The 57671-nt window shown below is 64.5% G+C and carries 50 protein-coding genes and 1 pseudogene (2 of these 51 only partly in view); 20 read left to right on the forward strand and 31 right to left on the reverse strand.

Translation table 11 applies throughout. The features are described 5' to 3' along the window. The 5 genes from N436_RS25775 to glcD form a co-directional block, all read right to left on the reverse strand. Positions 1–933 carry the beginning of a malate synthase G gene (locus N436_RS25775; RefSeq protein WP_110742275.1) on the reverse strand. The gene continues 1236 nt to the left of window position 1, outside the view, so 933 of the gene's 2169 nt are visible here — the first part of the coding sequence; its start codon is at positions 931–933; its stop codon lies beyond the left edge, outside the window. A 152-nt stretch (positions 934–1085) separates the two neighbouring features. Next, positions 1086–1484, reverse strand: a complete 399-nt coding sequence (locus tag N436_RS25780; protein ID WP_110742276.1) for a heme-binding protein — start codon at positions 1482–1484, stop codon at positions 1086–1088. After that, entirely contained in the window at positions 1477–2712 is a 1236-nt protein-coding gene (glcF, locus tag N436_RS25785) for a glycolate oxidase subunit GlcF (RefSeq protein ID WP_110742277.1), read from the reverse strand. The genes N436_RS25780 and glcF overlap by 8 nt, the downstream gene beginning before the upstream one ends. A 9-nt stretch (positions 2713–2721) precedes the next feature. Beyond that, positions 2722–3774, reverse strand: a complete 1053-nt coding sequence (glcE, locus tag N436_RS25790; protein ID WP_110742278.1) for a glycolate oxidase subunit GlcE — start codon at positions 3772–3774, stop codon at positions 2722–2724. Next, positions 3774–5273, reverse strand: coding sequence for a glycolate oxidase subunit GlcD (glcD, locus tag N436_RS25795; RefSeq protein WP_110742279.1), 1500 nt, complete (start codon positions 5271–5273; stop codon positions 3774–3776). The genes glcE and glcD overlap by 1 nt, the downstream gene beginning before the upstream one ends. 194 nt (positions 5274–5467) lie before the next feature. On the opposite strand from glcD, the gene glcC reads away from it, so the two are divergent. After that, entirely contained in the window at positions 5468–6232 is a 765-nt protein-coding gene (gene glcC / locus N436_RS25800) for a transcriptional regulator GlcC (RefSeq protein WP_028699838.1), read from the forward strand. A gap of 122 nt (positions 6233–6354) precedes the next feature. On the opposite strand, the gene N436_RS25810 is transcribed toward glcC, so the two are convergent. The 4 genes from N436_RS25810 to N436_RS25825 all read right to left on the reverse strand — a co-directional run bounded on the left by N436_RS25810 (position 6355) and on the right by N436_RS25825 (position 10596). Continuing rightward, complete coding sequence (locus tag N436_RS25810) at positions 6355–6672, reverse strand: DUF2388 domain-containing protein (RefSeq protein ID WP_110742280.1); 318 nt, start codon at positions 6670–6672, stop codon at positions 6355–6357. Between the two features lie 105 nt (positions 6673–6777). Then, positions 6778–8229 (reverse strand): aldehyde dehydrogenase family protein, encoded by a 1452-nt coding sequence (locus N436_RS25815; protein ID WP_110742281.1) that lies wholly within the window; start codon positions 8227–8229, stop codon positions 6778–6780. Further along, positions 8226–9194, reverse strand: coding sequence for an NAD(P)-dependent oxidoreductase (locus N436_RS25820; protein WP_110742282.1), 969 nt, complete (start codon positions 9192–9194; stop codon positions 8226–8228). Before N436_RS25820 ends, N436_RS25815 begins: the two co-directional genes overlap by 4 nt. A gap of 1 nt (position 9195) precedes the next feature. Further along, positions 9196–10596, reverse strand: a complete 1401-nt coding sequence (locus tag N436_RS25825) for an FAD-binding oxidoreductase (RefSeq protein WP_110742283.1) — start codon at positions 10594–10596, stop codon at positions 9196–9198. 227 nt (positions 10597–10823) lie between these two features. Here N436_RS25825 and N436_RS25830 point away from each other — a divergent pair, with 227 nt between their 5' ends. Then, positions 10824–11858, forward strand: a complete 1035-nt coding sequence (locus N436_RS25830; protein ID WP_232888361.1) for a GlxA family transcriptional regulator — start codon at positions 10824–10826, stop codon at positions 11856–11858. 46 nt (positions 11859–11904) lie between these two features. On the opposite strand, the gene N436_RS25835 is transcribed toward N436_RS25830, so the two are convergent. Genes N436_RS25835 through N436_RS25845 form a run of 3 tightly spaced genes read right to left on the reverse strand, consistent with a single transcriptional unit; the run spans position 11905 to position 13994 of the window. Beyond that, on the reverse strand, positions 11905–12243 hold the full coding sequence (locus tag N436_RS25835; RefSeq protein ID WP_110742285.1) for a RidA family protein: 339 nt from the start codon (positions 12241–12243) through the stop codon (positions 11905–11907). A gap of 11 nt (positions 12244–12254) precedes the next feature. Further along, on the reverse strand, positions 12255–12605 hold the full coding sequence (locus N436_RS25840) for a cupin domain-containing protein (protein ID WP_110742286.1): 351 nt from the start codon (positions 12603–12605) through the stop codon (positions 12255–12257). A 12-nt stretch (positions 12606–12617) separates the two neighbouring features. Next, positions 12618–13994 carry an MFS transporter gene (locus tag N436_RS25845; RefSeq protein WP_110742287.1) on the reverse strand — a complete coding sequence of 459 codons (1377 nt, stop codon included), beginning with the start codon at positions 13992–13994 and terminating at the stop codon, positions 12618–12620. 239 nt (positions 13995–14233) lie between these two features. Here N436_RS25845 and N436_RS25850 point away from each other — a divergent pair, with 239 nt between their 5' ends. Then, on the forward strand, positions 14234–15712 hold the full coding sequence (locus N436_RS25850; protein ID WP_110742288.1) for an FAD-dependent oxidoreductase: 1479 nt from the start codon (positions 14234–14236) through the stop codon (positions 15710–15712). Between the two features lie 42 nt (positions 15713–15754). Here N436_RS25850 and N436_RS25855 read toward each other — a convergent pair whose 3' ends face one another. The 3 genes from N436_RS25855 to N436_RS25865 form a co-directional block, all read right to left on the reverse strand. Then, entirely contained in the window at positions 15755–16537 is a 783-nt protein-coding gene (locus N436_RS25855; RefSeq protein WP_105948428.1) for an NAD(P)-binding domain-containing protein, read from the reverse strand. A gap of 12 nt (positions 16538–16549) precedes the next feature. Further along, complete coding sequence (locus N436_RS25860) at positions 16550–17869, reverse strand: FAD-binding oxidoreductase (RefSeq protein WP_110742289.1); 1320 nt, start codon at positions 17867–17869, stop codon at positions 16550–16552. A gap of 107 nt (positions 17870–17976) precedes the next feature. Beyond that, positions 17977–19005, reverse strand: coding sequence for a GlxA family transcriptional regulator (locus N436_RS25865; protein ID WP_110742290.1), 1029 nt, complete (start codon positions 19003–19005; stop codon positions 17977–17979). 225 nt (positions 19006–19230) lie between these two features. On the opposite strand from N436_RS25865, the gene N436_RS25870 reads away from it, so the two are divergent. The 6 genes from N436_RS25870 to N436_RS25895 all read left to right on the forward strand — a co-directional run bounded on the left by N436_RS25870 (position 19231) and on the right by N436_RS25895 (position 24020). Further along, positions 19231–20034, forward strand: a complete 804-nt coding sequence (locus N436_RS25870) for an amino acid ABC transporter ATP-binding protein (RefSeq protein ID WP_110742291.1) — start codon at positions 19231–19233, stop codon at positions 20032–20034. Between the two features lie 8 nt (positions 20035–20042). After that, positions 20043–20675, forward strand: a complete 633-nt coding sequence (locus tag N436_RS25875; protein WP_256590031.1) for an amino acid ABC transporter permease — start codon at positions 20043–20045, stop codon at positions 20673–20675. Then, on the forward strand, positions 20672–21328 hold the full coding sequence (locus tag N436_RS25880; protein ID WP_110742293.1) for an amino acid ABC transporter permease: 657 nt from the start codon (positions 20672–20674) through the stop codon (positions 21326–21328). The genes N436_RS25875 and N436_RS25880 overlap by 4 nt, the downstream gene beginning before the upstream one ends. Before the next feature lie 25 nt (positions 21329–21353). Continuing rightward, positions 21354–22178: an ABC transporter substrate-binding protein gene (locus N436_RS25885; RefSeq protein WP_110742294.1), complete on the forward strand. Its 825-nt coding sequence runs from the start codon at positions 21354–21356 to the stop codon at positions 22176–22178. A 37-nt stretch (positions 22179–22215) separates the two neighbouring features. Further along, positions 22216–23217 (forward strand): 4-hydroxyproline epimerase, encoded by a 1002-nt coding sequence (locus tag N436_RS25890; RefSeq protein ID WP_110742295.1) that lies wholly within the window; start codon positions 22216–22218, stop codon positions 23215–23217. A gap of 176 nt (positions 23218–23393) precedes the next feature. Then, on the forward strand, positions 23394–24020 hold the full coding sequence (locus N436_RS25895) for a glutathione S-transferase family protein (protein ID WP_110742296.1): 627 nt from the start codon (positions 23394–23396) through the stop codon (positions 24018–24020). 22 nt (positions 24021–24042) lie between these two features. On the opposite strand, the gene sfnR is transcribed toward N436_RS25895, so the two are convergent. The 4 genes from sfnR to N436_RS25915 all read right to left on the reverse strand — a co-directional run bounded on the left by sfnR (position 24043) and on the right by N436_RS25915 (position 27754). Then, complete coding sequence (gene sfnR / locus N436_RS25900) at positions 24043–25143, reverse strand: sigma54-dependent transcriptional activator SfnR (protein WP_060499256.1); 1101 nt, start codon at positions 25141–25143, stop codon at positions 24043–24045. Positions 25144–25152: 9 nt separating this feature from the next. Beyond that, complete coding sequence (locus tag N436_RS25905) at positions 25153–26340, reverse strand: acyl-CoA dehydrogenase family protein (protein ID WP_025752645.1); 1188 nt, start codon at positions 26338–26340, stop codon at positions 25153–25155. 9 nt (positions 26341–26349) lie between these two features. Further along, the gene (msuE, locus tag N436_RS25910) at positions 26350–26910 is read right to left on the reverse strand and encodes an FMN reductase (protein ID WP_016711107.1); all 561 of its coding nucleotides are present in this window, start codon (positions 26908–26910) and stop codon (positions 26350–26352) included. Positions 26911–27163: 253 nt separating this feature from the next. Continuing rightward, positions 27164–27754, reverse strand: coding sequence for a TetR/AcrR family transcriptional regulator (locus tag N436_RS25915; RefSeq protein WP_110742297.1), 591 nt, complete (start codon positions 27752–27754; stop codon positions 27164–27166). 84 nt (positions 27755–27838) lie between these two features. Here N436_RS25915 and N436_RS25920 point away from each other — a divergent pair, with 84 nt between their 5' ends. The 9 genes from N436_RS25920 to N436_RS25960 all read left to right on the forward strand — a co-directional run bounded on the left by N436_RS25920 (position 27839) and on the right by N436_RS25960 (position 39829). Next, on the forward strand, positions 27839–28588 hold the full coding sequence (locus N436_RS25920; protein WP_110742298.1) for an SDR family NAD(P)-dependent oxidoreductase: 750 nt from the start codon (positions 27839–27841) through the stop codon (positions 28586–28588). Beyond that, the gene (locus N436_RS25925) at positions 28581–29336 is read left to right on the forward strand and encodes an SDR family oxidoreductase (protein ID WP_110742299.1); all 756 of its coding nucleotides are present in this window, start codon (positions 28581–28583) and stop codon (positions 29334–29336) included. The genes N436_RS25920 and N436_RS25925 overlap by 8 nt, the downstream gene beginning before the upstream one ends. 238 nt (positions 29337–29574) lie before the next feature. After that, positions 29575–31650: a hydantoinase/oxoprolinase family protein gene (locus N436_RS25930; protein WP_110742300.1), complete on the forward strand. Its 2076-nt coding sequence runs from the start codon at positions 29575–29577 to the stop codon at positions 31648–31650. Between the two features lie 24 nt (positions 31651–31674). Beyond that, positions 31675–33339 (forward strand): hydantoinase B/oxoprolinase family protein, encoded by a 1665-nt coding sequence (locus tag N436_RS25935; protein ID WP_105948436.1) that lies wholly within the window; start codon positions 31675–31677, stop codon positions 33337–33339. A 3-nt stretch (positions 33340–33342) separates the two neighbouring features. Next, positions 33343–34545: a pyridoxal phosphate-dependent aminotransferase gene (locus N436_RS25940; protein ID WP_110742301.1), complete on the forward strand. Its 1203-nt coding sequence runs from the start codon at positions 33343–33345 to the stop codon at positions 34543–34545. 25 nt (positions 34546–34570) lie between these two features. Then, on the forward strand, positions 34571–35383 hold the full coding sequence (locus N436_RS25945) for an NAD(P)-dependent oxidoreductase (protein WP_105948438.1): 813 nt from the start codon (positions 34571–34573) through the stop codon (positions 35381–35383). Positions 35384–35410: 27 nt separating this feature from the next. Then, the gene (locus N436_RS25950) at positions 35411–36607 is read left to right on the forward strand and encodes an FAD-binding oxidoreductase (RefSeq protein ID WP_110742302.1); all 1197 of its coding nucleotides are present in this window, start codon (positions 35411–35413) and stop codon (positions 36605–36607) included. Positions 36608–36632: 25 nt separating this feature from the next. Further along, positions 36633–38318 (forward strand): thiamine pyrophosphate-binding protein, encoded by a 1686-nt coding sequence (locus N436_RS25955; protein WP_110742303.1) that lies wholly within the window; start codon positions 36633–36635, stop codon positions 38316–38318. Between the two features lie 62 nt (positions 38319–38380). Next, on the forward strand, positions 38381–39829 hold the full coding sequence (locus N436_RS25960) for an NAD-dependent succinate-semialdehyde dehydrogenase (RefSeq protein ID WP_177410899.1): 1449 nt from the start codon (positions 38381–38383) through the stop codon (positions 39827–39829). Positions 39830–39918: 89 nt separating this feature from the next. Here N436_RS25960 and N436_RS25965 read toward each other — a convergent pair whose 3' ends face one another. The 7 genes from N436_RS25965 to N436_RS25995 all read right to left on the reverse strand — a co-directional run bounded on the left by N436_RS25965 (position 39919) and on the right by N436_RS25995 (position 49438). Continuing rightward, entirely contained in the window at positions 39919–42141 is a 2223-nt protein-coding gene (locus N436_RS25965; RefSeq protein ID WP_110742305.1) for a TonB-dependent siderophore receptor, read from the reverse strand. Between the two features lie 117 nt (positions 42142–42258). After that, a complete protein-coding gene (locus N436_RS25970; RefSeq protein WP_110742306.1) occupies positions 42259–43245 on the reverse strand; it encodes a siderophore ABC transporter substrate-binding protein in 987 nt (328 codons plus the stop codon). Continuing rightward, positions 43242–44018: an ABC transporter ATP-binding protein gene (locus N436_RS25975; RefSeq protein ID WP_110742307.1), complete on the reverse strand. Its 777-nt coding sequence runs from the start codon at positions 44016–44018 to the stop codon at positions 43242–43244. The genes N436_RS25970 and N436_RS25975 overlap by 4 nt, the downstream gene beginning before the upstream one ends. After that, positions 44015–44956 carry an iron chelate uptake ABC transporter family permease subunit gene (locus N436_RS25980; RefSeq protein WP_110742308.1) on the reverse strand — a complete coding sequence of 314 codons (942 nt, stop codon included), beginning with the start codon at positions 44954–44956 and terminating at the stop codon, positions 44015–44017. The genes N436_RS25975 and N436_RS25980 overlap by 4 nt, the downstream gene beginning before the upstream one ends. Beyond that, positions 44953–45894 (reverse strand): ABC transporter permease, encoded by a 942-nt coding sequence (locus N436_RS25985; protein ID WP_110742309.1) that lies wholly within the window; start codon positions 45892–45894, stop codon positions 44953–44955. Before N436_RS25985 ends, N436_RS25980 begins: the two co-directional genes overlap by 4 nt. Beyond that, positions 45894–47651 (reverse strand): ABC transporter ATP-binding protein, encoded by a 1758-nt coding sequence (locus N436_RS25990; RefSeq protein WP_110742310.1) that lies wholly within the window; start codon positions 47649–47651, stop codon positions 45894–45896. Before N436_RS25990 ends, N436_RS25985 begins: the two co-directional genes overlap by 1 nt. Beyond that, the gene (locus N436_RS25995; RefSeq protein WP_110742311.1) at positions 47645–49438 is read right to left on the reverse strand and encodes an ABC transporter ATP-binding protein; all 1794 of its coding nucleotides are present in this window, start codon (positions 49436–49438) and stop codon (positions 47645–47647) included. Before N436_RS25995 ends, N436_RS25990 begins: the two co-directional genes overlap by 7 nt. 109 nt (positions 49439–49547) lie before the next feature. On the opposite strand from N436_RS25995, the gene N436_RS26000 reads away from it, so the two are divergent. After that, entirely contained in the window at positions 49548–50165 is a 618-nt protein-coding gene (locus tag N436_RS26000; protein WP_110742312.1) for a TetR/AcrR family transcriptional regulator, read from the forward strand. 189 nt (positions 50166–50354) lie between these two features. Then, complete coding sequence (locus N436_RS26005; protein ID WP_110742313.1) at positions 50355–53243, forward strand: HD domain-containing phosphohydrolase; 2889 nt, start codon at positions 50355–50357, stop codon at positions 53241–53243. Positions 53244–53246: 3 nt separating this feature from the next. Here the strand turns inward: N436_RS26005 and N436_RS29035 are convergent, their stop codons facing one another. The 5 genes and pseudogenes from N436_RS29035 to N436_RS26025 form a co-directional block, all read right to left on the reverse strand. Further along, the gene (locus tag N436_RS29035) at positions 53247–53333 is read right to left on the reverse strand and encodes a helix-turn-helix domain-containing protein (RefSeq protein ID WP_371920925.1); all 87 of its coding nucleotides are present in this window, start codon (positions 53331–53333) and stop codon (positions 53247–53249) included. Positions 53334–53618: 285 nt separating this feature from the next. Further along, positions 53619–55037 (reverse strand): annotated as a pseudogene (locus tag N436_RS28620) (sigma-54-dependent Fis family transcriptional regulator); the annotation flags it as partial. Between the two features lie 84 nt (positions 55038–55121). Continuing rightward, positions 55122–56012 (reverse strand): transporter, encoded by an 891-nt coding sequence (locus N436_RS26015; RefSeq protein ID WP_110742314.1) that lies wholly within the window; start codon positions 56010–56012, stop codon positions 55122–55124. A gap of 61 nt (positions 56013–56073) precedes the next feature. Then, positions 56074–57198, reverse strand: coding sequence for an NAD(P)-dependent alcohol dehydrogenase (locus N436_RS26020; protein WP_110742315.1), 1125 nt, complete (start codon positions 57196–57198; stop codon positions 56074–56076). A gap of 18 nt (positions 57199–57216) precedes the next feature. Beyond that, positions 57217–57671, reverse strand: partial view of a benzaldehyde dehydrogenase gene (locus tag N436_RS26025; RefSeq protein WP_177410901.1) — the end only. The gene runs 1015 nt beyond the window's last position; the window shows 455 of its 1470 coding nt (coding positions 1016–1470); the start codon falls outside the window, past its right edge — the gene reads right to left on this strand; the stop codon is at positions 57217–57219.

Below are 57671 nucleotides of genomic sequence, written 5' to 3' on the forward strand. Positions count from 1 at the left end.
GGCCAAGGTGCGGCTGAAGGTTTTGCCGCCCTTGCTGACCTGTTCGCTGAGGTCGCCTTTCATCAGGCCCAGCCAGTTGCGATAGACATTGACCTTGTCGTCGGCATCGACGGCTGCCACTGAGTCTTCGCAGTCGATGATGGTGGTCAGTGCGGCTTCCAGGAGGATGTCCTTGACCCCGGCCAGGTCCTGCTGGCCGATGACGTTGGTCGGGTCGATCCGGATTTCGAAATGCAGTTGGTGGTGCTGCAGCAGGATCGCCGTTGGCGTGTTCGGCTCGCCTTGGTAGCCACGCATTTGTGCGGGTTTTTGCAAGCCAACCTGGCGGCCATCGGCCAGGGTGACCTGCAGTGCGCCCTGGTTGATCGCGTAGGCCTTGGCGTCGCTGTGTGAGGCGCCGGCAAGCGGGGCTGAGGTATCGAGGAATTGCCGGCCATAGGCAATCACCTTGGCGCCGCGCACCGGGTTATAGCCTTGGCCGCGCTCGGCACCCGCGGTTTCGGCGATGGCATCGGTGCCGTAGAGGGCATCGTACAGTGAGCCCCAGCGGGCGTTGGCGGCGTGGAGGGCGTAGCGGGCATTGCTCAGCGGCACGACCAGTTGCGGGCCGGCTTGTACGGCGATCTCGCGGTCGACGTTGTGGGTGCTGATTTGCACGTTTTCGGGGACATCCACGAGGTAGCCGATGCCTTGCAGGAAGTGCCGGTAGGCGGCCATGTCGCGGATCGGGCCGGGGTGCTGGCGGTGCCAGCTGTCCAGCTCGGCCTGCAGGCGCTCGCGTTCGGCGAGCAGGGCACGGTTTTGCGGGGCCAGGTCGTGGACCAGGGTGCTGAAGCCTTGCCAGAAGGGGACGGCTTCGATGCCGGTGCCGGGGAGCACTTCGTTTTCGATGAAGCGCTGGAGGCTGGGGGCGATCTGGAGTTCGTTTGGCATTGTCTATTCGCTCGATGTTCGATCTTCTGGAAACAGGTTGCCTGTGCCAGCTTCTTCGCGGGCATGCCCGCTCCCACAGGTACGTCGCTGGGTTCGAGACTTGCACTTTTCCTGTGGGAGCGGGCAAGCCCGCGAAGAGGCCGGTGCAGGATTTACAAGGCAGCCGCCCCGACCTTGGCCACCTGGGCATCCTGTTCGGACTTGACCCCGGACACGCCGATGGCACCCACCACCTGGCCCTCCACCCGCAGCGGCACGCCACCTTCCAGGCTGGTGAGCAGCGGTGCGGTGACGAAGGCAGTACGGCCGCCATTGACCATCTCTTCGTAATCCCGTGTTTCCTTGCGCCCCAGCGCAGAGGTCCGGGCTTTTTCCACGGCAATGTAGGCACTGGCTGGCGCACAGCCGTCCATGCGCTCCAGGGCCAGCGGGTGACCTCCGTCGTCAACCACGGCGATGGTCACGTTCCAGTGCTGGGCCAGGGCCTCCTGGCGGGCGGCGGCCAATACGCGGGCGACTTCGGCCTGGCCGATCACGAACTTGCTATGCATGGGGGTTCTCCGGGTTCAAGGCTGCTTCGACAATTTCTATCCAGTGCCGTACCGGCGTACGCCCGGCCCCGTCGAGGTGGGCCTGGCAACCGATGTTGGCGGTGGCGATGACGTGCGGTTTGCCGCTTTCCAGTGCGTTGAGGCGGTTGTCACGCAGTTGCAGCGACAATTCGGGCTGGGTCAGCGAATAGGTACCCGCCGAGCCGCAGCATAGATGGCCGTCCGGCACCGCGGTGAGGGTAAAGCCCAGGCGCGTCAGCAGCGCTTCCACCGCGCCGCCCAGCTTCAGGGCATGTTGCAAGGTACAAGGGCAATGGAAGGCCAGGCGCTGTTCGGCGCACAGGCCCAGTTGCTCGACCGGTTCATCGCGCAGTACTTCTACCAGATCGCGGGACAGGGCGCTGACCCGCGCGGCCTTGGCGGCGTAACGGGGGTCGTTTTCCAGCAGGTGGCCGTAATCACGCACGAATGCGCCGCAGCCGCTGGCGGTTTGCACTATAGCCTCGGCCCCCGCTTCGATGGCTGGCCACCACGCGTCGATATTGCGCCGCGCACGCTGCAGGCCTTGCTCTTGGGCATTGAGGTGGTAGTCCACCGCGCCACAGCAGCCGGCCTGGTGGATCGGCTGCACGCTGATGCCCAGGCGGTCGAGCAGGCGCGCGGCGGCGGCGTTGGTGTTGGGCGACAAGGCCGGCTGCACGCAGCCTTCGAGCATCAACACCCGCCGTGCATGGCGTGGTGCCGGGCGCTGGCCGGGTGCGACTACCCGTGCCGGCAGTTTGCGTTTGAGTGTGGCCGGCAGCAGCGGGCGCAGGGCCTGGCCGCCACGGGTCAGGGCCTTGAACAGCGCCGGGCGTGGCACCACGGCTCGCAGGCCCTGGCGCAGCAGGCGCTGACCGAGCGGGCGCGGCACCTGTTGTTCGACCACGGCGCGGCCGATGTCCAGCAGGTCGTGGTACTTCACCCCTGAGGGGCAAGTGGTTTCGCAGTTGCGGCAGGTCAGGCAACGGTCCAGGTGCAGTTGCGTGTTGGCCGTGACCGGCTCGCCTTCGAGCAGTTGCTTGATCAGGTAGATGCGCCCGCGCGGGCCGTCCAGTTCATCGCCCAGCAACTGGTAGGTCGGGCAGGTGGCGGTGCAGAAACCGCAGTGCACGCAGGACCGCAGGATGCTTTCTGCCTCGTCGGCGCGGGCCAGGCGTCGGGATGCTTCACTCAGGTTGGTTTGCATGGTCTGGCCTCACAGGTTCGGGTACAGGCGGCCAGGGTTGAACACGCCCTGGGGGTCGAGCTGTTGCTTCAGCGTCTGGTGGTAGCGCATCAGTGCCGCGGGCAGCGGCGGGCTACTGTCTGCGCCGGGGGCGTAGCAGGTGGCGTGGCCGCCCACGTTGGCGACCAGGTCGCGAATGGCCTGGGCCGGTGCGCTGGACGTAAGCCAGCGCTGCGCTCCACCCCAGTCGATCAATTGCTGGCCGGGCAGGTCCAGCTCGCCGGTGGCGTTGGGCAGTGACAGGCGCCACAGCGGTGCAGGGCTGTTGAAGAATGCCAGGCGCTGCTCGCGCAGGTCGCTCCAGAACCGGCTGTCGAGGGTTGCGCCGCCCAGTCGCTGGCGTGCCGACTGAACCGAACCTTCGCCGCCCTCCAGGCGCAGGTACAGCGCTTCGCCGTCATGGCAAGCCGCGCTGATCGGCAGCGGCTGCTGGCCCCATTCGGCCAACTCGGCCAGCGCCTCATGCCGGCCCATTGGCAGGCGCAGGCTCAGGCATTGGCGCGGCCGGGGCAGTACTTTCAACGAAACCTCGGTCAGCAACCCCAGGCAACCGAAGCTGCCCGCCATCAGCCGTGATACATCGTAACCGGCCACGTTCTTCATCACTTCGCCACCAAAGCGCAGCAACTTGCCGTGGCCGGTGATCACCCGCGTGCCGAGCACGTAGTCACGTACCGACCCGGCCCATGGCCGCCGGGGGCCAGACAAGCCGGCGGCGACCATGCCGCCCAAGGTGGCGTCCGGGCCCAGGTGTGGCGGTTCACAGGGAAGCATCTGGCCGGCTTCGTGCAGCGCCGCTTCGATCTCGCGCAGCGGTGTGCCGGCGCGGGCGGTGAGCACCAGTTCGGTCGGGTCGTAGCTGACGATGCCACGGTGGCTGCGGGTGTCGAGTACTTCGCCAGCGACAAGGTTGCCCAGCATGGCTTTGCTGTTACTGCCCTGGATACGCAGCGGTGTGCCTTGGTTCAGCGCCTGGCCGACCTGCTCCAGCAGGGCCTGGCTGTTGTCGCGGTCCATGCTCATCAGAAACGCTCCAGCTCGGGGAAGGGCAGTTGCCCATGGTGCACATGCATGGCGCCGAACTCGGCGCAGCGGTGCAGGGTGGGAATGTTCTTGCCGGGGTTGAGCAGGCCCTGCGGGTCGAAGGCGGCCTTCACCGCGTGGAACAGGGTGATTTCGTCGCTGTTGAACTGCGCGCACATCTGGTTGATTTTCTCGCGGCCTACGCCGTGCTCGCCCGTGATGCTGCCGCCTACCGCCACGCACAGTTCGAGGATCTTGCCGCCGATGGCTTCGGCGCGCTCCAGCTCACCTGGCAGGTTGGCATCGAACAGGATCAGCGGGTGCATGTTGCCGTCGCCGGCATGGAACACGTTGGCCACGCGCAGGCCGTATTCCGCAGACAGGTCACTGATGCCCTTGAGTACCCGTGGCAGTTCGCGGCGCGGGATGGTGCCGTCCATGCAGTAGTAATCCGGCGAGATGCGCCCCACCGCCGGGAAGGCGTTCTTGCGCCCGGCCCAGAAACGCACGCGCTCGGCTTCGTCGCGGGCCAGCCGTACCTCGCGGGCTCCGGCTTGCGCCAGCACGGCGGCCACCCGTTCACAATCGTCATGCACATCGGCCTCGACGCCATCCAGCTCGCACAACAGGATGGCCGCCGCGTCCACCGGGTAGCCGGCATGAATGAAGTCTTCGGCGGCGCGGATGGCCAGGTTGTCCATCATCTCCAGGCCGCCGGGAATGATACCGGCAGCGATGATTTCGGCGACTGCCTGGCCGGCGTCCTCGACACGGTCGAAACTGGCCAGCAGCACCCGCGCCACCTGGGGCTTGGGGAGCAGCTTGACGGTAACTTCCGTGACGATGCCGAGCATGCCTTCGGAGCCCGTGAACAGTGCCAGCAGGTCGAAGCCCGGGCTGTCCAGGGCATCGCTGCCGAGGGTCAGGCGTTCTCCTTCCACCGTGAGGATTTCCACCTTGAGCAGGTTGTGCACGGTCAGGCCGTATTTCAGGCAGTGCACGCCACCGGCGTTTTCGGCGACGTTGCCACCGATGGAACAGGCAATTTGCGAGGACGGGTCTGGTGCGTAGTACATACCGTGCGGTGCGGCCGCCTGGGAGATGGCCAGGTTGCGCACGCCGGGTTGCATACGGGCGTAACGGCCCTGTGGATTGACCTCCAGAATGCGGTTGAAGCGGGCCATTACCAGCAGGATCCCCTTGGCCAGCGGCAGGGCGCCGCCCGACAGGCCGGTGCCGGCACCACGGGCTACCACGGGTACGCCGCGCTGGTGGCAGAGCCTGAGCAAGGCCTGCACCTGCTCCAGGCGCTCGGGCAGCACCACCAGCAGCGGTACCGTGCGATAGGCCGAGAGGCCGTCGCATTCGTAGGGTTTGAGGTCTTCTTCGCGGTACAGGATATCGAGGTCTGGCAGGGCCTTGCGCAGCGCCTGCAACAGGTCCGCCTGGTCTACGGTGGGCAGCGCGCCATCGACGCGTTCGTCGTACAGGATATTCATCGGCTCACTCGGCAACGTTTTTGTTGTTGTTGGCAAAGCGGTCACCGTTGCAGCCTGCGCTTGCCAGCGGCCCGGGTCGAGTACGTCGTTCACTGGTCCTACCAGTTTTTCTGCAAAGGGCTGGTTATTGACGGCTTTGCCTGGCTAGATTGGAGCTATCGGTCGAAGTGGTCCTACCAGTGGGAGAGGGCGTGATGGGTGCTGAAGGCAAAGCCAAGGTCGCTGACCAGGTGGCCGAGCGGGTGGAGCGGCTGATCGTTGACGGCGTACTCAAGGTGGGCCAGGCCTTGCCGTCGGAGCGGCGGTTGGTGGAGAAGCTGGGGTGTTCACGCTCGGCACTGCGCGAAGGGCTACGCATTCTGCGGGGGCGCGGCATCATCGATACCGAACAGGGGCGGGGTTCGTTCGTCGCCGACCTGACAGGGCAGTCGGGTGCCACACCGTTGATGCATTTGTTTGGCTCGCAGCCGCGTACGCTGTTCGACTTGCTGGAAGTGCGGGCGTTGCTGGAGGCCGAATCGGCGCGGCTGGCGGCGTTACGGGCCACCGAGGTTGACCGCTTGCTGATTCGCCGGCGCTACGAAGAAATGCTGGCCGCGCACGAGGCACCCGACGCGATCGATGCCCGTGAACATGCCCGTCGCGACCACGCGTTCCACCGGGCGATCAGTGAGGCGTCACACAACCCGGTGCTGGTGCATACCTTGCAATCGCTCAGCGACCTGACCTTGAGCACGGTGTTTGCCTCGGTCAACAACCTGTATTGCCGGCCGGCGCAAAAGCGCCAGATCGACCGCCAGCATGCACGCTTGTATCAGGCGGTGATGGAGCAGTTGCCGGAGCAGGCGCAGCGGGCGGCGCGCGAGCATATCAACGGGATTCGCGACAGTTTGCGGGAGATCGAGCAGGAAGAGCAGCGGTTGGTCAGGGCGACCATGCGCATGGATGGCTGGGGATGATCTAGTCCTGTGCCGGCCTCTTCGCGGGCAAGCCCGCTCCCACAGGGAACGCGCCAAGCCTGATGGCTGCGCAGATCCTGTGGGAGCGGGCTTGCCCGCGAAAGGGCCGGTGCAGGTTGACCTCAATGGTCAGCTATACGGTCATCCTGCGACAGAATGGCCCGGGCCAGCTCTTCATCGCTGGCTTGCAGCCTAGGATGGTCCTTGCGGGCCTGTTCCAGCGCCGACTCCACATAGGCGCCACGGATAGCCCCACCGCTTGCAACGAAGGCAGAAAGTTCATCGCGTGCCGGGATGATCCGTTTATCGTCCTTGAAGGTCGAGTAAAGCGAGGCGGAGATACCGGCCGAGGTGGCGACGTCGCCCGCATCGACGCGGGCCAGGGCAGCACCGGCAGGCAGCAGGAGCAGCAGCGCAGGAGCGAGGAGTAGGTGGCGCATGTCGTGTTCTCCAGTAGCGTGAAGCCCAAGGGAATAAACCACTCAGTGTTTAAGAAAGCACGCAGGTGGTGGTAGTTCCCTTGGGGGTTCCACGAAATGGACCGATCAAGCCAACTGGTAGGTGGTCTTTACACGGGTAAAGAACTGCCGCGCATGCGTCCCCTGTTCTCGCGAACCCAGGCTCGATGCCCCGTTGCCCCCAAATGGCACGTGGTAATCCACCCCGGCCGTCGGCAGGTTGACCATCACCATCCCCGCCGAACTGTTGCGCTTGAAATGCTCGGCCTGGCGCAGCGAGGTGGTGACGATGCCAGCGGACAGGCCGAACGCCGTATCCTCGGCTGCCGCGAAGGCTTCGGCGTAGTCGCGCACCTTGAGCACGCTCAGCACCGGCCCGAATATTTCCTCTCGATAGATGCGCATGTCCGGCGTTACCTCGGTAAACAGGGCCGGGGTAAAGAAATACGCCCCCGCCTGGTTATCGATACGCTCGCCACCGCATACCCGCTTCGCACCCTGTTCAACACCTGCTGCCACATAGGCGAGGTTCTGCTCCAGCTGCCGGCTGTCAACCACCGGGCCGATGTCGGTGCTGGCCTGCAGCGCATCCCCCACCTTCAAGGTGCGGGTACGCTCAGCCAGGCGTGCGACGAAAGCGTCGTGAATGCCCTCGGTCACGATCACCCGCGAACTGGCGGTACAGCGCTGGCCGGTGCTGTAGAACGAGCCGTTCAAGGCCACTTCCACCGCCTGTTCCAGGTCGGCATCGTCCAGCACGATCAGCGGGTTCTTGCCGCCCATCTCCAACTGCACTTTCTTCATGCCTTCGGCGGCCAGCCGGGCAATTTGCCGACCGGTGTGCTCGGAGCCGGTGAAGCTGATGCCATCGACCAGCGGCGAGCGGATGATCGTGTCACCAACGCTGCGCCCCGGGCCGATCAGCATGTTGAACACGCCCGCAGGCAAACCGGCGCGGGAGATGATTTCGGCCAGGGCCCAGGCCGAGGAGGGCACCAGCTCGGCCGGTTTGAACACCACGCAGTTGCCAAAGCACAGCGCCGGGGCGATCTTCCATGCAGGGATGGCGATAGGGAAGTTCCACGGGGCGATGATGCCGACCACACCCAGTGGCTGGGTGAACACATCGATGCTCACGTCCTGGCGTACTGACGTGTACTTCTCGCCTTCGGCACGCAGGGCTTCCTGAGCGTAGAACTTGAACGAGCGCCCGGCGCGGTCCACTTCGCCCAGCGCTTCGCGCACTACCTTGCCTTCTTCGCGGGCCAGCAGCGTGGCCAGTTCCTCGCGGCGGGCGAGGATTTCGCTGCCGATGAAGTCCAGCGCGTCCGCACGCAGCTGTGGGTTGCTGCGTGCCCAGGCCGGCTGCGCGCGGTGGGCAGCGGCAATGGCCTGTTCGGTCAGCGTCTGCTCAGCGCGTTCGAAGCGTTCGACCACTTCGCCCGGGTTGGACGGGTTGCGGTTTTCCAGGATGTCGGCATTGCCGGTCAGTGGGATAAAGGTGCCATCGACGTAGCTGCTTTTGGTGACAGGGGTCATGCGCTGCGAATCCTTTTTTCAGAAACCTGGCGGGCGACGAAATGGCTGATGTTGTCCACGGCGCTGTCCATCAACTGCTGCATGGCGTCTTCGCTGCTCCAGGCGATGTGCGGGTTAAGCAGAAAGTCATCGCGGTCGATCAGCTGGAACAGTGGGTTGCTGGGGTGCAATGGCTCCACTTCCACCACGTCCAGCGCCACGCCGCCCAGGCGGCCTTGTTGCAGTGCCTGGATCAACGCGGCTTCGTTGACCACGCCGCCACGGCCGGTGTTGACCACCACGGCGTCAGGCTTCATCAACGCCAGTTGCGCGGCATCGATCAGGTTGTGGGTTTCTGGCGTGAGCGGGCAGTTGATCGACAGCACGTCGCAGCTTTTCAGCATATCGGCCAAGGGGCGGCAGTCCGGGCCTTGGCGTTTGCCGCCTCGGTCTTCGAACCACACGCGCATGCCGAACGCCCGCGCCAGGTGCGCCAGGCGCAGGGCGATCGGGCCGCTGCCGATGATCGCCAGCTGCTTGTCGCGCACGTCGCGGATACGGTGGTTGAAGTAGATGTTCTGGAACGGCTTTTCGCCGGCATGCACCTGGCGCATCAGGCGGGTGAAGGCGGCCGGGCGGCGGAACAGCTCCAGGATCATGGCCAGGCTGTGCTCGGCCACGGTGTTGGCGGCATAGCCCGGTACGCTGGATACTTCGATGCCATGGGCTTCGCAGTAGCCGACATCGACGATGTCGCGGCCGGTCAGGGCCAGCGAAATCATCTTCAGCTTGGGCAACTGGCGCAGGTGCTCTTCGCGCAGCGGCACGCTGAACGTCAGCGCCACCGTCGCGTTTTTCAGGTGCTCCAGTATCTGCTCTGGGTGGGTGTAGGCGAACTGCTGCCAGCTGTGCTCGCAATCAGGGCGCTTCAGGCGGGTGGAAGGCGCCAGGCCTTCGTCGTCGAGGAGGACGATATGTTCGCTCACGTTATTGTCCTTGTTTTTTCTGCGCGGGCACGTAGCCGGCAGGCGCCATGCCCACCAGCTGGCGGGTGATGAAGCCGGCATCCTGGTCGTGGTCCTCCAGCGATTCCTTGCGCACCAGTGCATCGCGTACCAGGTGCGCGCCAAAGAAGCGCAACGGCTCTGGCGGCAGCAGCTTCATCTTCTGGTTGACCAGGCCGCAATTGGCCCACTCGTCGTTGGCATGGGTGGCCAGCGACTTGATAATGCGGCTGGCGAACACCGTGGTGGCCACGCCGTTGCCGGAAAAACCGATGCCGTAGCTGACGGTCTGGTGTTGGTCGAGGTAGCCGAAGTTGGGCAGGCCCTTCATGGCCCGGTCGATCGGCCCGGTCCAGCTGCTGACCACCGGTACATCCTGCAACTGCGGGTACAGGCGGCGCAGTTCGGCGGCGACCTTGTCGGCGGCCGGCGAGGGTTTTTCATACAGGTTGCCGATACGCCCGGCAAAGGCGAACTGGCCCAGCGGCTTGCCGAACACCACGCGCCCGTCCGGGGTGTTGCGCCAGTAGTTGAGCACGGTGCGCGAGTCGGTCATGCACTCGCCGCCACTGAAGCCGATAGCGTCGAGCCTGGCCTTGACCGGTGCGGTGGCGACCATGTCGCTGGACATGATCGCGATCATCCGACGCAGCTCGGGGAACTGCGCGCCCCAGGCATTGAGCGCCAGCACCACGTGGTTGGCTTTTACATGACCCTTGGCGGTGTGCACCACCGGGCGCTTGCCGCGCACCAGGTGGGTGAAGGGCGATTTCTCGAAAATTTGCACGCCCAGCTTCAGCGCCACGCGGCGCAGGCCGCGGGCCAGCATGGCGGGCTGCACGGTGGCGGCGTTGGGGTCGAAGATGCCGCCCAGTACCAGGGGCGAGCCAACACGGCCACGGATGGTCTGGCGGTCCAGCGCCTGGAACGGGTTGACGTCGAGCTTCTGCAGGCCGTCGGTGAGCACGCGCCAGGAGTTCATCTGGCGCTGGTTGGTGGCCGTCCACAGCCAACCGTCCTTGCGGTACTGGGCGTCGATGCCGTGTTGCTGGCAGAAGCTGCCGATCTCGTCGATGGCCGACTCGGCCGCCTCGCAGATGCGCCGTGCCTCGACATCGCCGCAGATGGTGCGTACCGACAGGTACTTGCCCCACCAGTTGGTGGCCACGCCACCGTTGCGCCCGCTGGCGCCCGAGCCGCAGCGGTCGCGCTCGACGATGACGATGGTTTTTTCCGGGTGCGCCTGCTTCAGGCGGATGGCCGACCACAGGCCAAGGAAGCCACCGCCGACGATGCACACGTCAGCATCAATCGAGTCCTGCAGGGCAGGGGCCAGGTCGCTGTCCAGGTCAAGTGCCTGGGCATACCAGAATCCACGGTACATGAGGGGTGCCTCTGAGCATGTTTGTCTTGTGCCTACATGATGCTCAGCCGGGCAGGGGGGCTGATATTACAGCCATGACAATTGATAGAACGGCGCCGCCTTTTGTCATGGACTTCCTATTTGTGGGGATGCATATGATATGACGGACGCAGGGCGCGCTTTAGAATGGCGCCATTGCAGATGTCATGAGGCCCGTGTCGATGTTTGCCGAACAACAAGAACAACCGTTGCAAGCCTCCGTTGACAGCGTGCAGGTCAAGCCCGAACTGCGGGTGGGCTTCGTGCTGATGAATCACTTCACCCTGGTGCCGGTGGCGGGGCTGGTGGACTCGCTGCGTTTCGCGGCGGACAAGTCGTTCCGTAGCCAGCAGGTGTATTGCCAGTGGGACTGGATGACCCTGGACGACCAGCCGATCACCGCCAGTTGCGGCATGCCCATTTCGCCGACCAAGCCCCTGAACCTGTTCGCCCAGTACGACTACATCGTGCTTGCAGGCGGCTTGCTGGACGAAACCCGCAATCCGCCGGCCTGGCTGTTGGACGCATTGCGTGAGGTGCATGCGGCGAATATCCCGATCATCGCGCTGTGCTCTGGGTCGTTTGTGCTGGGCAAGGCCGGGCTGCTCGATGGCCGGCGCTGCGCGCTGCATTTCACCTTGCGCGATGAGTTCAAGGAACGTTTTCCGCTTACCACGGCGGTGATCGACAAGAGCTATGTGGACGACCGCGGCATCATCACCTGCCCGGGCGGTACTGCCATTGATTTGGCGGCTAACCTGATTCGCCGGCATTGCGGTGCGGTGCGGGCACAGAAGGGCCTGGAGTACCTGTTGGTGGATGAGCGCGCTGATGAGCCGCAAGACAAGGCGGCCAGCGAATGTGTGTACCAGAACGACCGGGTGCAGCGGGCGATCAGCTTCATGCGTGCCAACCTGGATGCGTCGATGACCCTCAAGGCCGTGGCCGAGGCGGTGGGTACCCACCCCCGGCAGTTGCACCGCGAGTTCGTCGCCAATACCCAGGAACCGCCGGCCAACTACTGGCGCAAGTTGCGCCTGGACCATGCCCGGCGGCTTCTGGTGAACACCAGCCAGAACATCACCACCATTGCCTTGGCGTGCGGGTTTTCCGATGCTTCGCACTTTATCTTGTGGTTCCGCAAGCAGTATGGCGAGACGCCTTACAGCTTCCGCAAGCGCCGGCATGAGGTGGAGCGGTTTGACTGGCATGGCGACAAGGTGGGGCTGGATCCGGAGCTCTAACAAGCCATCGCGACACAAGGCCGCTCCCTCAGCGGCCGTGTGGCATTCAGAGCTGGCCGAAGGCCTGGATCTCGATGCGGTATTCAGGGGCTGCCAGCGCAGCCCCTACACAGGCCCGCACCGGTGGCTGTTCACCCACCCAGGCGTCATACACTTCATTCATCGCCGCAAACTCGCCCATGTCAGCCAGCCAGATCTGCATGCGGGTGAGGTTGCCTTTGCCCGCGCCGACCTGCGCCAGCCACTGCTCCAGCTGCGCCAGTACGCAGCGGGTTTGCGCAGCGATGTCGCCCGGTTGCAGGGCAACGATGCCAGAAGTTTCGATACGGCCGTCTACCAGCACCAGCTGGCTGGCGCGTTTGCCTGGGTTGATACGTTCGATCATCGACTGGGTCCTTAGAACAGCACGTAGGTCTTGCGCAGGGTTTCGCGAATGTCCCACACCCCCTCGCAGTTCTCCGGGAACAGCACCGCATCGCCAGCGCGCAGCTCCACCGGCTCGCCGCCGTCGGGAGTGAAGGTGCACCAGCCACTGACAATGTGGCTGAACTCGCGGTTTTTCAGGTAGCGGCGGAACACCCCCGGGCTGCTTTCCCATACACCGATGCTGGCGCCGGCGGCCTCGTCGGTCTGGTCCTGGGCGCTGGCGGCCTGGGCGATGGGTTCACCGATCGGCAGGCGGGCCGGGGCGGGGGCGCCCAGCGGCGAGATGGGGGCATTGCGTACGACGGTCAGTGACTGGCTCATGAAAAGGCTCCTTCAGGCTTTACGTGCAACGGGTCGGGTGGTGGCGGTGGTGTTGCCGTGGTTTCCAAGGGCGGCGGCTTGCTGCAGGTCGAGCTTGCTAGTCTCGGGGGCCAGCCACCAGGAAATCAGGGCGCCGAACAGCGAGATCAAGGCGGCAGCGAACATGGTGTTGGCAATGCCGTAGCTGGCCAGGGAAATCGGCACCAGGTACGTGCCCACGGCGGCGCCAATGCGCGACAGCGAAGTGGCAAGGCCTACGGCTGACGCACGGATTTCGGTTGGGAACAGCTCGTTGGGGTAGACGTATTCAAGCACCTGGGCGCCGCCAATCAGCACGGCATAGGCACCGAACAGCACCAGAATGGTCGTGGGCGAGGCATCCGGGAACACGCCCAGCATGACCAGCGACATGCCTGACCAGAGGAAGCTGTGGATCAGCATGTTGCGCCGGCCCAGGCGGTTGATCAGCTTGGTGGCCAGCAGGCAGCCCAGGGTGAACAGCAAGGTGATGGCGATGGAGCCGAAGGCCGCCCAGTCACCGGTCAATTGCAGTGCCTGCAACACTTTGGGGGCAAACGAGTAGATGGCAAACAGCGGCACGATGGCGCAGGTCCAGAACAGCGTGACGAAGGCCATGCGCTTGCCGTAACCGGAGTGGAACAGCGACCACACGGAAACCGGCTTGTCGGTGGCCTGCTCCGGCAGGTCGGCAATGGAGTAGTCGGGCCCGTAGACTTTCTTTATCACGGCATCGGCTTCGGCGGTGCGGCCTTTGCTCAGCAGCCAGCGGGGCGATTCCGGTGTGCCACTGCGTGCGACCAGGAACAGCGCACCCGGTATCAGGGCACTGGCCAGTACATAGCGCCAGCCGTCTTCACCGCCTACACGCAGCAGCAGTTCGCCGACCATGTAGGCCACGGCCGCACCGGCAAACCACATCAGCACCATGGCAGCCAGCAGTGGCCCACGTTGCTTGCGTGGCAGGAACTCGGCCAGCAGCGAGGTGGCGATCGGGTAGTCGGCGCCCACCGCGATACCGATCAGCAGCCGCCAGACAAACAGTGCCCAGGCCGACTCCACCCAGAACTGCGCCACCGAGAAACCGACGATGGCGATCAGGTCGACCAGGTACAGCACCTTGCGCCCGTACTTGTCGGTGAACCAGCCACCGAGAAAACCACCCAGGAAAACCCCGATCAGGGCCGATGCGGCGATCAGCCCTTCCCAGAAGGCCGACAGCTGCAGGGCGTTGGTGATTTGCAGCATGGCGACGCCGATGATGCTCAGGACGTAGCCATCGAGAAAAGGCCCGCCAGCGGAGTAGACCGTCAGCTTGCGGTGGAACGCGTTGAGCGGCGCATCTTCGACGGAGCGTTTGGAAACTGACATGCGATTTACCTCTTGTTGTTATTCGCTGCACTAGCGTCCCGGCACTATCGCACCGGCTTGTGAGGGCGCCCTATAACGGCTCGGACGAGTCATGGAATGTGCTGACCGGGTGTGCCGAGGCCTTATGCAAGTTGTCATGGATGTTCTAGGGGTGGTGCCGGGGCCTTTTCTAATGTGTGGGGGCCGGCTTGCCGGTACTGAGGTTTTCAGCACAATTACAACTACCTGGAATCAGAACCATGACCCGCCCCTCACTCGACTCCCTTGATGGCGACCATTACGACGTGGTGGTCATCGGCGCCGGTGCGGTCGGCTGTGCCGCTGCCCGGCAACTGGCCGCCCGTAACTTCCGCACCTTGCTGGTGGACCGTGGCGATATCGGCGCCGGTACCTCCTCACGCTCCAGCCGCATGCTCTATTCGGGGCTGGGTTACCTGGCAGCACGCTACCCGCTGTGGCAGATCCCGTTCCGGCCATTGGACATGTGGCAGCGGCTGCGCTACACCCGCCAGGTGATGCGCTGCCGTGCCGAGCTGGTCAAGGACATGCCAGGCCACCTGACCCGGCACCGCTTCCATTACCCGTTCCGCCGGGGTGACCGTTACCCGGAATGGCTGGTGGACATGGGGTTTCGCCTGGTCGAGGCGCTGGGTGGCTGGAAGGTGCCGCTGGCCTACCGGCGCCAGTCGCAGCAGCAGGCGGCGGGGGACAGCGCCATGGCAGCCGGGCTGGGTGGGCCACTGCGCGGGGTGGGCGTGTTCGAGGAGTACATGTATGCCTGGCCCGAGCGCATTTGCGTCGACACAGCGTTGGACGCGCAATGGCGTGGCGCTACGGTGCGCACCTACACCCGCGTCAGCCAGTTGCAACGCCAGGATGCCCAGTGGCGATTGACCCTGGACGAGCAGGCCCCTGAGACCCAGGGCCAGGCCAGGGTGACCGCCAACGTGGTGATCAACGCCGCAGGCCCCTGGGTGGACCGCGTGCCGGGTGCGGCCGACGCTGGCCCAAGGGTGTTGGGGATCAAGGGTGTGAACGTGATGGTGCGCCTGCCCGAGGCGTATCGCGGGCAGGGCCTGGAGGCGTTCTCCAGCAAGGGTGAGCCTTACTACGTGTTCCCTTGGCGCGAGTTCCACTTCATTGGGCCAACTGAGTCGGAATTCCATGACGACCCGGACACCATACGGGTAGAGGACAGCGAAATCGACTACATCCTCAGCGAAGCCAACCACCTGTTCCCCGACCTGCAACTGACCCGCGACGATGTGCAGCACTGCTGGTGTGGTGTGCGCCCGACCTCGACGCTGGATGGGCGCAGCACACACTTGCCGGTACGCCTGAGCGAAGCGGCGGGCAAGCCGGGCCTGCTGACGCTGACCGGTTCCACCATCATGCTGCACCGCCACGCTGCACGGGTGATTGCCCGTGGCGTGGAGGCGCGGCTGGGCAAGCGTGGCAAGGCGCCTGAAGGCATGCTGGAACGCGGTCGGGTCGACAGTGACGACATCGCGGCAGTGGTGCGGCGCGAGCATGTGGTGCGGCTGGTGGATGTGGTGCGCAGGCGCCTGCCCTGTGGGTTGGACCCGGACCTGGGGCGGGCGCGGGTAGAGCAGCTGTCGCAGCAGGTGGCGGCGGTGCTGGGCTGGTCGGAGGCACGGCGGCAGGCGGAGCTGAAGCATTTCGAGGAGGACACGGCGCGGGTGTATCGGCAGCTGTAGCGGCAGGCGGGGCCGACGATGCACTCGTCGGCCCTGTGGCGCTTATCGCCCGGTCAGCCCGGCGCGCGTCAACAACCCGTCCAGTACCACTTCGCACGCTGCACCCCAGGTGGCACTGACCGGCTGATGCATCAGTACCGCCAGCCCGTCTGCGGTAAAGGTGCCCGGCGTGGCAATGGCCTGGCCCAGGGCCTTGAGCGTGTATTCCGGCTGCTGCCCGGCGCTGGCCACGCAGTCTTGCAGGTTGCCTAGCACCAGCGCACGTGCCTCGGTTGCGGGCAGGCCTTTGTCCATCAGCCACTGCTGCAAGTCGTGCAGCAGGAAGTAGAACCAGCCATTCATGCAGGCTGCAACGGTGGCCAGTTCGAATTCAGGCTCGCCGTGCAGGACCACCAGTTTGCCCAGCGGCCCCAGGTACTGCGTGGTGAGCGCATCGGGCGGGCAGACGACTACCGTCGACTGGTTGTACTGCGCCGCATACGACAGCATCGCACGTACACAAAGGGCGCCGGGGAAGGCGCTGGCCAGTTGCGCAAGGCCGATCCCGGCAGCCAGCGAAACCAGGCGCTGGCCGGGGCGCAGTTGTACCTCATCGGCCAGTTCGGCAAGCGAATGCGGGCGTACGCCAAGTATCAGCAGTTCTGCCTGGTCGACTACCGCCTGGTTGCTGGCCAGCACCTGGCAACCATGGTCGCGGGCAAGCACGGCGGCCCGTTGAGCATTGCGCGGTGAAAGCAGGATGGGGCCGTCAAAACCGCTGCGGCGCAGGCCGATGACCACTTTTTCGGTGAGTTCGCCCACCCCGAGAATGCCCAGGCTATGCATGGTGCCTCCTTTTCAGCTTTCCAGGCCGGCGCGGCGCTGGCCCCAGTGCAGGTTCAGGTTGACGCCCGCGCTCAACAGCGGTTCAGGCGGGTTGCGGTTGGGGCCTGCGCTGCCGAGCAGAAAGTCGATCAGCTCGTCGCGCTCACCGCTCAGCCAGTCAGCCAGCAAGGTGCCCGTCGCCGTGCCACGGGTGATGCCCAGGCCGTTGCAACACAACGCCGCGTGTACGTTGGGCGCCAGGGTGCCGAAGTGCGACAGGTGGTTGCGCGACAGGCACATCGAACCGCCCCAGGTGTATTCGAACGGTATGCCCGACAACATTGGGAAGCGCCGTTCGAACGACTCACGATGCTGGCGCCCGGCGCGGGCGATGTGGCGGGGGTTGGCACGGCCGTCGGCATTGAAGCTGAAGCTGTTGCGCACCAGCAGGCGCTGGTCCGGGGTGCGCCGCAGGGTGCTGCCGAACGGGTCGGCCGGGATGATGCCCCAACTGGCCTTGCCGCCCAGGCGGGCCTGTTCGTCTTCGGTCAGCGGGCGGGTCATGCTGGCGTAGGTGAAAATCGGCAGCAGGCGGCCGGGCAGGAAGCCGAAGTATGAGGCGAAGGCGTTGTTGGTGAGCAACAGCTGGTCGGCGACGATTTCACCGTTGGCGTGCTTGAGGGTGATGCGCCGGCCCTGCTCGATGTGGGTGATGGTGGTGCGCTCGTGCAGGGTCACGTTGGCCGGCAGGCTTTCGGCCAGACCCTTGGCCAGGGCGGCCGGTTGCAGCAACTGGGTACCCGGGGTGTACAGCGCCTTGCGGTAGAAGGCGGTACCGAAGTGCTCGGGCAGGTCGCGGGTGTCGATCATCTGGTAGGGCTGGCCGAGTTTTTCCAGGCCGCTGCGGTAGGCTTCGAGCACGGCCAGGCCTTTGTCTTCGACGGCGGCCTGGTACTTGCCGTCCGGGCGGATCTGGCAGTCGATGCCGTGCTGGGTGATCAGCCCGCGAAGGATCGCTTGCGCACGCAGGTTGAGCTTGAGGTTCATGCGTGCGGTGGGCAGGTCGCCGATGTAGTCGGCGGCACCGATGTCGTGGGGCAGGTCGATGGCAAAGCCGGAGTTGCGCCCGGAGGCACCGAAACCGACTTCCTGGGCTTCGACCAGGATCACCTCGTCGTCCGGGTGGTGCAGGGCCAGTTGCCGTGCGGCGGCAAGGCCGGTAAAGCCCGCGCCAAGCACCACCCAGCGCGCCTCGCTCCACCCCCGGTGCGCGACGCGTGGCTGGCGCGGGGGGCTGAGGTGGAACCAGCCGCAACCGTTGTCGTCTGCGGGGGTAGAGGTGTTTCTGTACATGGTTTTTATCCGTGTTGTTTTCTCCACTATGGCATTGGCGGTTGTGCGGGGACTATGACGGGAGGGACGGGGAATGGGATGTTCTGGCTGGGGCCGGCACAGCCTAGTCACAACAAGCCAATCTGGACATGCACCTCACGCAACCGCGCCGGTGTCACATCGAATTCGCGCTTGAACCAGTGAATCATGTGCGAGCTGTCGGTAAAGCCGCACTCGTAGGCAATCTGTGTCAGCGAGCGGCTGCTGTTCAGCACCATCCAGTGGGCGGCTTTCAGTCGCATGCGCCGCCAGTGGCTGGCCGGAGTGGCCCGCAGGTGTTTCTTGAATAGCCGGGTCAGCTCACGTTCACTGGTGCCCACCTCTTCGGCCAACGCGGCAATGGTGCCGGTCTCGATCAGCCGCTGGCGCATCAGCCCGACTGCGTTGACCACGCGTGCGTCCAGGCAGCGCAGGCTGCTTTCCGGGTCTTCGCGCAGGGCCTGCATTTCATCGAAACCCCGTTCGGACAGCACGTAGTGCAGGGTTTTGTCCGCCCGTGACTTGCCACAGTGCTCCGCCACCAGGTGCATGGCCAGGTTGATCGAGGCCAGACCGCCGGGGCAGGTGATGAATTGCCCGTCGCTGACCACCGGCACGTCGGCCACCGGAATTACCTTGGGGTGAACCTGGCGCATGGCGGCAGCCATCGAGAACTGCACCGCGCAACGGCGGCCATCGAGCAGGCCGAGTTCGGCGAGCACGAAGGTGCCGGTGCACAGGCCGATGACCGGGACGTTGGCTGCAACCGCACGGCGAACAAAGGCATAGAGCGCCTCGGGGTAGGGCAGCTTGCTCTGCAGCAGGCCGCTGTGCACGACGATGTAGTCGTAGTCGCTGGGGTCGCCGTAGTGCCGGGTGGGCAGGACCGGAAAGCCACAGCTGGACACAATCGGCGCGTCATCGTGAGACAGCAGCTCCCAGGCGCAGTAGATCTGCCGGCTGAAGTCGCGCTCGTCAGCGGCCAGGCGCAGGCAGTCGACGAAGCAGGCCAGGGAAATAAGGGTGAAGTCGGGCGTGGCGACGATGCCGAAGCGGACCGGGGTGACCGCGTCTGGTGGTGGTTTGAGGGGTTCGAGGAAGGAATAGTCGGCGCGCATGGTCGGGTTTGGTCCTGGCAATCGGGAGAAATCACCCTGTTTACGACATTTGTATTTTCGTACCGCAGATTGACCTGATCCTACAATCGCGAAACGTCGCTTGCCACTAGATTGAACCCATTGAAAACAACCGAACGGAGCAACTTAACACCGCTTAATTCAATAAAAACAATGCGTTGAGATCACTAACACCTGCCTCCAAAAACACAAAGGGTGTACAGCACGATGCAAACCGTATTGAAGAGCGTCACCAGCGGCATTTACCCCGAACCCTTGCGCCAGCACGTACTGGTCGATGTACAGGGCCTGGGCAAGGACTATGGCGACACCACTGTCCTCAACGACATCAACCTGAGCGTCAAGAAAGGCGAAGTCATCGCCATCATCGGCCCCAGCGGCTCGGGCAAAAGTACCTTGCTGCGCTGCGTGAACCTGCTCGACCCACCCACCCGCGGCATCCTGCGTGTCGGCGACACCACCATCGATGCCAGTCAGTCGGTTTCCAAGCGCCAGATACTGGATCTGCGCCAGCCGGTCGGCATGGTGTTTCAGTCATTCAACCTGTTCCCGCACTTGTCGGTACTGCGCAATGTCAGCATCGCCCAGGAGCGGGTGCTCAAGCGCGACCGCAAGCAGGCTGACGAAGTGTCGCGGCAGTTGCTCGACCGAGTTGGCCTGCTGAACAAGGCCGACCAGTACCCTTCGCGCTGCTCGGGGGGCCAGCAGCAACGCATCGCCATTGCCCGTGCGCTGGCCCTGGAGCCAAGCCTGATGCTGTTCGATGAGCCGACCTCGGCGCTGGACCCTGAGCTGGGCCTGGAAGTGCTCAACGTGATGCAGGAGCTGGCCACCCAAGGCATGACCATGATCGTGGTAACCCATGAAATGCACTTTGCCGAAAGCGTGTCGGACCGGGTGCTGATCATGGCCGACGGCCGGGTGATCGAAGAGGGCAAGAGTGCCGAAGTGATGCGCAAGCCACAGAGCGAGCGGGCGCAGCGCTTCCTCAGCGCGGTGATGAACCGATGAGCGGCGAAATGCTTTACACCATCCTGGGTGGCATCCAGTGGACCGTGCTGCTCACCCTTACCGCGCTGCTCGTTGGCGTATTGCTGGGGGCCGTGCTGTGTGCCATGCGGGTCTCGGGTATTCGCCTGCTGGACGGGCTGGCTGCGACGTTGATTCTGCTGTTGCGGGCAGTGCCGCCGATTGTCTGGCTGTTCCTGATCTTCTTCGGTATTGGCACCGGCCTCATGCAGGTCACCCCGTTTCAGGCGGCGGCTATCGGCCTGGGGCTGATCACTGCGGCCAACATGGCTGAAATCTTCCGCGGCGCACTGGCAGCGGTGCACAAGGGGCAGTGGGAGGCTGCCCAGGCCTTGAGCATGCCGGCGCGTTGGCGGCTTTGGGATGTGATCGCGCCGCAGTTGCTGCGGGTGTCGCTGCCTTCGATTGCCAGTTATGCCATCGGGCTGCTGAAGGACACGGCCATCGCCTCGACCATCGGCGTACCGGAGATCGCCTTCCAGGCCACCCACGTGTCGCAGGTGACGTTCCAGGGCCTGGCCACCTTTGCCTTCGCTGGCTGCCTGTACATCGCTTTGAGCATCCCGGTGGCCTGGGCCAGCCGCTGGGCCGACCAACGCATGCGCCTGAGGGTAGCCCGATGAACGAGACCTTGGCTTTCTGGCAACAGACGCTGCCTTCGCTGCTGGACGGGTTCAGGCTGTCGCTGCAGGTAACCGGTGCATCACTGCTATTGGGCATTCCCTTAGGGCTGTTGCTGGCGCTGGGCTTGCGTTCACGCCATCTGGTTCTGCGGGCGCCACTGCTGGCGGTGATCGAAATAGGGCGGGGCGCGTCGGTGCTGGTGCTGTTGCAGTTCGTGTACTTCGGCCTGCCCGGCACCGGCCTTACCCTCAGTGCGTTTGCCTCGGTGACCCTGGCGTTTACCTGGTGCACGGCAGCCTATACCAGCGAAATTCTGCGGGCTGGAATGGAAGCGGTGCCGCAAGGGCAGCGTGAGGCAGCACAGGCCTTGCGCTTCAGTGGCCTGGATACCTTGCGCCTGATCATCTTGCCGCAGGGCCTGCCCATCTCGATCCCGGCCTTGCTCGGCTTCGCCATCCTCATGTTGCAGGCTTCGTCGCTGGCGTTTGTAGTGGCCCTGCCTGAACTGATGAGCAAGGCCCAGCTGATCGGTTCCAACACGTTTCAGTACATGCCCATTTTCATCCTTGTCGCGTTGCTGTTCGCGGTCATCTGCATACCGGCCACGGTGGTGGTCGGCTACCTGGAGCGGCGCCTCGGCCGCCACCTCTGACAACACAATACGGAGTGACATCACCATGCGTACTTTCAAACTCGCACTGCTCGCTGCTGCCTGCGTGTTGGCAGGCCAGGCCATGGCGGCCGAAAGCTGCACCCCCAGTGAACAGTTCAAGACCATCAAGCCCGGCAGCCTGACCGTGGCCGTGTACAACTACCCGCCGTTCACCACGGTGGCTGGTCCCAACGATATTGGCGGCGTCGACACCGAGGTGGTGCGCGAGATTGCCAAGCGCAACTGCCTGACCCTGGTGCCAGTGATCGTCGACCCGTCGGCCGTGATCCAGAACGTGCTCAGCCAGAAGGTCGACCTGGGGATCGGTGACTGGTTCCGCACTGCCGAGCGGGCCAAGGTGCTGGGCATGACCTGGCCGCTGTATGTCGACCAGATGGCGTTCTATTCCCGCGAGGGCTACAGCGAAGTCAGCCAGCTGAACGGCAAGCGGGTGGGCGCGGTGTCGGGCTTCCTATATGCCGGGCAGATCCAGGCCAGCCTGGATAACCCGGTAGTGCTTTACCCCAACCCGGTGGGCCTGGCCCAGGACCTTGCTGCCGGGCGTCTGGATGTGGCTGTGGACAGCTACGGCACTGGCAAGTACGCCCAGGGCAAAGGTGCCTATCAGGGCATCCAGATCGAGATCGCCAAGCCAGACAGCCGCGTGCCGGTGTCGGTGGAGCCAGCGCAGATTGCCTTGCTGTACCACATGAACAAGACCGACCTGGGCGCTGCACTGGACAAGGAAATCAAGCAGCTGCATGCCGAAGGCCGTATCGCGCAGATCCTTGAGGCCAATGGCCTGGCCGCCAGCGGTGCCGACACCGGCGAACCGCGGCTGATCAAGTAACCCATTCCCGCACAACACCAAGAAGGACGAATGACCCATGGCTCGCAACGTATTCTTCTGCATTGATTCCCATGCTTGTGCCAACCCGGTTCGAGTCGTCGCGGGGGGTGGCCCACTGCTGCCCAATGTGCCGATGGCCGAGAAGCGCATGTTGTTTCTGGAAAAACACGACTGGGTGCGGCATGCCCTGATGTTCGAACCGCGTGGGCATGACGCCATGTCCGGCTCCATCCTCTACCCCTCGACCCGTGAAGACTGCGACGTGGGCGTACTGTTCATCGAAGTCAGCGGCTGCCTGCCGATGTGCGGTGCGGGCACCGTGGGCACGGTGACCGTGGCCATCGAGGAAGGGCTGGTGGTGCCGCGCGAAGAAGGGCGGCTGGCGCTGGAAACACCCGCAGGCCGCGTGGATATCGAATACAAGCGCAACGGTGCCTTTGTCGAGGAAGTGCGGCTGTTCAACGTCAACAGCTACCTGCATGCGCGCGACATCGTGCTGGAAGTGCCGCAGATCGGCACGCTGACCGTCGACCTGTCCTATGGCGGCAACTACTACATCATCGTCGAGCCTCAGGATAACTACGCAGGCCTCGATGGCCTGAAGGCCGACGACCTGGTGCGCATGAGCCACCTGGTGCGTGAGGCCGCGCAGAAGGTGCTGCACCCGGTGCACCCGGAGGATGAGCGCATTCGTGGGGTGAAGCATGTGATGTGGTGCGACAAGCCCAAGGCCCCGGGGGCGTCGGCGCGCAATGCGGTGTTCTATGGCGACAAGGCCATAGACCGCTCGCCGTGCGGCACCGGGTCGTCGGCACGGGTGGCGCAACTGGTGGCGCGTGGGCGGTTGCAGGTAGGGGAGACGTTTGTGCACGAAAGCATTACCGGCACGACGTTTAACTGCCGGGCCGAGGAATTGACGCGTGTGGGGGACTACCCGGCGGTAAGGCCGAGCGTGGCGGGGTGGGCGCGGGTGATCGGGTACAACACCATTATCGTCGATGACCGTGACCCGTTGGCGCATGGGTTCCAGATTGCCTGAGGGCATGGATTGACCGCGTCGGGCCGGGCGTGATTTGCTCGGTTTGATGGCCCAATCGCCGGCAAGCCAGCTCCCACAGGTACGGCGCTCGCCTTCAGGCTTGCGCAATACCTGTGGGAGCTGGCTTGCCGGCGATTGGGCTGCATGATCATTCAAAGGAAATTGAAGGTCCCGCCATGTCCGACTACACACTCCATTGCTTCGCCGAATCCGGCAACGCCTACAAAGCCGCGCTCATGCTTGAACTCACTGGCCAAGCCTGGCAGCCGGTGTTCGTCGACTTTTTCCATGGCCAGACCCGTGAGCAAACGTGGCGTGACGAGGTGAACGAGCAGGGCGAGGTGCCGGTGCTGGAGCACGCGGGCAAAACCTTCACCCAGTCTGCGTTGATCCTGGACTACCTTGCCGAACAGACCGGCCAGTTCGGCCCGCGTGATGAAGACGAAAAACGCGAGATCTGGCGCTGGATGCTGTTCGACAACCACAAGTTCACCAGCTACTACGCCGCGCTGCGCTTTCTGTTTTGCCTGAAGAAAACTGGGGAAACGGACGTGACGCGGTTCCTGCGTGAGCGTGCCACGGCGGCTTACCGTATTGTCGATGCGCACCTGGCGAAGACGCCGTTCATGGTTGGCGGCCGGCTGACCATCGCCGATCTGTCGTTGGCGGGGTATGTGTTCATGCCTGAAGATACCGGGATCCCGCTGGCAGAGTTCACCCATATCGAGGCTTGGAAGGCGCGGATCCAGGCGCTGCCGGGGTGGAAGCATCCGTATGAGCTGATGCCGCGTACGGCATCCTGACGCCTTCGCGGCACGACAAGGATCAGATGGACAACCGCACCACCCGGTTGTCCAGCACTTGCTGTTCTTGCCCCCGGCGCTTGTTCACCACCAACTCGCCAATCGCGATCAGCCGCGTGCGGGTGATGTTGCGCGACAACCCCAGCAACTGCGCGGTGTGCACCTGGTTGTAATGGCAGAACCGGTAGGCCGAGCGCAGCAGGGCATTTTCCACCTTTTCGTACAGATCGCCCGGTTGCTCCTCGTACAGCCGGCTGAACGCCCGCTGCAACAAGTCGTCCACACCATTGCCCGCTGGCTCTTCCTCTTGCCGTTCGATGCGCAGGTTTGACAGGCGCAGGTCCTGTGCCTGCACCGTGCCGTCGCCGCAAGTGAGCAAGCTATGGTGAATCACGTTTTCCAGTTCGCGGATATTGCCCGGCCAACTGTACTCCACCAGTTTGGCCTGGGCCTTGGCGCTCAGCTCTACCGGTCCGTACCCCAGCCGGTCGCTGTAGCTGCGGATGAAGTGCCGGGCCAGCGGCAGGATGTCACCCGGGCGGTCGCGCAGCGGGTGCAACTGCAAGGTCACCACGTTCAGGCGGTAGTACAGGTCTTCACGAAAATGCCCGGCGTTGATGGCCTTTTCCAGCTGCACGTTGGTCGCCGCCAGTACCCGCACGTTGATCGGAATGCTCTTGCGCGAGCCCAGCCGCACCACCTCGCGCTCTTGCAGCACGCGCAGCAGCTTGACCTGGATCGGCAGGGGCAGGTCGCCGATTTCGTCGAGGAACAGCGTGCCGCCATTGGCTTCCTCGAACCAGCCAGCCTTGGCCGCCAGCGCGCCGGTGAAGGCGCCTTTTTCATGGCCGAACAGTTCGGCCTCCACCAGCGACTCGGAGAACGCCCCGCAGTTGACTGCGACGAACGGGCCGTTGCGCCGGCCGCTGAGGTTGTGGATGTGGCGTGCGACCAGCTCCTTGCCCGTACCGGTTTCGCCGATGATCAGGACGCTGGCCTCGCTGGGGGCGACCTGTTGCAAGTGGGCGAGCAGCGCCTGCGACCTGGGGTCTTCGAAGACCTGTGCGGTCGCCCTGATCGAGGTAGCCAGTGTCGGTGACGGGGGGAGGGTCAGCAGTTGCATGGGCAATCCTCAGGAATAGAAGGATGGGGCAGGGCGCTTGTCGTTGAGGGCCCACTCGCCGAGTTCGTGGATGCGGTAGTCCACCGGATCGTGCAGGGTTTGTGTGCGAAGGTTGCGCCAATGGCGGTCGAAGCGTAGCGAGGCATGGGTGGCGCGCGCGCCGGTGACTTCGAACAGGCGGTTGCAGATGTCCAGGCCGTGGCGGCTGGCGGCGACCTTGGCGGTGCCGATGGCCAGGGCCAGGTCGCCGCGCTCTTCTGCCGTGAGGGCATGTTCCTTGGCCCAGGCGGCATCCAGCTGGCGTGCGGCCCGTTCGATCAGCAGACGCACGCTTTCAAGGCCAACCCAGAACTCGCCGTAATGGCGCAGCACGTAAGGGTCTTCGGCACTGCTGGCGGCGCTGGAGCGGAACCATGGCCGGCTTTCCTTGAGGGTGTACTGGCGGGCTTCTTCGAAGGCGCCTTCGGCAATGCCGAGGAACAGGTTGGCGAAGTGCAGCTGGGCAATCAGCGGGCGCAGGGCGGCGAACGGAGTGCTCAGCGGGCCTGGGTCGAGTAGCAGTTCGTTGTGCTCTACCCGTACCCGCTCGAACGTGGCGCTGCCGCTGTCGGTCTGGCGTTGGCCGATGTTGTTCCAGTCGCTGTGCAGGCTGATGCCGGTGCGGCCACTGGGGATGGCAGCAATCAGCAGCTTGCCGCCGGCACGTTCGTCCACCGCCGAGGCGATGAGCATTTCCGAGTCGCTGGCGCCGGAGCAGAAGCTTTTCTTGCCCGAGAACTCGCACCAGCCATCGAAGTGCTTGACCACCGTGCGGGTGTCCAGCGGGTTCAGGGCATTGCCCCAGAACCACTGTTTTCGGGCGGTTTGTTCGAACCAGGGCTGCCATTGGTCGGGGCGTGAGAACAGGCGCACGGTGGCCAGCATCAGGTGGTGAAAGCCGAACACATGGGCAATGGAGCTGTCGACCCGGGCGAACTCGCGCACCACCGCGAACGTGTCGTGCCAGTTGGCGCCCTGGCCACCGAAGGCCTGCGGGATCACCAGCGACAGCAGGCCGCTGTCTCGCAGGGCATCGCGCTCGGCTTTCGGCGTGCCGCCGCGCTCGTCGCGTTCGACGGCGGTCTGGGCAAACTGCCCGGCCAGTTCGCGGGCAATCGCCAAGGCCGGGCGCAGCGGGGTATTCACAGGTGCATTCATGGCCGCTCCTCAGGCGCTTTTACGCAGTGCGTGGTGGGCGCCGAACAGCGGCACGGCACGCTCTGCAGCCAGGCGGATACGGGCGGCGAGGGCATCGCTGGATACGCGGTAGTCGGCCAGTTCTGCCTGGCTGGCGAACACGCCGATGGGCAGGGTCAGGGCTTGCAGGAAGCTGAACAGCGGGCGCAGCTGGTGGTCGAGCACCAGCGCATGGCGTTCGCTGCCGCCAGTGGCGGCGAGCAGAACCGGGGTGTCGACCAGGGCGTCCTGGCCGATCAGGTCGAACAGGTGCTTGAAGTGGCCGGTAAAGCTGCCGCGGTACACGGGGGTGGTCACCACCAGCAGGTCAGCCTTTTCCACCAGGCGCAGTTGCTGCTCGACGGTGTCGGGCAGTTCGCTGCGCCACAGGGCGCTGCCCAGTGGGCGGGCGATGTCGCCCAGTTCGATCAGGTGCGGCTTGATGTGCAGGTGCTCGGCCAGTTCGGCGAGGATCGCCTCGGTCAGGGCCAGGGTGCGTGAAGGGCGGGAAGTGCCGCCGGACAGGGCTACGACGTTCAGTGGGGTGCTCATGGGCAGGTCTCCGGTTCGGGTTGAGCGGGGGACTTTGCTTGAGCAATCGTCGTGCCGGGTTCTAATGTTCTTCTAAATCAACAGGTTATCGCGTTAGCGGGTTTGCGCCGCTGTTGCCGGGCGGGCGTTTTGTGTTGATTGGGTGTTGCGCTGCGAACAGTTGGCCAGGTGTTGGCGGCTGTGCAGTGGGGAGAGTTATAGAGGATTATCTTTCATTAAAAAAAGAATAAGAATTTATATTGTTATGCATTTCTTATCGATAGGCCGCGGTCTTGCCGGTACCGACAATGCCCTGTACGAACGTTACCAGTTGATCCCTCGCGGTGATCACGCTTCCCCATTGCGCCTGCCCGCACAGCAAACCCAGCACGGCATGGGCAATCGACCGCGCTCGGAGTGCCGGCAGCCCGCATTCTGCGGCGACAATGTCACTGAGCAGCCCGCTGTATTGCATTTTCAACTGTTCGATCTGCAACAGTTGCTCTGTGTTCAGGTTCATGGCTTCCCGCGTCAGCAACACCAGTTTGTCGGGGTTGGCCTGGCTATACGTCACGAAGGCCTGCACGAAGCACGGCAAGCGTTCACTGGTGGTACGGGCACCTTTGAGGCATTGTCGGGTTTCGTACAGCAGGTCGGTCAGGCTCGACTCGATCAGTTCGAACAGCAGCCCCTGTTTGCTCTCGATGTGGTGGTACAGCGAGCCGGCGCGCAGGCCCAGGTGGCTGGCCAGGTCACGCAGGCCGATGGCCTGGTAGCCATGGCTGGCAAACAGGGCGCTGGCCGCATCCAGCAAGCGGTCCCGAGCGTGCGGAGTGGGTGCGGGCGAGAGGCTGGAAGCGGGCATGGAAGCACCTGTCGGCGAATTGATGTTTGACCAAATGTAAGACAACAGGCATCTTACGTAAAGACTCAATCGCGGAGGTGTTTTGTGGAAAATCAAACGGTGGTGATTGTAGGTGGTGCCTCGGGTCTGGGCCTGGAAACAGCCCGGCTGATGGTAAAACGTGGTGCCGGTAAAATCGGCCTGATCGACCGCAACGAGCAATTGCTGGTACAAGCTGCGGAAGAACTGCGCGGGCAGGGTGTAGAAGTGGCAATCGCAGTAGGCGACATTGCCCGCAAGGACACCGCCCATGCGGCCTTCGCCCAGATCGTCGAAGGCTTGGGGCGGGTGCATTGCCTGGTCAACAGTGCGGCCATCTACCCGCGCAAGGACATCTTCGAGATCACTGACGACGAGTGGGACCTGGAGAACGCCGTCAACATCAAGGGCACCTACCACATGATGGTCGCCGCGGTGCGCCACATGCAGCAGTACGTGGCGGCCCCGGCGGTGACCGGGCGTATTGTCAACGTGACGTCGGTGGACGCCTTCAAGGCCCACCCGCAAAACGCCCACTATGCCGCCACCAAGGCAGCGGTGGTAAGCCTGACCAAGTCGTTTGCCCAGGCCTGTGCCAAGGACCAGATCCTGGTCAACTCGGTAGCCCCGGCCGGTTTTGCCACCGAGCGCGCCAAACAGCTGGGCTTCCTCGGCGAGCTGGCGGCAGCCAACCCGCTGGGCCGTGCTGCGGAACCGGCAGAAATCGCCGAGTGGATCGTGATGATGGGCAGCAGCCGCAACAGCTACGCCACCGGTGAAAACGTGATTGTCAGCGGGGGTTACATCTATGCCTGAAGTCGCATTCCCCGAGGGCTACCAGCGCGCGCTGGTGACCGGGGCTACCAGCGGTATCGGCAAGGCCATCGTACTGGCGCTGCGTGATGCCGGCCTGCAAGTGATTGCCGTGGGGCGTAGCCCTGAGGCGTTGGCCGAGCTGGCTGGCGAGCCGGGTGTGACCACCTTGCAGGCGGATGTGCGTGATTACCGTTCGCTGGCTGCCGCGCTGGAAGGGCGGGCGGTGGATGTGCTGGTCAACAACGCGGGCATTCTGTCCACCCGGGCGGCATTCCAGGACATCGACGAAGCCGAAATCGACAACATGCTCGACATCAACCTCAAGGCGCCGTTGCACCTGGCGCGCCAGGTGCTGCCAGGCATGGTCGAACGGGGCAGGGGGCACCTGTTCTTCATTGGCTCCAGTGCTGGCCGAGCGCCGCACCCGGGCGCAGCGGTGTACGGCGCGTCCAAGGCCGGGGTTAGCCTGTTCTGCGATGCCTTGCGTTGTGACCTGTTGGGCAGTGGCGTGCGGGTGACCGAGATAGCCCCGGGCCGGGTGCAGACCCAGCTGTACAAGACTGCCATGGGCATGCAGGCGGCGGGCAGTGAGCTGTATGACGGTTATGAGTCGATCCAGCCGGTAGATATCGCCCAGCTGTTGCTGGCGGCGCTGAAGATGCCGCGGCAGGTAGATGTGTCGCGGTTGGAAGTGTTCCCCACAGCGCAGGCGGTGGGTGGCGGGCGGATGGTCAAGACGGCGGGTTGATCTGGCAGTTGTGTTGCCTGTGCCGGCCTTTTCGCGGGCACGCCCGCTCCCACAGGATCACTGCAGGTCCACAGGGCACTACGGTATCTGTGGGAGCGGGCGTGCCCGCGAAGAGGCCAGTGCAGGCAATGCAGATTTGAGCAAATAGGTGCTTGACCACCTGTAAGACAACATATAACTTACATGAAGACCGCCTCAGCCGGTCGAGACAACTAAAAGCATTGCAGGGGATATGACGATGACTGCGACATCATGCCGGGTCGGCGTGGACATAGGCGGCACCTTCACCGATATCGCGCTGGACGTGAACGGCGTGCTGCATTCGACCAAGATCCTGACCGACTACGAGCTGCCTGAACGGGCCATCCTCACCGGCGTGCGCCAGGTGGTGGAGCAGGCGGGCCTGGCCTTGTCGGACATCGACCAGTTGATCCACGGCACCACCCTGGCCACCAACGCGCTGATCGAGCGCCGTGGCGCGCGCACCGCCTTCATCACCACCGAAGGCTTCCGGGACACCCTGGAAATGCGCACCGAAAACCGTTTCGAGCAATACGACATCAACATCGCCCTGCCGCCGCCACTGATCGATCGTGAACACCGCTACACCCTGCGTGAGCGCCTGAATGTCAAAGGTCAGGTGCTGATCGCCCCTGCGCAGGCCGAGATCGATGCCCTGGTCGAGCGCATCGCCGAAGGCAACTACGAAAGCGTGGCCATCGGCTTCATTCACAGCTACGTCAACGGTGCCCACGAACGCCAGTTGCGCGATGCCCTGCAGGCGCGACTGCCGCAGTTGTCGATCTCGATTTCGAACGAAGTCTCGCCGCAGATGCGTGAGTTCGAGCGTTTCAATACTGTATGCGCCAACGCCTACGTCAAGCCGCTGATCAAGTCCTATCTGGACCGTCTGGTGGTGACCCTCAAACAAGAAGGTGCTGATTGCCCGGTGTTCATGATCCACTCCGGTGGCGGCATCATCTCGGTGCAAAGCGCCGCTGAGTTCCCGGTCCGTCTGGTGGAGTCCGGCCCGGCCGGTGGCGCCATCTTTGCGGCCGACATCGCCCGCCGCTACCAGCTGGAGAACGTGCTGTCGTTCGACATGGGGGGCACCACGGCGAAAATCTGCCTGATCGAAGACCAGGTACCGAAAACCGCGAAAACCTTCGAGGTTGCCCGTACCTACCGCTTCAAGAAGGGCAGCGGCATGCCGATTTCCATCCCGGTGGTGGAAATGGTCGAAATCGGTGCTGGCGGCGGCTCCATCGCCAGCATCGACAGCATGCGCCAGATCCGCGTGGGCCCGCACAGTGCGGCCTCCGAGCCTGGCCCGGCCTGTTACGGCCGTGGTGGTCTGGAGCCGACCATCACCGACGCCAACCTGCTGCTCGGCCGCCTGGATGCAGACAACTTCGCCGGCGGCGCGCTGCGTTTGTCCACCGACAACGCGGCCAACGCCATGGCCCGGGTCATCGGCCAGCCGTTGGGCATGCAGGCCGACACCGCAGCGTTTGGCGTGTGCGAAGTGGTTGACGAGAACATGGCCAACGCCGGCCGTGTGCATGCGGTGGAAAGCGGCAAGGACATTGCCGACTACACCATGATCACCTTCGGCGGTGGCGGCCCGCTGCACGCTGCACGGCTGTGCGAGAAAATGGGTGTGGCACGCTTCATCGTTCCGGCGGGTGCCGGTGTGGGTTCGGCGATCGGCTTCCTGCGTGCGCCATTCGGCTACGAGGCCGTACGCAGTGCGTTCGTCCGCTTGTCCGAGTTCGAGGCCGCGCAGGTCAATGACCTGATCGACGAGATGAAAGCCGAATCGCTGGGCTTCCTGCGCCAGGGCATGCCGATCGGTGAGCCGGAAATGGACTGCACCGCGTTCATGCGTTATGTGGGCCAGGGCTGGGAAATCCCGGTTGCCTTGCCATTCAAAGCCTTCAGCGCTGCCGACACGGTAGAGTTCAAGGCCCGTTTCGAAGAAGCCTACACCCGCTTCTTTGGCCGCCCCATCGAAGGGCCGGACATCGAGATCGTCAGCTGGTCGGTCAAGGCCAGTTCGCCCCTGCCACCTGTCACGCAGGTTGAAGAAGTCGGCGCCGCCTACCGCGCCCATGAGATTTCCCGCCGCCAGGTGTTCGACGTGGCCGCCGGTGGTTTTGTCGAAGCCGGCATCCACCCACGCGAAGAGCTGCAAGTCGGTGCCCGTGTCGACGGCCCGGCGATCATCGTCGAGCGCGAAACCTCGACCTTCGTCACCTCCAACTTCACCGCCACGGTCCAGCCAGACGGCTGCCTGCTGGTCGTGCGCCGCTAACGCCTGAATTCGGAAGCCAGAACCATGAGCGATACGTTGATCGACATTCAAATGCAGGTGATGTGGAACCGCCTGGTCTCGGTGGTCGAAGAGCAGGCCCTGACCCTGATCCGCACTGCCTTCTCCACCAGTGTGCGCGAAGCCGGCGACCTGTCCGCCGGGGTGTTCGACCGTGCCGGCAACATGCTGGCCCAGGCCGTCACCGGCACCCCTGGCCATGTGAACACCATGGCCGAGGCGGTGGTGCACTTCATCAATGACATCGGCGAGGACAACATTTTCGAAGGCGATGTCTACGTGACCAACGATCCGTGGAAGGGCACTGGCCACCTGCACGACATCACCATCGTTTCGCCGTCCTTCTACAAGGGCAAGCTGATCGGCTATTTCGCCAGTACTGCCCACGTGGTCGATATCGGTGGCCGGGGCTTCGGCCCCGATGCCCGCGAAGTGTATGAAGAAGGCCTGTTCATCCCGATCATGAAGTTGTTCGAGCGCGGCAAGGTCAACCGCGACCTGATCAACATCCTGCGCAACAACGTGCGTGAGAACGACCGGGTAGTGGGCGACTTCTATGCGCTGTCGGCGTGCAACGAAACCGGCCACAAGCGCCTGCTGGACATGCTCGAAGAGTTCAAGCTGGACGACCTGGAGCACATCGGCGGGTTCATTCTCGAACACAGCCGTCGCGCTACCCTGGAATGCTTCAAGTCGCTGCCCCACGGCACCTACAGCAACAGCATGACCCTCGACGGCTACGATGTGCCGGTAACCCTGGCGGTGACCATCACGGTTGGCCCCGACGGTATCAAGAGCGACTTTACCGGCACCTCGGGCATGAGCCAGTTCGGCATTAACGTGCCGTTGGGCTACGCCAAGGCTTATGCCTGCTATGGCCTCAAGTGCATCGTCGCACCAGAAATCCCGAACAACACCGCTTCGCTGGCGCCGTTCGAAGTCACCGCGCCCGAAGGCTGCATCCTCAATGCCAAGCACCCGGCGCCGGTATCGGTGCGCCATGTGCTGGGCCATTTTGTGCCCGACCTGGTGCTCGGCGCGCTGCACAAGTGCCTGCCAGGCAAGGTGCCGGCCGAGGGTGCCAGCGCCCTGTGGAACCTGCACCTGAGCGTGCGCCCGCTGGAGAGCAACCCCAACGGCCGCAACGCCGAGATGCTGATGTTCAACAGCGGCGGCATGGGTGCCCGCTCGGCGATGGATGGCCTGAGCGCCACGGCGTTCCCTAGCGGCGTGCACACCATGCCGGTGGAAGCCACCGAGCATGCCGGCCCGGTAGTGGTCTGGCGCAAGGAGCTGCGCGAAGGCTCTGGCGGTGCCGGCCAGTTGCGCGGTGGCCTGGGCCAGGAAATCGAAGTCTCGGCGGCCGAAGGCTACAGCTTCCGCTTCAGTGCCATGTTCGACCGTATCCAGTACCCGGCACGCGGCCTGGAGGGCGGCAAGGAGGGCGCCCAAGGTTTCGTTGGCCTGGATGACGGCAGCTTGCTGCGCGGCAAAGGCCAGCAATTTGTACCCGCTGAGCGCCGCCTGGTGCTGCGCCTCCCCGGTGGCGGTGGTTATGGCGACCCGCGCCAGCGCGACCGCAAGCAGGTTGAGCGCGATGTGCGTGCGGGTTACATCAGCGCCGAACAGGCACGTAACGACTACGGCTTTGACGCCGCTCAGGAGCGCTAGACGATGGACGTGCAAAGCAGCCGCGTGCGCGCGGTAAAAAGCTCGCCAAGCATGGCCGTGTCGGTACTGGCCAAGCAGATGCTGGCCAAGGGCGAACCGGTCATCAACCTGGCACTCGGCGAGCCGGATTACAACGTACCGGCCCACGTGATCGAGGCGGCCTACCAGGCCATGCTGGCGGGCAACAACCACTACACCGGGCCCAATGGCCTGGAGGTGTTGCGCCAGGCCATCGTCGACAAGTTTGCCCGGGAAAACGACCTGGTCTACGGCCTGGACGAAATCTGCGTAGGCAACGGTGCCAAGCAGCTGTTGTTCAACGCCTTTCTGGCCACGCTCGAACCGGGCGACGAGGTCATCACCCCGGCGCCGTACTGGGTGTCGTACACCGACATGGCCATGCTCAACGGTGGTGTGCCCAAGGTCATCCCTTGCGGCGCCGAGCAGGGGTTCAAGCTCAAGCCCGAGCAGCTGGACGCGGCCATTACCCCGCGCACGCGCTGGGTGATGCTCAACTCGCCGAACAACCCGAGCGGGGCGATCTTCACCCGTGAAGAGTTCGCGGCGTTGGGCCAGGTGCTGGAGCGCCACCCGAACGTGCTGATCATCTCCGACGAAATCTACGAGCACATCGTGCTGGGCGATCAGCCGTTCGTGTCGTTCGTCACCGCTTGCCCGCAACTGCGCGAGCGCACCTTGCTGATCAACGGCGTGTCCAAGGCCTATGCCATGACTGGCTACCGCCTGGGTTACGCCGCCGGGCCGAAAGACCTGGTCGTGGCCATGAACAAGACCCAGTCACAAACCACCACCTGCCCGTCGAGCATTTCGCAGCTGGCCGCCGTGGCGGCGTTGAACGGGCCGCAGGACTTCGTGCGGGAGGCCAACCGTGAATACCAGGCGCGTGGCGCGCTGGTGGTGCAAGGGTTGGCGCAGATCCCGGGCTTGCAGCTGCAGATGCCGCAGGGCGCGTTCTATGCGTTCCCCGAGGTCAGTGCCTTCATCGGCAAGCGCACCCCGGATGGCCAGGTCATTGGCAACGATGCCGACCTGTCGGCCTACCTGTTGCGGGTCGGCAAAGTCGCGACCGTGCCGGGTTCGGCGTTTGGCCTGGAGCCCTACATTCGTCTGTCGTTCGCCACGTCGCGGCAGGAACTGGAACAAGCCCTGGGGCAGTTGCGCGACGCGTTCGCGGCGCTGTCCTGAGCCCATCAAGCAATCGAGGTAACACATGAGCAAGCCTTTCAAACGCCTGCTGATCACCGGCGCCGCCGGGCGCCTGGGCAGCGTGTTGCGCAAGCACCTGGCCGCCTTCGCCGACGAGTTGCGCCTGACCGACATCGCCGACATGGGCCAGGCTGCGCCCCATGAGCAGTTGGTGCGCTGCGACCTGGCCAACTTCAACGATGTGCTGCCGCTGACCGAAGGCGTCGATGCCATCGTGCATGCTGGTGGTGTACCGGTGGAGGACACCTTCGAGAAGATCCTCAACGGCAACATCGTCGGCACCTACAACATTTACGAAGCGGCGCGGCGCAACGGTGTGACGCGTGTGGTGTACACCAGCTCCAACCACGCCATCGGCTTCTATGACCGCACCGAGACCATCGATGCCACCGCCGCGCATCGCCCCGACAGCCTGTATGGCGTCAGCAAGTGCTTTGCCGAAGACCTGGGCCGCTACTACTGGGACAAATTCGCCATCGAGTCGGTCAACCTGCGCATCGGGTCGTCGTTCCCCGAGCCGCTGGACCGGCGCATGCTCGCCACCTGGCTGTCGTTCGACGACTTCGCCCAACTCACCGAGCGCTCGCTGTTGGCGCCACGGGTGGGGCACATGATCGTCTATGGCATGTCGGCCAACCGCGAAAGCCTGTGGGACAACCGCCTGGCCTCATCGATCGGCTATGTGCCCAAGGACAGCGCCGACGACTACCGCGACAAGGTCCTGGCCGAGCACCCGCCACTGCACCCGAATGAACCGGCTGCACGCTACCACGGCGGCAACTTCGCCGGCGCCGGCCATTTCGAAGACCCGAAATAACGCCCACATCAGAAGAGAGCTAATTCCATGGCTTCCACCGCTAAACAACAGAATTACGATGTGGTGATCGTCGGCGGCGCAGTGAACGGCAGCGCCACCGCCTACTTCCTGGCCAACAACCCGGACTTCAAGGGCTCGGTGCTGGTCATCGAGCGCGACTGGACCTACAACAAGTCGGCCACCGCGTTGTCCAGCAGCTCGATCCGTCAGCAGTTTTCCAACCCGATCAACATTGAAATCTCCAGGTTCGGCGCCGAATTCGTACGCAACTTCCCCGACGTGATGGAAGTGGATGGCGACCGCCCGGACTTGGCCTTCCACGAGAATGGCTACCTGTTCCTTGGCGACGACAAGGGCTATGAAGTGCTGCGCCGCCTGCACGATACCCAGGTGTCCCACGGCGCGGATGTGCACCTGCTCGACCCCGAGCATCTCCAGCGCAAGTTTCCCTGGGTGAACATCGACAGCCTCGCTGGCGCCAGTTATGGCCAGAGTGGAGAAGGCTGGTTCGACAGCCTTGGCATGCTCAACGGCTTCCGCCGCAAGGCGCGCTCGATGGGGATTGAGTACATCGAGAACGAGGTGGCGGGTATCCAGCGTGAAGGTGACCGCATTACCGGCGTTCAGCTGGCCAGCGGCGAGCGCATCGGCTGCGGCCTGTTGGTGAACTGTGCCGGTACTCGGGGCACCAAGGTCGCGCGCATGGCGGGCCTGGATATTCCGGTCGAGCCACGGCGCCGCTCGCTGTTCGTGTTCGACTGCCGCACCCCGCTGGAAGGCACCGTGCCACTGACCATCGACCCGACCGGGGTGTTCTTCCGCCCCGAAGGCAAGTTCTACCTGGGCGGCACCTACCCCAAAAACGACCCGGAAGTGGACTTTGAAGACTTCGACGTGCTGCACGAGGAGTTTGACGAAGAGGTGTGGCCGATTCTTGCCGAGCGGGTGCCCGCGTTCGAGGGCATCAAAGTGGTCAACTACTGGGCCGGGCACTACGACTTCTGCGTGCTCGACCACAACGCCATCGTTGGCCCGCATAACGAAGTGAGCAACTTCCTGTTCTGCAACGGCTTCAGTGGCCATGGCCTGCAACAGGCGCCGGCCATTGGCCGCGGGCTGTCCGAGCTGATCACCTATGGCGGCTACCGCTCACTCGACCTGGGCGCGCTGAGCTACCAGCGGGTGATCGACAACAAGCCGTTCCTGGAAGATTCGGTCATCTGACCGTAGCGCCTGAGGGAGAACAACAATGAGCAACTCCGAAGTGAAGCGCAGTGGTGGCCAGGTACTGGTCGATGCTCTGCGGGTGAATGGTGTCGAGCGTGCGTTCTGTGTACCGGGTGAAAGCTACCTGGCGGTGCTCGATGCACTGCATGACGTGCAAGATGAAATCGACCTCATCGTCTGCCGCCAGGAGGGTGGTGCCGCTTACATGGCCGAGGCCTACGGCAAGCTGACCGGCAAGCCGGGCATCTGCTTCGTCACCCGTGGCCCGGGCGCCACCAACGCCTCGGTGGGCGTGCACACCGCCTTCCAGGACTCCACGCCGATGCTGCTGTTCATCGGCCAGGTGGCCCGCGACCAGATCGAGCGCGAAGCCTTCCAGGAAGTGGATTACCGGCGTATGTTCGGGCAGATGGCCAAGTGGGTGGTGCAGATCGACGATGCCGCACGCATTCCCGAGCTGGTCAACCAGGCCTTCCAGCGCGCCATCAGCGGCCGCCCCGGGCCGGTGGTGATCGCCTTGCCGGAAGACATGCTGACGGACTTGGTACAAGTGGCCGATGCCCGCCCGGCCCAGCGTGTCGAAGCCGCCCCGGCGCCGCAGGCGCTGGGCGAACTGCAGGCGCTGCTGGCCAAGGCCGAGCGGCCACTGGTGATTGCCGGTGGCGGTGGCTGGAACGACCAGGCGGTGGCCGACCTGAAGCGCTTCGTGCAGGCGCAGCATTTGCCGCTGGCGGCCTCATTCCGCTGCCAGGACCTGTTCGACAACACCGACCCGCACTATGCCGGCGACCTTGGCCTGGCTGCCGGCCCGGTATTGGTCGATGCAGTGAAGCAATCTGACCTGTTGATCGTGGTAGGCGCACGTCTGGGCGAAATGACCACGGGCGGTTACGCGCTGGTCGACATCCCGACACCGAAACAGGCGCTGGTGCATGTGCATGCCAGCGCCGAAGAAATTGGCCGCGTCTACCAGCCGACCCTGGGCATCAATGCCGGCCCGGCCAGCTTCCTGAACCAGGCCGCCACCTTGCCCGCCGTGCGCCCGGCGGCGTTCACCGACTGGGTCGCCAGCCTGAACAGCGGCTACCGAGGCAACTTCGAAACCCCGCGTTCGCCGGGTGATGTGCAGATGAGCGAAGTGATCGCCTGGCTGAACAAGACCTTGCCGGCCGATAGCATCCTTACCTGCGGTGCCGGTAACTACACCGGCTGGGTACACCGTGGCTACCAGCACCGTGTATTCCGTACGCTGCTCGGGCCTACCAACGGCTCCATGGGGTACGGCGTGCCGGCAGCAGTAGCAGCCAAGTTGACCTACCCGCAGCGCACGGTAGTGGCGTTTGCCGGCGACGGTTGCTTCCTGATGAATGGCCAGGAGCTGGCCACGGCGGCGCACTACGACGCCCGGGTGATCACGGTGGTGGTCAACAACGGCATGTACGGCACCATCCGCATGCACCAGGAGCGTACTTACCCGGGCCGGGTGTCTGGCACCGAACTGCATAACCCGGACTTTGCCGCCCTGGCGCGCGCCTATGGGCTGCACGGTGAAACGGTCACTCGCACTGAGGACTTCGCCGCCGCCTTCGAGCGTTGCCAGGCGTCCGGCAAGCCGGCGCTGATCGAAGTGCAGGTCGACCCTGAAGCCCTGACCCCGCGCATGACCCTCAGCCAGATCCGCGACAAGGCCCTGCAGGCCAAACGCTGATTCACCTCAGGTGGGGCGCGGTCCGGCCCCACCTTTTTCATCCTTCGAACGAGCCAATCGACATGAACCTTGCCGATCGTGATCTGCTGCGTGAAGTTTGCTTTATCGATGGACAATGGCTGGCCGCCGACAGCGGCCAGCGCATTGCCGTGACCAACCCGGCCACAGGCGAAGTGCTCGGCCATGTGCCGCGCATGGGGGCAGATGAGACCCGCCGCGCCATCGCCGCCGCCGAGCGCGCCTTGCCGGCGTGGCGGGCACTGACCGCCAAGGAGCGCGCAGCCCGGCTGCACGCCTGGTTCCGCGAAATCCTTGCCCACCAGGAAGACCTGGCGCGCATCATGACCGCTGAACAAGGCAAGCCGTTGGCCGAATCCCGTGGCGAAATTGCCTTTGCCGCGGCCTATGTGGAGTTCTATGCCGAGGAAGGCAAGCGCATCTATGGTGATGTGATCCCTTCACCGAACGGTGACCGGCGCTTGATCGTGACCAAAGAGCCGATCGGCGTCTGCGCGGCCATCACGCCGTGGAACTTCCCGGCAGCGATGATCACGCGCAAGGCGGCGCCGGCCCTGGCGGCGGGCTGCACGCTGGTGCTCAAGCCCGCTTCGCAAACGCCATTCAGTGCGCTGGCGCTGTGCGTGCTGGCCGAGCGTGCCGGCATTCCGGCGGGTGTCCTCAGCGTGGTCACCGGTGACTCGGCAGCCATCGGCGGCGAGCTGACGGCCAGTCCGACGGTGCGCAAGCTGTCATTCACCGGCTCGACGCCCATCGGCATCCAGTTGTTGCAGCAGTCGGCGGCGACGGTGAAGAAGGTGACCATGGAGCTGGGTGGCAACGCCCCGTTCATCGTGTTCGACGATGCCGACCTGGAAAAGGCGGTGGAAGGTGCGCTGATCGCCAAGTTCCGTAACAGCGGGCAGACCTGCGTGTGCGCCAACCGTTTCTACATCCAGGACGGCATCTACGAGCGTTTCGTGGCGCGGTTTGCCGAACGGGTGGGGGAATTGGTAGTCGGGCAGGGTGATGCGCCTGGCACACAGGTCGGGCCGATGATCGATGGGCGTGCGGCCAGTGGTGTTGAGCGGCTGGTGGGCGAGGCTGTGGAGGCCGGAGCGAGGGTGGTGGCGGGTGGGCGCCGGCATGCCTTGGGCGAGGCCTTCTTCGAGCCGACCTTGCTGGCGGATGTCACACCGGACATGCGTGTAGCGCGTGAGGAAATCTTCGGGCCGGTAGCGCCGATCTTCCGCTTCAGCAGTGAGGAGGAGGTGATTGCCCAGGCCAATGACACCGAGTTCGGGCTGGCCTGCTACCTGTATGCCCGGGACGTCGGGCGTATCTGGCGCGTGTCCGAAGCGCTGGAGTACGGCATGGTCGGGGTTAACGTCGGTGTGGTGGCGACCGAGGTCGCGCCGTTTGGTGGGGTGAAGGCGTCGGGCTTGGGCCGGGAAGGCTCGCGTTACGGGATCGAGGACTACCTGGAGCTCAAGTATGTGTGCCTTGGGCTTTGAATCGTGCCTGAGAGGCTGAAGGCGCCTGCGCTGGCCTTTTCGCGGTTTTACCCGCGAAGAGGCCGGCGCAGGCGCTGCAAGCGGGTCGATCAGAAGTCCACGGTGGCCGACAGCTGATACGTCCGTGGTGCCCCCAGCCCCAAGGCCTGGGTCAGTGGTACGCCCCAGTAATCCTTGTCACCCAGGTTGCTGATGTTCGCACGCAAGGTCACCGGCTTGCTGGCGACCTGGGTAGCATAGCGAGCGCCAACGTCAAAGATCGTGTACCCCGGGATCGACAGGCTGTTCTCGGCATTGATGTACTGCTTGGACTGCGATGTAACATTGCCAGTCAAGGTCAGTCCTTCAAGGCCTGGAATGTCCCATTCCATCCCCAACTTGCCCTGTAGCTTGGGGTACGCAGTGGCGGTCTTGCCGTCATTGGCGCCGCGTTCAGTCTTGGTCAGCTCAGGGTCGACGTAGGCCACCCCGCCCATCAGGCGTACATCGTGCCGCGGCGCCCCGAAGAAGCTCCATTCCACGCCGCGGTTACGTTGCTCTCCACCAAATGAAAAGATATCGGTCACCGGGTCCGTGTAGCTGCTTGGGCGTTTGATTTCGTACAGCGCCAGTGTGTGGCTGAAGGTGCCCAGGTCGAGCTTCAGGCCGATTTCCTTCTGTTTGGACTTGTAGGGTGCAAACACGTCGCCGCGGTTTTTTGCGGTAATCGGCGCAATGGCACCTTTGCTCAGGCCCTCGATGTAGTTGGCGTACAGCGACAGCTCGTCAGTCAGCTTGAACAGGATCGCCCCTGCGGGCGTGGTGGCATGGGTGTCGTAGCCAGGCTTGTTGCGGGTGCCCGCTCGGGTGTTATAGCTGTCGGTGACCACCTCCTGACGGCGCACGCCCAGCGTCAGTTGCACCCTGTCCTCCAGCACCGAGAGCGTGTCGGCGATGCCGTAGCTTTTCAGGTCGTTCTCAACGTGTGAGAACAATGGCCAGGCCTCGGGTGCTTTCGGGCCCCAGACCGGGTTGTAGATGTTGGTCGTCCAGCTGGCACCTGCGCCACGGCGGCCAAAGTCCTTTTGCTTGTCACTGTACTGGGTGGCATTGACCGACCACTGGTGGTTGATGCCGAAGGTGTCGAAATGGCCACGCAGGCCCACTTCGGCCGACGTCTTGTGGATTTCCATCTTCAACTGGCCCATATCGGTGGTGAAGTCGCCGGCACTGTTGGTCACCGTGGCTGTCAGTGCACCACTGTAGTGGTAGTCGGTCTTGCTGGTGCCGACCGCGCCGTAGGCCAGCAACTGGTCATTCAGCTGGTACTCACCGCGCAGGATGACGCCTTTGTCCTTGGTTTCCACATAGGCCCAGTCGGGGTTGAGCAGCGTGTCGTTGCTGGGCGGCCTGGGCACAGGCACACCCGCGCCCAAGCCCATGCCGCGGTTCTGGCCGTTGATGTGGTCATCGGCATCGAACAGGTCAAGCGACAGCTTGGCGCGTTCACCGCGCCAGTCCAGCGCCAGCGACGACAACACGTTGCGCTGGTTCTGATCGTCGATGGCGGTATCACCGTCGCGGTACATACCGTTGAAGCGTACGCCGAACTGGTTGCCCTCGCCGAAACGCCGGCCCACGTCGATATGGCCGCCAAGCTGGGCGTCGGAAGCATAGGTGGCGGTCAGCCGGGTCAGCGGGGTGTCGGCGGCGCGCTTGGGGATGAGGTTGACGATGCCGCCCACCGAGCCGCCTGGCGGCATGCCGTTAAGCAACGCCGACGGGCCTTTGAGCACTTCGATACGCTCGTACATTTCGGGGGAGGCGCGGTAGTAAGGGGCCATGCCGAACAGCCCATCCACTGTCATGTCGCTGACGCTGGTCTGGAAGCCGCGGATCGAGTAGTTCTCGCTGAAAGTGCCTGTCAGGCCGTTGCTGAAAACCGACGGGTCGGTGGCGGCGATCACGTCGGTAATGTCCCTGGCCTGCAGGTCCTGGATGTAGGTGTCGGTATAGCTGATGGTGCTGAACGGCGTTTCCATGAAGTCTTTGTTGCCCAGCAGGCCCACGCGACCGCCCGTTGCCACCTGGCCGCCGGCATACACAGGGGGAAGGGCGTCGGCTGCGGTAGCCTGGGCGTCGATCAGTGTGGCTGGCAGCTCCGGTACGGCAGGTGTTTCTTCAGCCGCTTCATGGGTGGCAGGCGTTTGGGCGTGTGCGGCTATCGGCGCCAGCGCGCAGCTACCAATAGCCATGCCAAGGAGCACCGCTTGTGGCAAAGGGGTGCGCTGAAGTGCAAGGGACGGACCAGTGAACAGGGGACGATTGGACACGCGAGGGCTCCAGAAGGTACAGAGGGCAGGGGTGTTTTTTGGTTTTAAAAAGCGAAGACGTAAGGCAAATGAGAATCACGCGCTAAGGCAGCGACAGGCGATTGCAAAAGGCATGGCTCAGTCCTGATAGCCCTTGATCACGTCATCGGCGATCAATGCCAGCGAGGTCGGGCTGGCGGCGGTGACGTACCAGGCCTCGGGGTCGACGAACACCACGCGGCCATGCTTCCAGGCGTTGGTCTGGCGCAACAGCGGGTTGTCCAGCGTGTCAGCCGTCATCAGCGGGCGGTGCTCCATCACGGCAGTGCGGTCCACCACATAGAGAATGTCGGGATTGGCCTGCTGGATGAACTCGCTGGAAATGGGCTGGCCATGCAGGCCGGTGTCCAGGGTGGTGGTGGCCGGCTTGACGCCCAGGTCGTTGTAGATGAAGCCGTAGCGCGACTGCACGCCGAAGGCACTGAACGCGCCGTTGTTATGCAGCACCACCAAGGCCCGCTCCGGGCGGTCGCGGGTAACGTTGCGTGCCAGGGCCAGCCTGGCGTCCAGTTCGTCCGCCTTGCGCCGGGCCAGTTCCTGCTTGCCGAACACCTCGCCAAGGCTTGCCAGGTGCTGCTTGACCACCGCCACATGGCCGGCTTCGCTATCGCGGTAATCCACATCGAAGTGCAGGGTCGGTGCCATCTCGCTCAATTCGCCGTAGTGGTTGGCCTGCAGCGAGGTGATCAGGATCAGGTCGGGGTTTGCGGCGTGCACCCGCTCCAGGTTGGGCTGCACGATCGAACCGACATCTGCGGTTTGTGCGGCATCCTTGTAGCGGGCCAGAAAGTGCGGCACGAAATCCTTGGGCATGCCGGCCACGGCCACACCCAGCTGGTCGAGGAAGTCCACTTCGTTCATGTCCAGGGCCACTGCACGTTGGGGTAGCTGGCTGATTACCGTGGTGCCCAGTTTGTGTTGCACGGTCACTGGCGCGTAGTTATGGGCTGCGGTTTTAACCGTTGCCGCCGTGTTTGCCGAAGGCTCGTTGCAGCCTGGCAGGGCGAGGGTGGCGCCGAGCAGCAGCGCCAGTGGCCAGCTGCGGGAGGGGTGATTGCGGTTCATCGCTGTTCTCCGGGTGGGTTGAAGTAGTTGCACAGTCGGCCGCGCGCGCTGTGGCTGATTTCGAACTCCAGCCCGTACAGCGCGTGCAGCTGTTGCTCGGTCACCACCTGGTCGACGCTGCCGCTGCAATGCACCCGCCCGCCCCGCATGGCGACGATGTGGTCGGAGTAGGCGGCAGCGAAGTTGATGTCGTGCACCACCAGGATCACGGTGCGGCCAAATTCGTCGCACAGGCGGCGCAAGGCGCGCATGATCTGCACGGCGTGGCGCATGTCGAGGTTGTTCAACGGCTCGTCCAGCAGCAGGTAGTCGGTCTGCTGGGCAATGGTCATGGCCAGGAACGCCATCTGCCGCTGGCCGCCGCTGAGCTCATCGAGGTAGGCCTGACGCAGCGGCTGAAGGGCCAGGAAGGCGATGGCCTGGTCGATCGCTTGTTGGTCTTCCTCGGTGAGCGCGCCGCGGCTGTAGGGAAAGCGGCCGAACGCGACCAGCTCTTCGACGGTCAGGCGCAAGTTGAAATCGACCGCCTGGCGCAGGGTAGCGACGCGCCGGGCGTAGGCGCCGATGGGGATGTTGCCGATGCTTTGCCCGTCCAGCTGGATGTCGCCGCTGCTCGGCTCCAGCAACCGGGCCAGCATCATCAGCAAGGTGGTTTTGCCCGCGCCGTTGGGGCCGATCAGCGAGGTCAGTTGCTGGCGAGGGAAGCATGTGCTCACCCCGCTCAACACGGCTTTGCTGCCGTAGTGCTTGTGCAACTCATGGACAGTAATCATGCGGCTCCCCGGTTACGCACCATCAGGGCGAGGAAGTAGGTGCCACACACCAGGTTCACGAGGATGCCGACGGTGGTCCTGTAGTTGAAGGCATGCTCGACCAGTAACTGGGCGGCAATGAACACGGCAATAGCCACAGCGCTGCCGAGGGCCAGGGTGACCCGGTGGCGGAAGGTGCCGGCCATGGCGTAGGTGATGTTGGCGACGAACACGCCCATGAACGCCGTCGGCCCCAGCAGGCTGGTCGACACCGCGACCAGCGCCGCAATCAGCGCCAGCAACAGGCGCACATTGCGCCGGTAATCAACGCCCAGCGAAATCGCCTGGTCGCGCCCCAGCGCCAGCACGTCCAGCACCGGCACGGCCTTGGCCAGCAGCACGCACAACCCTGTCACCAGCACACCCGAATACAGCAGCAACTGTGGCGATGCCCGGTTGAACGACGCCTGGGTATAACCCAGCAGCATCGAGAACTCGCCCGGGCTGACTTTGAGCTGGACGAACTGGGTGAAGGTGGCCATGACCATGGTCAGCACCAGCCCGACCAGCAGCAGGAAGTACACGTTGCTTTTGCCGTCGCGAAACAGCCAGCGGTGCAGGGCCCAGGAGTAGCCGAGCATCAGCAGCACCGAGAGCAGGAAATTGCCACCGCTGCCGAGCATCACCAACCCCTGCACCCCCATGGCCAGCACCAGCAGCGCCTGCAGCAGCAGGTACACCGCTTCGTGCCCCATGATCGCCGGGGTCAGGATGCGGTTGCCCGACAGGGTCTGAAAGGCGATGGCGGAACAGGCCACGCACACGCCGCCGATGACCATGGCAGCCAGGCGCACGAGGCGCTTGGGGATGACGTAGTCAAAGTCCAGCCCCGCATTGGCGAACACGAACACCAGGGCCAGGGCGACGGCCGCCAGCCACGCCAGGTGACGGCCCCTCATCGCTGCCTCCCGAGAATCAGCCCAAGGAAGATAAGCCCGCCCAGGCCGCCCGCTGTCAGGCCTATGGGCACTTCGAACGGGTAGATCAACAGCCGCCCGAGCAAGTCGCACACCAGCAGCAAGGCGGCGCCACCCAGTGCCACCAGGGGCAGGGTGCGGCGCAGGTTGTCGCCATGGCGCAGCGCCACCAGGTTGGGCACCACCAGGCCGACGAAGGGGATGGCGCCGACGGCGATCACGCTGGTCGACACGGTCACCGCCACCAGCAGCAGGCCCAGTGTGACGTTGGCCGAGTAGTTCAGGCCCAGGCTGGTGGCCATGCCTTCGCCCATGCCCAGCACGGTGAAGCGCTGCGCGTACAGGTACGTGAGCAGTACGACCGGCAGGATCAGGTAGAGGATCTCGTAGCGGCCTTGCACCACCTTTGAGAAGTCACCCAGTAACCAGCCCTGCATGCTTTGCAGCAGGTTGAAGCGGTAGGCGTAAAACTCGGCCAGCGCACTCAGCACACCGCCGTACATCAGGCCTATGACCGGCACCAGCACCGCATTGCGGGCACGTATGCGGCGGATGATGGCAACGAACAGCAAGCTGGCGGCAAAGCACACGGCCAGGGCAAACAGCATGCGCGGCATAGCCCCGGCCGCTGGTGCCAGGCTCAGCGACAGCAGGATGCCCAGGCGAGCGGCGTCCAGCCCGCCGGTGGTGCCGGGTTCGACGAAGCGGTTGCGCACGATCTGCTGCAGGATCACCCCGCACACCGCCAGCCCGACACCCACCAGTATCAATGCTGCCAGGCGCGGCAGACGGCTGGCGGTCAGGGTCAGCCACGTGTCCCCATGCAGGGTGAACAGCTGGGCCCAGGCCAGCTCACGGGCACCAACCGCCAGTGAGGCCACGCACAACAGCAGGAACAGGACCAGCCATGACGCGCGCATCAGTCGTGATCCACCTGCGGCGCGGCGATGCGCCAGCCGCCAGCGGCGTGACGTTGTTCGAGAAAGCGAGCATAGCGCCCGCCACTGGCGCGCAATGCTGCCGGCGTGCCCTGTTCGACAACCTGACCTGCTTCCAGCACCACGATTTGGTCGGCCATGGCCACGGTGCTGAGCTGGTGTGCGATGACCACCAGCGTGCAGCGCCCACGCAGGCTGTGCAGGGTTTGTGCAATCACGGCCTGGTTCTCGGCATCGAGGGCGGCGGTGGCTTCATCCACCAACAGCACCGGCGCTTGCTTGATCAATGCGCGGGCAATGGTCACACGCTGGCGCTCGCCGCCCGACAACCGCACGCCACCTTCACCCACCGGCGTATCGAGGCCTTCCGGCAGCCGGTCGATAACGTTTGTCAGCCCGGCCACGTGCGCCGCCTGCAACACTTCGGCATTGCTGGCATCGGGTTTGCCGATGCGGATGTTGTCGGCGATGCTGCCCTGGAACAGCCAGGTGTCCTGCAGTACCTGGCTGACAGTGTCGGTCAGGCAGGCGCGAGCCATTTTCCTGACATCCACACCGCCAATCCTTACGCTGCCTTGGGTTGTGTCGAAGAACCGTGCTATCAGCCGCATCAGCGACGTCTTGCCCGAGCCCGAGGCGCCGACAACGGCTGTCATGCTGCCCGCCGGGAGGCTCAGGTTCACGTTCTGCAGCACAGCCGGCCCGCCGGGGTTGTAGCGCAGGCTTACCCCTTGCAGGTCGATACCACCGTCCACCGGCTGCAGGGGCGAGTCGGGTTCCGGCAAGGGCGTGGCTGCCAGTATCCGCTCGATTTCCTGCAACTGGCCGTGCGCGCCACGCAGGATTTCGACATGGTTGGCCACGTCCTGCAGCGGGTCGATGAAGCGGCACACCATGGCCAGCGCCACAACCACTGCCACGGCATCCTGCAGTTGAGCACCTGCCCGATTGCCGAGCCACAGCCCTGCGGCTACCAGCAGTGCCGCGAACGTTGCCTGTACCGCCCAACTGTTAAGCAGTGCTGACAGCGAAGCACGCATGATCAGGCCCATGCCGCTGCTGCGCTGGCGCTCCAGGCTTTGCGCCAGCAAACGCGTGCCGCCACCACTGCCGTTGAAGGCGCGCAGCACCGACTGGGCCTGGGCGAATTCGACCATGCGCTGGCTGGCTGCGGCGAAGTGCTGGTGAAAGCGCTGGTCCGCGCCACGCCCCAGGCGTGCGCTGAACAGCAACACCGCCACCAGGGCCGGCAGCGCCAGCAATGCGATCAGCCCCAGCGGCGGGTGCAGGGCGAACAGCGCAAGCACCACCACCAGCGGTGTGACGCAGCCGCTGATCAAGGGGGTGAGGACATGGGCCGGCAACTGTGCAACGGCCATCGTCCCCTGGGTGATCACATGCCCGAGCCGGGCAGTGTTGTCGGGGGTGAACCAGCCCAGTGGCAGTTGTGCCACCTGCGCGCCGATGTGCTGGCGGCCGCCTTGCAGCACCGCCACCGCCAGGCTGATGCCGGCCTGTTCCACCTGGCGCCGCCAGGCCCAACACAGCGCCATACCCGCCGCCAGCACGGCCAGCCAGGCATAGGCCGCCTGTAGCTCGTTGTTCAGCAGGTGCACCATGATCGGCGCCAGGGTACAGATGGTCAGGCCACTGAAAACCCCATACAGCACGGTCATCAGCAGGTAACGGCGCCAGGCCGGCGCGCTGTCGCCCAGCAGTCGAATGAACGTTTTCAGCATGCTGGCAGCGCCTCTTTCACGGTGTCCTGATAACCGCCCTGCGCCCAGAGCAGGGCGTACAGCCCCTGGCGGGCGAGCAGCTCGCTGTGGCGCCCCTGTTCACGCACGGTGCCTTGGTCGATCACCAGGATCTGGTCGGCGTGCATCACCGTGTCTAGCCGGTGGGCGATGACCAGCAGGGTGCGGCCCCGGGCAAAGCGCGACAGGGCGTCCTGGATTGCCGCCTCGCTTTCGGCGTCGGCGGCGGCAGTGGCTTCGTCCAGCACCAGCACCGGCGGGTCGAGCAGCACGGCGCGGGCAATGCTCAGCCGTTGCTGTTCGCCACCGGACAATTGCGCGTCTTCGCCGACCACCGAGTCATAGCCGCGTGGCAACTGCAGGATGCGTGCGTGAATGTTGGCCAGCCGCGCCGCCGCTTCGATCTGCTCACGGGTAGCATCCGGCCGGCCCAGGGCGATGTTGTCGGCCACGCTGGCGTGGATCAGCCGCACCTCCTGCAGTACGAAGCCGATGCGCCGGTACAGTTCGCGGCTTTCGATCTGCCGCAGGTCCACGCCGCCCAGGGTGATGCGCCCGGTGTCGGGGTCGAAGAAACGCAGCAGCAGGCGTGCAAGCGTTGACTTGCCTGCACCGGAAGGGCCGACGATGGCGGTGGTGGTGCCAGGGGCCAGGGTGAAGTTGACGTTGTTGAGCACAGGGTTGCCCGACACATAGGCATGGTTCAGTTGCTCCACGCGTACTTCGCAGCCGTTGGGCAGGCTGCCAGCGGTAGGGGCCGGCAGCACGGGCGTATCCAGCAGGGCCTGCACCCGTTGGGCTGCGGCCACTGCACCGTTCAGGTCGTGGGTGATGAAGTGCAACAGTTGCAAGGGGGCGCACAGCCCCGGCGTGACCAGGGCGAAGGGCAGTATCTGTATCGGCTCGATCCAACCCAGCGCCACGAACCCCATCCCGGCCAACAGCACCACGCCCAGCACGGTCACCGGCGCGATCAGCGTATTGGCCCTGGCCATCGCTGCGACCAATGGGCGGGTGAAGCCGGTGAAGGTGTGTGCAAAGTCATCGACCGCGGCACGGTAGCGGTCCTGGGCGTTGCCACGGTCGCCGAACGCCTTCACCAGCGGCATGCCGTTGACGAACTCGACCACTGCAGTGTCGATGCGCGTCATGCCGGTGACCACGTCGCCCATATGCGCTGCACTGGCCTTGATGGCGCGGTGCAAAAACAGGAAGAACGCCGGGAACGGCAGCAGCGCGATCAGGGCAAGGCGCCAGTCCATGGCGAACAGGTAAACCACCGAAATCACCACGGCGCCGACAGCGCGACCCAAGGTGGTGAAGAAGTGCGCGGTCAGGCTGTGCAAGGTACCGATGTCGTCCTGCATCGCCCGTTTCACTTCGCTGGATGCCCGCTCGCTGAACCAGCCCAGTGGCACCTGCATCAGCCGCTGGCCGATCGCTACACGCAGTTGGTGGGTGATGTGGTTGTCGGCCTGGTGCGCCAGCAGTTCGGCTGCGGTGATCAGGGCCATGCCTGTGAACAGGCTGGCAATGCTGGCGGCAATGGCCCAACCAATGGCGCCCGATGTGTTGCCTTCGCTCAAGGCCAGGTGGGCGATGTGCGCAATGCCTGCCAGCGGTACCAGGGCCAGCATCGAACCCGCGGCAGCCAGCACGGTCGCCAGGGCCAGCTGCCCGCGAATGGGGGAGAGCACGCGGCTCAGGGGGCTGCGCGCCTTGCTGTCGACAGAGGCGGTAGCGTCAAGAGGGGGGGATGAGTCAGACATGAAGCGGGCCTGGAAAGCTGAAAACGAATTAGTTGCATGACTATAAACTAATTTGCGAAAACCCGACAAGCCAGCTACAAGACTGTCTGCACAACACCTGGAGGACCTGATGCAACCACCTGAACGCGCACCCGGCCGTGGCCGCCCACGCACCATTACCCGTGAACGCATTGCGGACGTCAGCGTCACCATAGGGCTGCCCAACCTCACCTTCGTTGGCGTGGCGGCCGCGCTGGGGGTGAGCCACATGGCGTTGTACAAGCATGTGGCGAACATCGAAGCGCTCAAGTGCCTGGTGGCCGAGGAAATTTTCCAGCGCTGGCAGATCCCGAAGGCGAGTGGTGATGCGGCTGAAGGCCTGCAGGCCTACCTGACGCGCTTTGCCACGTCTGTACAGGCGTTCGTCAAGGCGCATCCGGGGCTCACGCCGTATGTGATCCGCAGGCTGGCGGCCACGGAAGCGATGATCGACAAGATCAACGACCACCAGGCGCACATCGCCCAGGCCTATGACCTGAGCCTGGAGCAGGCGCGCTGGTTGCTGTCCACCGTGGCATTCCATGGCTTTGCGGTGGCCGATACCGTGTACACGGTGTCGGGGCGCGAGCCGCTTCTGGAGGCCGACCGGGCGGGGGAGGAATCGGAGATGGAGGTGGAGTTGCTTGAAGGCATGCAGGCGTTGATTGTCGGCGCACTGGTGATGCTGGAGCAGCGCGCGTCTACCTGACGGGATTGTGACCTGCCACGTTAATTTTTTCTGCCAACCCGGCAGAACCCCCAGCCGCACTCTACACTCCTGCCAAGATGGGCCAGGGCTATTGGCCACCATTCGGCCCATCTCGCTGCCTGCGAATGGCTTCGGCCCGCATGATCGTCCTGGCTGCTCCCTCAATTTGCCTCACATGGAGTACCTGGGATGGGCTGCGTGTCGACGGGTCGTGATACCGGTAGGACCGGGCGTGGCATTTCACTGCAATGGCTGGTGGCGCTGGCCATCGTGCTGGGCATGCTGTTGCTGGGTGCCGCCCTGGCCTGGCAGGGCTATCGCGGTATCCGCCAGACCCTGGTAGCCGCAGCCGGCGATACAGCCCAGCAGGTGGGCAAGACCATCGACGAACGCGCCCGGCGCCTGATCGACCCCGTGCAAAGCAGCATCCGCCTACTGGCCCACAACCCTGCTGCGCATACCCAGGCGCAGCGCCTGGAAAGGCTGCCACAACTGGTCGAAACGCTGAATGCCAACCGCATGCTCAGTGCCGCCTACATGGGCTACCCCAGCGGCGATTTCCTGTTGGTGCGCCGGCTGCGTGACCCGCAGCTGCTGCAGCGTTTCTCTGCGCCGCCGGGCACGGCGTTTCTGGTGCAGCGTGTCAGCCGTGGCGAGGGCGGGGTGGTGCAGGGCGAGTGGCGCTACTACGACCAGGCGTTGAACCTGTTGCAGGCCCAGGCCAAACCCGAATACCGCTACGACCCGCGTACACGCCCGTGGTTCGCCGAAGCCAGTGCGCAGCCCGCCACTGTGCTGACGCCGCCGTACGTGTTCTTCACTACCCGTGAAATCGGCCTGACCCTGGCGCAGCGCAGCGTTGACGGAGAAACGGTGATCGGCATGGATGTTTCGGTCAACGACCTGGCTAGCGAAACCCAGGGCTTGCGCATCACCCCCGGCACCGAAATTGCCGTGCTCGACGACCAGGGCAATGTTGTGGCCTACCCGGACTTGCAGCGGGTGATCGTGCATGAAGGGCAGGGCGTGCGCCTGTCGCGCATCAGCGAACTGAACATTGCAAGCCTGCAGCACCTGTACGCTGACCTGCCGTCAGGCACACAGGCACAGCCTTATCAGGTGGACGGCCAGACCTGGTATGGCATGCGCATTCCGCTGACCAGCCTGGCCGGGCAGGATCTGCAGGTGTTGATTGCCGTGCCGGGCCATGAGCTTCTGGCCGGTGCGCGCCAGGTGTTGTTCGAGCAGTTGCTCTGGACCTTGGCGTTGATGGCCGTGCTGCTGGTGCTTGGCGGTGTGCTCGGCCGGCGTATCGTCCGCCCGCTGAAGGTGCTGGCTGAACAGGTACAGGGCTTGGCCAGCTTTGATTTCAGCCGCGAAGTGGGGGTGAAATCGCAGGTGTCCGAAGTACGAGAGCTGAGCCATGTATTGAGCCGCATGGCCGGCACCATTCGCGGTTTCCAGGCCATTACCCTCACGCTCAGCCGCGAGCGCGACCTGGCGCGTATGCTCGACGGCGTCCTGGCTCACCTGGTGCACGCTGCCGGGGTCGAGGCCGGTGTGGTGTATTTGTTCGACGCCGAGCACGCGCTGCTGCGCCTGGCCGCCGCCTGCCGGGGTGAGCAGTACCCCGGCGAGCTTGCCGTGGATGAGGGCGCCCGGCGCACGCTGGCCGCAGCGGTGACGCAGGCCCTCGGCCTGGACGAGCGCAGCCAGGCCGTGGTGCTGAAGGACCGTAGCCAGGCGCTGCTGGGCATTCTGGTGCTGCAACTGGATGAAGCGCAGGCGCGCGACCAGCTGGGCCAACCGTTCCGGCAATTTGTCGAAGAGCTATCTGGTGTGGCGGCAGTGGCCATCGAGACACGCCAGCTGGCCGAAGCCCAGCAACGCCTGATGGATGCCATGATCAAGTTGCTGGCTGACGCCATCGATGCCAAAAGCCCCTACACCGGCGGCCACTGCGAGCGTGTGCCGCAACTGGCGCAGATGCTGCTGGACCAGGTGGTGGCCGCCGACAGCGGCCCCTATGCCAGCTTCAGCATGACTGAAGCCGAACGCTACGAATTTCGCGTAGCGGCCTGGCTGCACGACTGCGGCAAGGTCACCAGCCCGGAGTACGTGGTGGACAAGGCGACCAAGCTGGAGACCCTGTACAACCGTATTCATGAAGTACGCATGCGTTTTGAAGTGCTGTGGCGTGATGCCGAACTGGCCTACTGGCAAGGCCTGGCCAGCGGCGCCGACCCGCAGGTGCTGCAAGCCACGCTAGCCCGCAGCCAGGCCCGGCTGCAGGATGACTTCGCCTTTGTCGCCCAGGCCAACATCGGCGGCGAGTTCATGCAGGATGCCGATATCGAACGCCTGCAACAGATCAGCCAGCAGCGCTGGCGGCGCCACTTCGACAACCGCCTGGGCATCTCCCGCGATGAGGCGCAGCGCTATTCCGGCGTGCCGCAACCCGTGCTGCCGGTAGACGAACCGCTGCTGGCCGACCGCCCCGAGCATCGTGTGCCCTGGGGCGAGCGCACGCCCCCGGTGACCAAGGGCGACCCGTGCAACCGATGGGGCTTCGACATGCGCCTGCCAGCCCACGCCAGCAACCACGGCGAGCTGTATAACCTGTCGATCCGGCGCGGCACGCTGAATGACGAGGAGCGCTTCAAGATCAACGAGCACATCGTGCAAACCATCATCATGCTCAGCTCGCTGCCGTTTCCGCGTCAGATGAGACGCGTACCGGCCATCGCCGGCAACCACCACGAGAAACTGGATGGCAGCGGCTACCCACGCCGGCTGGGTGAGCATGACCTGGGCATTGCCGAGCGGGTAATGGCCATTGCCGACATATTTGAAGCACTGACGGCGGCCGACCGGCCTTACAAGCCGCCGAAGACGTTGTCCGAATCGGTGAAGATCCTGGTGTTCATGGCCCGTGACCGGCACATCGACGGGCAACTGCTGGAGTTGTTCCTCAGCAGCGGAGTGTATCGCCAATATGCCGAGCAGTTCCTGCGTGCCGAGCAGATCGACGAGGTGGATGTGCCGTACTGGCTGGCGCAGATGCGCTGCCCGGCCTGAGTACTAGCGCGAACCCAGGCGCTTGTACAAGGTGGTACGGGAGATACCCAGCGCCTTGGCGGCGGCACTGACATTGCCCTCATGGGCCAGCAAAGCGCGCTCGATCACATCGTGGGTGGCGTCTGAAAGCGAGCGCGGCGGCGCGACCGGCTGGCCTTGCAGGTCTTCTGGCAGGTGCTGCACGCCTATGCTGGGCTCACCCGCGGCCAGCACACCGACCAGCCGCGCCACGTTCTCCAGTTGCCGCAGGTTGCCCGGCCAGTGGTAGGCCAGCAGCCGGTGCCTGGCCTCGGCCTGCAGCGGCGCAAAGCCCGGACGCTGGAAGAAGGCTTCGATCAGTTGCTGTTTATCCAGGCGCTGCTCCAGACCGGGCAGGCTGACACGCAGGCCGTCCAGGCGGTAGAACAGGTCTTCGCGAAAACCACCGTTGGCTACCAGCGCGCCAAGGTCTTTGTGTGTGGCTGCGACAATGTGTGCCTTGAAGGGCGCTGCCGTGGTGCTGCCAATGCGGGTGACCTGCCGTTCCTGCAGTGCCCGCAGCAACCGGCTTTGCAGGGCCAGCGGCATGTCGCCAATTTCGTCGAGCAACAGGATCCCGTCCCCGGCCGACTCCAGCAGGCCCATGGCACCACCTTTACGGGCGCCAGTGAAGCTGCCTTCGGTATAGCCGAACAGCTCGGCTTCGATCAGGCTTTCGGGCAGGGCCGCGCAGTTGATCGCAACGAACGGGGCCTGAGGGCAGCAGTGGGCATGCAGGGCTTTGGCGAACACTTCCTTGCCGCAACCAGTTGGCCCGGTGATCAGCACCGGCAAGTGACCGGTCACGGCCTTGCAGGCATCTTCGAAGCGGGCATTTACCCGCCGATCGCTGCCCAGCGGCGTGTGGCTGGGCCGAAGTGGCCGAGTTTTGGCCGCAGGTTGTGCCAACAGCCGACCATACAGGCGCGAGCCATCGGCCAGGGCCAGCAACTGCGGCGAACCGTCGAGGCCGTTGTGGCCGGGGCGGTCAAACAGGTGCTCCAGGGTCAGCCCCTCAGGGCGGTAGTCGGGCACCCCCAGCAATTGTTGCGCGGCGCGGTTGGCCGCGTACACCGTGCCATCGTCTTGCACGGCCAGCAGCGCCTGCAGCGGCGAGCCAAGCAGCCTGGGGTCGTGTTGCAGTTCCAGGATGCGGCAGCCCGGCAACGCGTGGAAAAAGTTGTTCTCGGTGGCCAGCGCCGCATGCTTGAGGCGTTCGAGCATGGTCCCGGCATTGCGGGTGCCGATACCGGTCAGGTCCAGCGCCCCCAGCAGCTCGCCATTCACCCCGCGCAGCGGCACGCTGACGCAGAAAAACCGGGCGAACTCCTGCAGGTAATGCTGGTTGCCGGCCACGATGGCCGGCAGGCCGTCCATCAGCGTACAGGCCGGGGCAGTGGTGCCGACGTCCACCTCGCTGACCCTGCGCCCGGCGTGCAGGGCCGACAGCGGGCTGTCGATGCCGCCCGGCTTGCGCGTTTGCACAATACGGTTTTCCGGGTTGACGCAAAACAGCATCCAGTGGGAATCGCCAATCAGCTCCCACAAGCGCTCCAGCTCGGGCTGCACGCAGGCGGCCAGCTGGGTGTCTGCGTCGGTCAGTGCCTGCACATCCAGTTGCCCGCGCGCCAGGCGTGGCTGCCAGGGGCTGAGCCCGGCAGCCCTGGAACGCTCCCACGAGCGCTCGATAGGCTCGGGCAGTAGCCCGGCGGGCAATGGCAAACCGTCGGCAAACTGCTGGCGGGCGCTGTGCAGCTGGAGTTGTAGGCGATCCATGGGTACACCTTGTGAGGGTTGACGGCACGCTACTGACTGCGCACGTTGCGCCGCTGCCAGCAGCGCGTCAAGGCTGCCGGCCAATCAGAACAGCAACAGCGCTCGCAGGTTGACCCCGGTGTCTTCCTGGAAACCGCCGATCACGCGGGTGTCGTGGGTCAGCTGGCCGCTCAGTTGCACGGTCTTGCCGACCATCTGCTGGAACTCCAGGCGCACTTGCTGCACTTCGGTCTTCTGCCCGGTGTAGTCGCCTGACAGGTGCTGCTTGCCACCCTCGCTGGCTGAGAAGCCCAGGGCCAGGCGCTGGGCCGGGTTGAAGTCATAGCGCAGGTTGGTCTGCAGCTGGTAGGTCGGGTCCTGGCGCAAGGTCTGGCTGCCGCTGCCGGCCTTGTCATTGCTGCCGTAGAACACGGCATCGGCATACCACTCCATCGACCAGCGGCCCCACAGCGGCTCCACCCAGCCCAGTTGCAAGTCGCCTTTCCAGCGGTTTTCGCCCAGGTTCACACCCGCGTCGCGGTCATACTGCCCCCATGGCAGGTACAGCAGCGGGGTGATGCCGAAGTAGCGGCCACTGGCACCCACGCCCGGCTGGTTCACCAGCCAGAACGTGGCGCCGATGATCGGGTCGGCCATGCCGCTGTTGCTGCCCAGCGGCTGCCCGCCCACCTTCACGTCGTAGACATGGCCGAAGGGCAGGAGTATTTGCGGGTCTACCGTGATGCCGCCGATTTCGGTGAAGTGAATCAGGCGCAGGATGCTGATGTTGGAGCGCAGGCGGGTGTTGTGTGTGGCGTCGGGCGCGCCGTCGCCGTTGAAGCGGTCGGCGCGGCTGAACTGCTGGTACCAGGCGGCGACGTTGGTGCCCGGCGGCAGCGCGGTGTAGTCACCGGCATTCACATCAACGGCCAAGGCTTTGGCCGAAACCAGCGCGCAGGCCAGCGCGCCCCAGGCAAGGCTGGAGAGTCGTGTCATGTCAGGGTTTCCCTTGTTCTTGTTATGGGGTGAGGGCAGCGCGTGGCTGCCCCCTGAGTGCTTATTTCTGGATGCGGATGATCGGCTTGAGGGTCAGGCCTTTTTCGCTGTCCTCGGCGGCCTGGTTGATCTGCTCGAAGTCGTAGAAGCGCACCAGCTTGTCGAAGGCGAAGCGGCCTTGCAGGTACAGGTTGACCAGCTCGGGGATGAACTTCTTCGGCACGCTGTCACCCTCGACGATGCCGCGGATGACCTTGCCGCCCAGCAACAGGTCGTTGACGTCGAATTGCGCGGTGGTGCCCAGCGGCGGCGCGCCCACCACCCCCAGCGCGCCCCGGCTGCCAAGGGCATCCACGGCCTGGCGCAGCACTTCCGGGCGCCCGGTGGACTCCAGGGCAAATTGCACGCCGCCGCCGGTGATTTCACGAATGGCGGCGACCGGGTCGGCCTCGCGGCTGTTGACCACATGGGTAGCACCCAACTCCAGCGCCAGGGCCAGGCGCGAAGGCACCACGTCGACCGCGATGATGGTGGCGGCGCCTGCCACTTGTGCGGCCAGCACGGCCGAAAGGCCTACCGCACCGCCGCCAAAAGCGGCAAAGGCGCTGCCGGGCGTGACTTTCAGCGAATTGATCACCGCACCTGCACCGGTCTGGATGCCGCAGCCCAGTGGGCCGAGCAGCTCGATGGGGGCTTCCTTGGGCACGCGAACGGTGTTGTTCTCACGCCCCAGTGCGTAGGTGGCGAACGACGACTGGGCGAAGAAGTGGTCATTCAGGGCGTGGCCCTGTTCGTCCTGCAGGGCATGCTCGCCTTCGGGGCCGGCGCCACTGAAGTTGCGCCCGAAAAAGTCCTGGCAGTAGGCCGCCTGGCCGGCGTCGCAGGCCAGGCAGTGGCCGCAGTAGCCATAGGTCATCACCACGTGGTCGCCCACGGCCAGGTTCTGCACCAGCGGGCCAACCGCCTCGACGATGCCCGAGCCCTCGTGGCCGAGTACCGCCGGCAGCGGCACGGGGTAATACTGATCGCGCACGATCATGTCGGTGTGGCACATGCCTGTGGCCACGATGCGTACCAGCACCTCGTCACCTTGCGGTGCCCGAATACGTGCCTGCTCCAGCACGAAGGGGGCGCCTTTGCCACGGGTAACGGCAGCCTGAATGGGGCGCAAAAGAGGGGTTGTCATTGTTATTGTTCTCCGGGGTTACAGGGGGTAGGCAGGTGCTTCGCCCTTGAGGGTCAGCCATTGCCATTGGGTGAACTCTTCCCAGTTGGCGGCGCCACCGATGCTGGTGCCATTGCCGGATGCACCGACGCCGCCGAAGGGGTTGATGACCTCGTCGTTGACGGTCTGGTCGTTGATGTGCAGCAGCCCGGTACGCAGTTGCTCGCCCAGGCGCAGGGCACGGCCAGTGTCGCGCGACAAAATGGCAGCGCTCAGGCCGTAGTCGGTGTCGTTGGCCAGGTCCACCGCCTGCGCGTCAGTGTCGAACGGCACCACCACGGCCACGGGGCCGAAGATCTCTTCATGAAACGCCGGGTTGTCACGTTGAACGTCGCTGAGCACGGTCGGCTGGAAGAACAGCCCGTCTGCCGAACCACCGGTTGCCAGCGTCGCACCGGCAGCGTGTGCGGCCTCGACGATACGCAAGGCGTTGT

Source organism: Pseudomonas sp. RV120224-01b (genome assembly GCF_003208145.1).
Classification (GTDB): Bacteria; Pseudomonadota; Gammaproteobacteria; order Pseudomonadales; family Pseudomonadaceae; genus Aquipseudomonas; species Aquipseudomonas monteilii.

Excerpts from the sequence above, each read along its gene's own strand:
- N436_RS25875 (WP_256590031.1), top strand. The coding sequence starts at position 20,043 with ATGCTTTACACCATCCTGGGTGGCATCCAGTGGACCGTGCTGCTCACC.
- N436_RS25930 (WP_110742300.1), top strand. The coding sequence starts at position 29,575 with ATGACTGCGACATCATGCCGGGTCGGCGTGGACATAGGCGGCACCTTC.
- N436_RS25995 (WP_110742311.1), bottom strand. The coding sequence starts at position 49,438 with ATGTCTGACTCATCCCCCCCTCTTGACGCTACCGCCTCTGTCGACAGC.
- msuE (WP_016711107.1), bottom strand. The coding sequence starts at position 26,910 with ATGAGCACCCCACTGAACGTCGTAGCCCTGTCCGGCGGCACTTCCCGC.
- N436_RS26005 (WP_110742313.1), top strand. The coding sequence starts at position 50,355 with ATGGGCTGCGTGTCGACGGGTCGTGATACCGGTAGGACCGGGCGTGGC.
- N436_RS25890 (WP_110742295.1), top strand. The coding sequence starts at position 22,216 with ATGGCTCGCAACGTATTCTTCTGCATTGATTCCCATGCTTGTGCCAAC.
- N436_RS25870 (WP_110742291.1), top strand. The coding sequence starts at position 19,231 with ATGCAAACCGTATTGAAGAGCGTCACCAGCGGCATTTACCCCGAACCC.
- N436_RS26020 (WP_110742315.1), bottom strand. The coding sequence starts at position 57,198 with ATGACAACCCCTCTTTTGCGCCCCATTCAGGCTGCCGTTACCCGTGGC.
- N436_RS25885 (WP_110742294.1), top strand. The coding sequence starts at position 21,354 with ATGCGTACTTTCAAACTCGCACTGCTCGCTGCTGCCTGCGTGTTGGCA.
- N436_RS25865 (WP_110742290.1), bottom strand. The coding sequence starts at position 19,005 with ATGCGCGCCGACTATTCCTTCCTCGAACCCCTCAAACCACCACCAGAC.
- N436_RS25940 (WP_110742301.1), top strand. The coding sequence starts at position 33,343 with ATGGACGTGCAAAGCAGCCGCGTGCGCGCGGTAAAAAGCTCGCCAAGC.
- glcD (WP_110742279.1), bottom strand. The coding sequence starts at position 5,273 with ATGAATATCCTGTACGACGAACGCGTCGATGGCGCGCTGCCCACCGTA.
- N436_RS25810 (WP_110742280.1), bottom strand. The coding sequence starts at position 6,672 with ATGCGCCACCTACTCCTCGCTCCTGCGCTGCTGCTCCTGCTGCCTGCC.
- N436_RS25825 (WP_110742283.1), bottom strand. The coding sequence starts at position 10,596 with ATGTACCGTGGATTCTGGTATGCCCAGGCACTTGACCTGGACAGCGAC.
- N436_RS25835 (WP_110742285.1), bottom strand. The coding sequence starts at position 12,243 with ATGATCGAACGTATCAACCCAGGCAAACGCGCCAGCCAGCTGGTGCTG.
- N436_RS26000 (WP_110742312.1), top strand. The coding sequence starts at position 49,548 with ATGCAACCACCTGAACGCGCACCCGGCCGTGGCCGCCCACGCACCATT.
- N436_RS25990 (WP_110742310.1), bottom strand. The coding sequence starts at position 47,651 with ATGCTGAAAACGTTCATTCGACTGCTGGGCGACAGCGCGCCGGCCTGG.
- N436_RS25945 (WP_105948438.1), top strand. The coding sequence starts at position 34,571 with ATGAGCAAGCCTTTCAAACGCCTGCTGATCACCGGCGCCGCCGGGCGC.
- N436_RS25850 (WP_110742288.1), top strand. The coding sequence starts at position 14,234 with ATGACCCGCCCCTCACTCGACTCCCTTGATGGCGACCATTACGACGTG.
- N436_RS26015 (WP_110742314.1), bottom strand. The coding sequence starts at position 56,012 with ATGACACGACTCTCCAGCCTTGCCTGGGGCGCGCTGGCCTGCGCGCTG.
- N436_RS25955 (WP_110742303.1), top strand. The coding sequence starts at position 36,633 with ATGAGCAACTCCGAAGTGAAGCGCAGTGGTGGCCAGGTACTGGTCGAT.
- glcF (WP_110742277.1), bottom strand. The coding sequence starts at position 2,712 with ATGCAAACCAACCTGAGTGAAGCATCCCGACGCCTGGCCCGCGCCGAC.
- N436_RS25975 (WP_110742307.1), bottom strand. The coding sequence starts at position 44,018 with ATGATTACTGTCCATGAGTTGCACAAGCACTACGGCAGCAAAGCCGTG.
- N436_RS25840 (WP_110742286.1), bottom strand. The coding sequence starts at position 12,605 with ATGAGCCAGTCACTGACCGTCGTACGCAATGCCCCCATCTCGCCGCTG.
- glcC (WP_028699838.1), top strand. The coding sequence starts at position 5,468 with ATGGGTGCTGAAGGCAAAGCCAAGGTCGCTGACCAGGTGGCCGAGCGG.
- N436_RS25970 (WP_110742306.1), bottom strand. The coding sequence starts at position 43,245 with ATGAACCGCAATCACCCCTCCCGCAGCTGGCCACTGGCGCTGCTGCTC.
- N436_RS25925 (WP_110742299.1), top strand. The coding sequence starts at position 28,581 with ATGCCTGAAGTCGCATTCCCCGAGGGCTACCAGCGCGCGCTGGTGACC.
- N436_RS25935 (WP_105948436.1), top strand. The coding sequence starts at position 31,675 with ATGAGCGATACGTTGATCGACATTCAAATGCAGGTGATGTGGAACCGC.
- N436_RS25950 (WP_110742302.1), top strand. The coding sequence starts at position 35,411 with ATGGCTTCCACCGCTAAACAACAGAATTACGATGTGGTGATCGTCGGC.
- N436_RS25845 (WP_110742287.1), bottom strand. The coding sequence starts at position 13,994 with ATGTCAGTTTCCAAACGCTCCGTCGAAGATGCGCCGCTCAACGCGTTC.
- glcE (WP_110742278.1), bottom strand. The coding sequence starts at position 3,774 with ATGAGCATGGACCGCGACAACAGCCAGGCCCTGCTGGAGCAGGTCGGC.
- N436_RS25915 (WP_110742297.1), bottom strand. The coding sequence starts at position 27,754 with ATGCCCGCTTCCAGCCTCTCGCCCGCACCCACTCCGCACGCTCGGGAC.
- N436_RS25880 (WP_110742293.1), top strand. The coding sequence starts at position 20,672 with ATGAACGAGACCTTGGCTTTCTGGCAACAGACGCTGCCTTCGCTGCTG.
- N436_RS25980 (WP_110742308.1), bottom strand. The coding sequence starts at position 44,956 with ATGAGGGGCCGTCACCTGGCGTGGCTGGCGGCCGTCGCCCTGGCCCTG.
- N436_RS25895 (WP_110742296.1), top strand. The coding sequence starts at position 23,394 with ATGTCCGACTACACACTCCATTGCTTCGCCGAATCCGGCAACGCCTAC.
- N436_RS25960 (WP_177410899.1), top strand. The coding sequence starts at position 38,381 with ATGAACCTTGCCGATCGTGATCTGCTGCGTGAAGTTTGCTTTATCGAT.
- N436_RS25860 (WP_110742289.1), bottom strand. The coding sequence starts at position 17,869 with ATGTACAGAAACACCTCTACCCCCGCAGACGACAACGGTTGCGGCTGG.
- N436_RS25815 (WP_110742281.1), bottom strand. The coding sequence starts at position 8,229 with ATGACCCCTGTCACCAAAAGCAGCTACGTCGATGGCACCTTTATCCCA.
- N436_RS25855 (WP_105948428.1), bottom strand. The coding sequence starts at position 16,537 with ATGCATAGCCTGGGCATTCTCGGGGTGGGCGAACTCACCGAAAAAGTG.
- sfnR (WP_060499256.1), bottom strand. The coding sequence starts at position 25,143 with ATGCAACTGCTGACCCTCCCCCCGTCACCGACACTGGCTACCTCGATC.
- N436_RS25905 (WP_025752645.1), bottom strand. The coding sequence starts at position 26,340 with ATGAATGCACCTGTGAATACCCCGCTGCGCCCGGCCTTGGCGATTGCC.
- N436_RS25780 (WP_110742276.1), bottom strand. The coding sequence starts at position 1,484 with ATGCATAGCAAGTTCGTGATCGGCCAGGCCGAAGTCGCCCGCGTATTG.
- N436_RS25985 (WP_110742309.1), bottom strand. The coding sequence starts at position 45,894 with ATGCGCGCGTCATGGCTGGTCCTGTTCCTGCTGTTGTGCGTGGCCTCA.